The sequence below is a fragment of the Pseudomonas sp. PGPR N4 genome (assembly GCF_059693665.1).
This window is the reverse complement of sequence record NZ_JCAUKV010000006.1, coordinates 173,015-229,556: the sequence shown is the minus strand read 5'-3', so window position 1 is coordinate 229,556 and position 56,542 is coordinate 173,015. Positions and strand designations below refer to the sequence as shown.

Annotated in this window: 50 protein-coding genes (2 of these 50 cut by a window edge); 20 read left to right on the top strand and 30 right to left on the bottom strand. The window is 62.4% G+C overall.

Annotated features, from left to right (window positions below; translation table 11 throughout):
• The 10 genes from ccmE to AC58X1_RS21120 form a co-directional block, all read left to right on the top strand.
• Positions 1-313, top strand: the 3' portion of a protein-coding gene (gene ccmE, locus AC58X1_RS21165; protein WP_497429423.1) for a cytochrome c maturation protein CcmE. Its footprint begins 143 nt before the window's first position; the window shows 313 of its 456 coding nt (coding positions 144-456); its start codon lies off the left edge, out of view; the stop codon is at positions 311-313.
• 11 nt (positions 314-324) lie between these two features.
• On the top strand, positions 325-2,298 hold the full coding sequence (locus AC58X1_RS21160; RefSeq protein ID WP_178080824.1) for a heme lyase CcmF/NrfE family subunit: 1,974 nt from the start codon (positions 325-327) through the stop codon (positions 2,296-2,298).
• On the top strand, positions 2,295-2,831 hold the full coding sequence (locus tag AC58X1_RS21155; RefSeq protein WP_497429422.1) for a DsbE family thiol:disulfide interchange protein: 537 nt from the start codon (positions 2,295-2,297) through the stop codon (positions 2,829-2,831). The genes AC58X1_RS21160 and AC58X1_RS21155 overlap by 4 nt, the downstream gene beginning before the upstream one ends.
• Positions 2,828-3,304 (top strand): cytochrome c-type biogenesis protein, encoded by a 477-nt coding sequence (locus AC58X1_RS21150; protein ID WP_101317928.1) that lies wholly within the window; start codon positions 2,828-2,830, stop codon positions 3,302-3,304. The genes AC58X1_RS21155 and AC58X1_RS21150 overlap by 4 nt, the downstream gene beginning before the upstream one ends.
• On the top strand, positions 3,297-4,493 hold the full coding sequence (ccmI, locus tag AC58X1_RS21145; protein ID WP_150569756.1) for a c-type cytochrome biogenesis protein CcmI: 1,197 nt from the start codon (positions 3,297-3,299) through the stop codon (positions 4,491-4,493). The genes AC58X1_RS21150 and ccmI overlap by 8 nt, the downstream gene beginning before the upstream one ends.
• 11 nt (positions 4,494-4,504) lie before the next feature.
• Positions 4,505-4,924 (top strand): hypothetical protein, encoded by a 420-nt coding sequence (locus AC58X1_RS21140; protein ID WP_497429421.1) that lies wholly within the window; start codon positions 4,505-4,507, stop codon positions 4,922-4,924.
• Positions 4,925-5,041: 117 nt separating this feature from the next.
• Positions 5,042-5,980 carry a 2-hydroxyacid dehydrogenase gene (locus AC58X1_RS21135; RefSeq protein WP_101317934.1) on the top strand — a complete coding sequence of 313 codons (939 nt, stop codon included), beginning with the start codon at positions 5,042-5,044 and terminating at the stop codon, positions 5,978-5,980.
• A 39-nt stretch (positions 5,981-6,019) separates the two neighbouring features.
• The gene (locus AC58X1_RS21130) at positions 6,020-6,808 is read left to right on the top strand and encodes a PhzF family phenazine biosynthesis protein (protein ID WP_220633304.1); all 789 of its coding nucleotides are present in this window, start codon (positions 6,020-6,022) and stop codon (positions 6,806-6,808) included.
• A 28-nt stretch (positions 6,809-6,836) separates the two neighbouring features.
• Positions 6,837-7,175, top strand: a complete 339-nt coding sequence (locus tag AC58X1_RS21125) for an FKBP-type peptidyl-prolyl cis-trans isomerase (RefSeq protein WP_101317938.1) — start codon at positions 6,837-6,839, stop codon at positions 7,173-7,175.
• 164 nt (positions 7,176-7,339) lie between these two features.
• Positions 7,340-7,999, top strand: a complete 660-nt coding sequence (locus AC58X1_RS21120) for a histidine phosphatase family protein (RefSeq protein WP_150572706.1) — start codon at positions 7,340-7,342, stop codon at positions 7,997-7,999.
• A gap of 15 nt (positions 8,000-8,014) precedes the next feature.
• Here the strand turns inward: AC58X1_RS21120 and AC58X1_RS21115 are convergent, their stop codons facing one another.
• The 3 genes from AC58X1_RS21115 to AC58X1_RS21105 all read right to left on the bottom strand — a co-directional run bounded on the left by AC58X1_RS21115 (position 8,015) and on the right by AC58X1_RS21105 (position 11,203).
• The gene (locus AC58X1_RS21115) at positions 8,015-8,743 is read right to left on the bottom strand and encodes an aspartate/glutamate racemase family protein (protein WP_497429420.1); all 729 of its coding nucleotides are present in this window, start codon (positions 8,741-8,743) and stop codon (positions 8,015-8,017) included.
• Positions 8,744-8,759: 16 nt separating this feature from the next.
• Positions 8,760-10,292: an NCS1 family nucleobase:cation symporter-1 gene (locus AC58X1_RS21110; RefSeq protein WP_101317944.1), complete on the bottom strand. Its 1,533-nt coding sequence runs from the start codon at positions 10,290-10,292 to the stop codon at positions 8,760-8,762.
• 470 nt (positions 10,293-10,762) lie between these two features.
• Positions 10,763-11,203 carry an Lrp/AsnC family transcriptional regulator gene (locus AC58X1_RS21105; RefSeq protein WP_101317946.1) on the bottom strand — a complete coding sequence of 147 codons (441 nt, stop codon included), beginning with the start codon at positions 11,201-11,203 and terminating at the stop codon, positions 10,763-10,765.
• A 132-nt stretch (positions 11,204-11,335) separates the two neighbouring features.
• Between AC58X1_RS21105 and AC58X1_RS21100 the strand changes: the two genes are divergently transcribed.
• Together AC58X1_RS21100 and AC58X1_RS21095 are read left to right on the top strand one after the other, a co-directional pair.
• Complete coding sequence (locus tag AC58X1_RS21100) at positions 11,336-12,241, top strand: DMT family transporter (protein ID WP_497429419.1); 906 nt, start codon at positions 11,336-11,338, stop codon at positions 12,239-12,241.
• A gap of 51 nt (positions 12,242-12,292) precedes the next feature.
• Positions 12,293-13,219, top strand: coding sequence for a class I SAM-dependent methyltransferase (locus AC58X1_RS21095; RefSeq protein WP_497429418.1), 927 nt, complete (start codon positions 12,293-12,295; stop codon positions 13,217-13,219).
• Positions 13,220-13,261: 42 nt separating this feature from the next.
• Here the strand turns inward: AC58X1_RS21095 and AC58X1_RS21090 are convergent, their stop codons facing one another.
• The 9 genes from AC58X1_RS21090 to gcl all read right to left on the bottom strand — a co-directional run bounded on the left by AC58X1_RS21090 (position 13,262) and on the right by gcl (position 24,826).
• Positions 13,262-15,292: a mechanosensitive ion channel family protein gene (locus tag AC58X1_RS21090; protein ID WP_497429417.1), complete on the bottom strand. Its 2,031-nt coding sequence runs from the start codon at positions 15,290-15,292 to the stop codon at positions 13,262-13,264.
• Positions 15,293-15,418: 126 nt separating this feature from the next.
• The gene (locus AC58X1_RS21085) at positions 15,419-16,417 is read right to left on the bottom strand and encodes a sulfate ABC transporter substrate-binding protein (protein WP_150569750.1); all 999 of its coding nucleotides are present in this window, start codon (positions 16,415-16,417) and stop codon (positions 15,419-15,421) included.
• A gap of 93 nt (positions 16,418-16,510) precedes the next feature.
• Complete coding sequence (locus AC58X1_RS21080) at positions 16,511-17,335, bottom strand: ion transporter (RefSeq protein WP_497429416.1); 825 nt, start codon at positions 17,333-17,335, stop codon at positions 16,511-16,513.
• 45 nt (positions 17,336-17,380) lie between these two features.
• Complete coding sequence (locus AC58X1_RS21075; RefSeq protein WP_150572700.1) at positions 17,381-18,259, bottom strand: urea transporter; 879 nt, start codon at positions 18,257-18,259, stop codon at positions 17,381-17,383.
• A gap of 162 nt (positions 18,260-18,421) precedes the next feature.
• Positions 18,422-19,837, bottom strand: a complete 1,416-nt coding sequence (gene pyk / locus AC58X1_RS21070) for a pyruvate kinase (protein ID WP_181107618.1) — start codon at positions 19,835-19,837, stop codon at positions 18,422-18,424.
• Positions 19,834-21,108 carry a glycerate kinase type-2 family protein gene (locus tag AC58X1_RS21065; RefSeq protein WP_401179919.1) on the bottom strand — a complete coding sequence of 425 codons (1,275 nt, stop codon included), beginning with the start codon at positions 21,106-21,108 and terminating at the stop codon, positions 19,834-19,836. The genes pyk and AC58X1_RS21065 overlap by 4 nt, the downstream gene beginning before the upstream one ends.
• Positions 21,109-21,262: 154 nt before the next feature.
• Positions 21,263-22,156: a 2-hydroxy-3-oxopropionate reductase gene (locus tag AC58X1_RS21060; RefSeq protein ID WP_101317964.1), complete on the bottom strand. Its 894-nt coding sequence runs from the start codon at positions 22,154-22,156 to the stop codon at positions 21,263-21,265.
• A gap of 54 nt (positions 22,157-22,210) precedes the next feature.
• Positions 22,211-22,993 (bottom strand): hydroxypyruvate isomerase, encoded by a 783-nt coding sequence (gene hyi, locus AC58X1_RS21055; protein WP_103436688.1) that lies wholly within the window; start codon positions 22,991-22,993, stop codon positions 22,211-22,213.
• 57 nt (positions 22,994-23,050) lie between these two features.
• Positions 23,051-24,826: a glyoxylate carboligase gene (gene gcl, locus AC58X1_RS21050; RefSeq protein ID WP_150572697.1), complete on the bottom strand. Its 1,776-nt coding sequence runs from the start codon at positions 24,824-24,826 to the stop codon at positions 23,051-23,053.
• Positions 24,827-25,083: 257 nt separating this feature from the next.
• Between gcl and AC58X1_RS21045 the strand changes: the two genes are divergently transcribed.
• Positions 25,084-25,524: a GlcG/HbpS family heme-binding protein gene (locus AC58X1_RS21045; protein ID WP_101317970.1), complete on the top strand. Its 441-nt coding sequence runs from the start codon at positions 25,084-25,086 to the stop codon at positions 25,522-25,524.
• Between the two features lie 42 nt (positions 25,525-25,566).
• Here AC58X1_RS21045 and AC58X1_RS21040 read toward each other — a convergent pair whose 3' ends face one another.
• The 4 genes from AC58X1_RS21040 to AC58X1_RS21025 all read right to left on the bottom strand — a co-directional run bounded on the left by AC58X1_RS21040 (position 25,567) and on the right by AC58X1_RS21025 (position 29,355).
• A complete protein-coding gene (locus AC58X1_RS21040; RefSeq protein WP_101317973.1) occupies positions 25,567-26,178 on the bottom strand; it encodes a TetR/AcrR family transcriptional regulator in 612 nt (203 codons plus the stop codon).
• Positions 26,179-26,366: 188 nt separating this feature from the next.
• Positions 26,367-27,005, bottom strand: coding sequence for an RraA family protein (locus AC58X1_RS21035; RefSeq protein ID WP_101317975.1), 639 nt, complete (start codon positions 27,003-27,005; stop codon positions 26,367-26,369).
• A gap of 25 nt (positions 27,006-27,030) precedes the next feature.
• The gene (locus AC58X1_RS21030) at positions 27,031-28,005 is read right to left on the bottom strand and encodes a hydroxyacid dehydrogenase (protein ID WP_497429415.1); all 975 of its coding nucleotides are present in this window, start codon (positions 28,003-28,005) and stop codon (positions 27,031-27,033) included.
• A 9-nt stretch (positions 28,006-28,014) separates the two neighbouring features.
• On the bottom strand, positions 28,015-29,355 hold the full coding sequence (locus AC58X1_RS21025) for an MFS transporter (RefSeq protein ID WP_497429414.1): 1,341 nt from the start codon (positions 29,353-29,355) through the stop codon (positions 28,015-28,017).
• Positions 29,356-29,526: 171 nt separating this feature from the next.
• On the opposite strand from AC58X1_RS21025, the gene AC58X1_RS21020 reads away from it, so the two are divergent.
• Positions 29,527-31,056, top strand: coding sequence for an IclR family transcriptional regulator domain-containing protein (locus AC58X1_RS21020; RefSeq protein WP_497429413.1), 1,530 nt, complete (start codon positions 29,527-29,529; stop codon positions 31,054-31,056).
• A 19-nt stretch (positions 31,057-31,075) separates the two neighbouring features.
• Here the strand turns inward: AC58X1_RS21020 and AC58X1_RS21015 are convergent, their stop codons facing one another.
• On the bottom strand, positions 31,076-32,383 hold the full coding sequence (locus AC58X1_RS21015) for a putative bifunctional diguanylate cyclase/phosphodiesterase (protein ID WP_259077388.1): 1,308 nt from the start codon (positions 32,381-32,383) through the stop codon (positions 31,076-31,078).
• 410 nt (positions 32,384-32,793) lie between these two features.
• On the opposite strand from AC58X1_RS21015, the gene AC58X1_RS21010 reads away from it, so the two are divergent.
• Both AC58X1_RS21010 and AC58X1_RS21005 read left to right on the top strand, forming a co-directional pair.
• Positions 32,794-33,720 (top strand): AEC family transporter, encoded by a 927-nt coding sequence (locus AC58X1_RS21010; protein ID WP_497429412.1) that lies wholly within the window; start codon positions 32,794-32,796, stop codon positions 33,718-33,720.
• Between the two features lie 131 nt (positions 33,721-33,851).
• On the top strand, positions 33,852-34,772 hold the full coding sequence (locus tag AC58X1_RS21005; protein ID WP_150572692.1) for a DUF808 domain-containing protein: 921 nt from the start codon (positions 33,852-33,854) through the stop codon (positions 34,770-34,772).
• Between the two features lie 68 nt (positions 34,773-34,840).
• Here the strand turns inward: AC58X1_RS21005 and AC58X1_RS21000 are convergent, their stop codons facing one another.
• The 7 genes from AC58X1_RS21000 to puuE all read right to left on the bottom strand — a co-directional run bounded on the left by AC58X1_RS21000 (position 34,841) and on the right by puuE (position 41,974).
• Entirely contained in the window at positions 34,841-35,623 is a 783-nt protein-coding gene (locus tag AC58X1_RS21000; RefSeq protein ID WP_150572691.1) for an outer membrane protein OmpK, read from the bottom strand.
• Between the two features lie 356 nt (positions 35,624-35,979).
• A complete protein-coding gene (locus AC58X1_RS20995; protein WP_101317991.1) occupies positions 35,980-36,765 on the bottom strand; it encodes an outer membrane protein OmpK in 786 nt (261 codons plus the stop codon).
• Between the two features lie 154 nt (positions 36,766-36,919).
• Positions 36,920-38,275, bottom strand: coding sequence for a nucleobase:cation symporter-2 family protein (locus AC58X1_RS20990; RefSeq protein ID WP_101317993.1), 1,356 nt, complete (start codon positions 38,273-38,275; stop codon positions 36,920-36,922).
• A 192-nt stretch (positions 38,276-38,467) separates the two neighbouring features.
• Positions 38,468-39,793, bottom strand: a complete 1,326-nt coding sequence (locus AC58X1_RS20985) for a urate hydroxylase PuuD (protein WP_497429411.1) — start codon at positions 39,791-39,793, stop codon at positions 38,468-38,470.
• Between the two features lie 131 nt (positions 39,794-39,924).
• A complete protein-coding gene (locus tag AC58X1_RS20980) occupies positions 39,925-40,428 on the bottom strand; it encodes an ureidoglycolate lyase (protein WP_101317997.1) in 504 nt (167 codons plus the stop codon).
• A gap of 104 nt (positions 40,429-40,532) precedes the next feature.
• Positions 40,533-41,048, bottom strand: coding sequence for a 2-oxo-4-hydroxy-4-carboxy-5-ureidoimidazoline decarboxylase (uraD, locus tag AC58X1_RS20975; protein ID WP_497429410.1), 516 nt, complete (start codon positions 41,046-41,048; stop codon positions 40,533-40,535).
• Positions 41,048-41,974 carry an allantoinase PuuE gene (gene puuE / locus AC58X1_RS20970; protein ID WP_101318001.1) on the bottom strand — a complete coding sequence of 309 codons (927 nt, stop codon included), beginning with the start codon at positions 41,972-41,974 and terminating at the stop codon, positions 41,048-41,050. Before puuE ends, uraD begins: the two co-directional genes overlap by 1 nt.
• Before the next feature lie 388 nt (positions 41,975-42,362).
• On the opposite strand from puuE, the gene uraH reads away from it, so the two are divergent.
• The gene (gene uraH, locus AC58X1_RS20965; protein ID WP_150572689.1) at positions 42,363-42,716 is read left to right on the top strand and encodes a hydroxyisourate hydrolase; all 354 of its coding nucleotides are present in this window, start codon (positions 42,363-42,365) and stop codon (positions 42,714-42,716) included.
• Between the two features lie 111 nt (positions 42,717-42,827).
• Here uraH and AC58X1_RS20960 read toward each other — a convergent pair whose 3' ends face one another.
• Together AC58X1_RS20960 and AC58X1_RS20955 are read right to left on the bottom strand one after the other, a co-directional pair.
• Positions 42,828-43,775 (bottom strand): RHS repeat-associated core domain-containing protein, encoded by a 948-nt coding sequence (locus AC58X1_RS20960; protein ID WP_497429409.1) that lies wholly within the window; start codon positions 43,773-43,775, stop codon positions 42,828-42,830.
• Between the two features lie 94 nt (positions 43,776-43,869).
• Entirely contained in the window at positions 43,870-45,219 is a 1,350-nt protein-coding gene (locus tag AC58X1_RS20955) for an NCS2 family permease (RefSeq protein WP_150572687.1), read from the bottom strand.
• Positions 45,220-45,572: 353 nt separating this feature from the next.
• On the opposite strand from AC58X1_RS20955, the gene AC58X1_RS20950 reads away from it, so the two are divergent.
• Positions 45,573-46,337 carry a GntR family transcriptional regulator gene (locus AC58X1_RS20950; RefSeq protein ID WP_497429408.1) on the top strand — a complete coding sequence of 255 codons (765 nt, stop codon included), beginning with the start codon at positions 45,573-45,575 and terminating at the stop codon, positions 46,335-46,337.
• Between the two features lie 182 nt (positions 46,338-46,519).
• On the opposite strand, the gene guaD is transcribed toward AC58X1_RS20950, so the two are convergent.
• From guaD to xdhA, 4 genes are all read right to left on the bottom strand, one after another.
• The gene (guaD, locus tag AC58X1_RS20945; protein WP_497429407.1) at positions 46,520-47,824 is read right to left on the bottom strand and encodes a guanine deaminase; all 1,305 of its coding nucleotides are present in this window, start codon (positions 47,822-47,824) and stop codon (positions 46,520-46,522) included.
• A gap of 10 nt (positions 47,825-47,834) precedes the next feature.
• Positions 47,835-48,680, bottom strand: coding sequence for a xanthine dehydrogenase accessory protein XdhC (xdhC, locus tag AC58X1_RS20940; protein WP_101318014.1), 846 nt, complete (start codon positions 48,678-48,680; stop codon positions 47,835-47,837).
• Between the two features lie 67 nt (positions 48,681-48,747).
• Positions 48,748-51,147, bottom strand: a complete 2,400-nt coding sequence (gene xdhB / locus AC58X1_RS20935; protein ID WP_497429406.1) for a xanthine dehydrogenase molybdopterin binding subunit — start codon at positions 51,145-51,147, stop codon at positions 48,748-48,750.
• On the bottom strand, positions 51,140-52,585 hold the full coding sequence (gene xdhA / locus AC58X1_RS20930) for a xanthine dehydrogenase small subunit (protein ID WP_497429405.1): 1,446 nt from the start codon (positions 52,583-52,585) through the stop codon (positions 51,140-51,142). Before xdhA ends, xdhB begins: the two co-directional genes overlap by 8 nt.
• 266 nt (positions 52,586-52,851) lie before the next feature.
• Here xdhA and AC58X1_RS20925 point away from each other — a divergent pair, with 266 nt between their 5' ends.
• A complete protein-coding gene (locus AC58X1_RS20925) occupies positions 52,852-53,511 on the top strand; it encodes a GntR family transcriptional regulator (RefSeq protein ID WP_101318020.1) in 660 nt (219 codons plus the stop codon).
• A gap of 3 nt (positions 53,512-53,514) precedes the next feature.
• Positions 53,515-56,542: the 5' portion of a chromosome segregation protein SMC gene (gene smc, locus AC58X1_RS20920; protein WP_497429404.1), read on the top strand. Its footprint extends 461 nt past the window's final position; the window shows 3,028 of its 3,489 coding nt (coding positions 1-3,028); its start codon is at positions 53,515-53,517; its stop codon lies beyond the right edge, outside the window.

Below are 56,542 nucleotides of genomic sequence, written 5' to 3'. Positions count from 1 at the left end.
GCCGCTGGACACGCGCATTCGCGCCGGTGGCATGGTCGAGAAGGGCTCGGTGCAGCGCTCGGCTGACTCGCTCGACGTGCGCTTTGTGGTCACCGACTTCAACAAGTCGGTGCCGATCACCTATCGCGGCATCCTGCCGGACCTGTTCCGTGAAGGGCAGGGCATCGTTGCCTTGGGCAAGCTCAATGCCGATGGCGTGGTGGTGGCGGATGAAGTGCTGGCCAAGCACGATGAAAAGTACATGCCGCCTGAGGTGACCAAAGCACTCAAGGAAAGCGGCCAGGCGGCCAGCGGCGTGGAGCAGAAGCCATGAATGCTGCCCTGATAGTGCCCGAACTGGGTCAGTTGGCGATGATCCTGGCGATCTGTTTCGCCGTGGTTCAGGCCAGCGTGCCGCTGCTCGGCGCCTGGCGCGGCGACAGCCTGTGGATGAGCCTGGCGCGACCTGCCGCCTGGGGACAGTTCGCTTTTCTGGTGTTTGCGTTCGGCTGCCTTACCCATGCGTTCATGACCGACAATTTCTCGGTAGCGTACGTTGCCAGCAACTCCAATACCGCTTTGCCGTGGTACTACAAATTCAGCGCAGTGTGGGGCGCGCATGAAGGCTCGTTGCTGCTGTGGGCATTGATTCTGGGCGGCTGGACCTTCGCCGTGTCGGTGTTCTCGCGCCAGTTGCCACAAGTCATGCTCGCCCGCGTACTGGCGGTGATGGGCATGATCAGCGTGGGCTTCTTGTCCTTCCTGATCGTCACCTCCAACCCATTCCAGCGCCTGTTGCCGCAGGTGCCGGGCAACGGCCGTGACCTCAACCCGTTGCTGCAGGACTTTGGCCTGATCGTCCATCCGCCAATGCTGTACATGGGCTACGTCGGCTTCTCGGTGGCCTTCGCCTTCGCTATCGCCGCCTTGCTCGGTGGCCGCCTGGATGCCGCCTGGGCGCGCTGGTCGCGGCCATGGACCATCGTCGCCTGGGCGTTCCTCGGGGTCGGTATCACCTTGGGCTCGTGGTGGGCGTACTACGAACTTGGTTGGGGCGGCTGGTGGTTCTGGGATCCGGTCGAAAACGCCTCGTTCATGCCCTGGCTGGTGGGCACCGCGCTGATCCACTCGCTGGCCGTCACGGAAAAACGCGGCGTGTTCAAGAGCTGGACGGTATTGCTGGCGATCGCCGCATTCTCGTTGAGCCTGCTCGGCACGTTCCTGGTGCGCTCCGGCGTGCTGACCTCGGTGCACGCCTTTGCCGCCGACCCGGAGCGCGGTGTATTCATCCTGATCTTCCTGCTGTTTGTCGTGGGTGGCTCGCTGACCCTGTTCGCTCTGCGCGCGCCGGTGGTGAAAAGCCAGGTCGGCTTTGCCCTGTGGTCGCGAGAAACCTTGCTGCTGGCCAACAACCTGGTGCTGGTGGTGGCTGCATCGATGATTCTGCTGGGTACGCTGTACCCGCTGGTGCTCGATTCCCTGACCGGGGCCAAACTGTCGGTCGGCCCGCCGTATTTCGATGCGCTGTTCCTGCCGTTGATGGCATTGCTGATGGTGGTGCTCGGGATCGGCGTGCTGGTGCGCTGGAAGGACACGCCGGGCAAATGGCTGGCGGGCATGCTCACACCGGTATTGATTGGCAGCGCAATTCTGGCGCCGATTGCCGGGCTGATTGCCGATGACTTCGACTGGCCGGCGCTGGCGACCTTTGCCCTGGCGGCGTGGGTAGTGCTCGCCGGCCTGCGCGACATCTTCGACAAGACCCGCCACAAAGGCCTGGGCAAGGGCGTGCGCGGCCTGTCCCGCAGCTATTGGGGCATGCAGGTCGCGCATCTGGGCCTGGCTGTGTGCGCCCTGGGCGTGGTGCTGTCGAGCAACAACAGCGCCGAGCGCGACCTGCGCATGGCGCCGGGCGAGACGGTCGAGCTTGGCGGCTATCACTTCCTGTTCGAAGGCGCCAAGCACTTCGAAGGGCCAAACTTCATCTCCGACCGTGGCACCGTGCGGGTTTCCAAGGACGGTCGCGAGGTCAGCGTGCTGCACCCCGAGAAGCGTCTGTACACCGTGCAGCAGTCGATGATGACCGAGGCCGGGATCGATGCCGGTTTCACCCGCGACCTCTACGTGGCCCTCGGCGAGCCGCTGGAAAACGGCGCCTGGGCCGTGCGCGTGCACATCAAACCGTATGTTCGCTGGATCTGGCTGGGCGGTCTGCTGACCGGCCTGGGCGGGCTACTGGCAGCCTTCGACCGGCGTTACCGGGTCAAGGTCAAGAGCCGCGTGCGTGAAGCCCTCGGCGCGACTGGAGCAACTGCATGAAGCGTTGGATGATGGTCCTGCCGTTGGCGGTGTTTCTACTGCTGGCGGTGTTTCTCTACAAGGGCTTGTTCCTCAAGCCCGATGAGCTGCCGTCGGCGATGATCGGCAAGCCATTCCCGGCCTTCTCGCTGGCCTCCACCCAAGGCGAGCGCAGCCTGACCCAGGCCGACCTGCTCGGCCGGCCGGCGCTGGTCAACGTGTGGGCCACCTGGTGCCCATCGTGCAAGGTTGAGCATCCTTACCTGAACACGCTGGCCGAGCAGGGCGTGGTTATCCATGGCGTCAACTACAAGGACGATAACGCTGCGGCGGTGAAGTGGCTCGCCGAGTTCCACAATCCGTATCAGCTGGATATCCGCGACGAGCAGGGCACTCTGGGTCTGGACCTTGGTGTGTATGGTGCGCCGGAGACCTTTCTGATCGATGCCAAGGGTATCATCCGCTACAAGCACGTCGGCATCGTCGATGCCACGGTCTGGCGCGAGCAGCTGGCGCCGCTGTACCAGGGCCTGGTCGATGAGGCCAAGCCATGAAGCGCTGGTTGGCAGCAGCCGTGCTCGGCCTGAGCCTGGTGAGTGTGGCCAAGGCCGCGATCGACACCTATCAGTTTCGTGACGACGCCGAGCGCGAGCGCTATCAGCAACTGACCAAGGAGCTGCGCTGCCCCAAGTGTCAGAACCAGGACATCGCTGACTCCAATGCGCCGATTGCCGCCGACCTGCGTCGGGAGATCTTCCGCATGCTCGGCGAAGGCCAGAGCAATCAGCAGATCGTTGCCTTCATGGTTGATCGCTATGGCGACTTCGTCCGTTACAAACCGGCCTTGAGCGGGCGCACCTGGCTGCTCTGGTTCGGCCCGGCAATTCTGCTGGCGGGGGGCTTTGTCATGTTGGCGGTGATTGTCCGCCGGCGCCGGCAGCCGGTGGCAAGCGGCAGCGCGCAGCTGTCGGTGGAAGAACGCGAACGTCTCGCCAAACTGTTGGATAAAGAAGCTACCCATGACTGAATTCTGGCTTGGCGCGGGCCTGTTGTTGCTCGCCGCCCTCGGCTTTCTGCTGATCCCGATCCTGCGTGGCCGTGGCCGCCAGCAGGAACAAGACCGTACCGCCCTGAACGTGGCGCTGTATCAGGAACGTGTCGCCGAACTGAGCGCGCAGCAGGCTGCCGGCGTACTCGATGCCGAGCAACTGGCCAGCGGCCGTGATGAAGCCGCGCGGGAACTGCTGGCCGATACCGAAGGCGCCGGCGAACCGCGCCAGGGTCATCTGGGGCGGGCGGTACCGCTGTTGGCAGCGTTGCTGGTGCCGGTGATGGCGGTGGGGCTGTATCTGCATTTTGGTGCGGCGGACAAGGTCGAGCTGACCCGCGAGTTTGCTCAGGCGCCAAAGACCATGGACGAGATGACCAGCCGCCTCGAGCGCGCGGTGCAGGCCCAGCCGGATTCAGCTGAAGGCCTGTACTTCCTCGGTCGCGCGTACATGGCTGACCAGCGCCCGGCTGATGCGGCGAAGATCTTCGAGCGTGCCGTTGCCCTCGCTGGTCGCCAGCCAGAGCTGCTCGGGCAGTGGGCCCAGGCGCTGTACTTTGCTGCCGACAAACAATGGAGCGCACAGCTGCAGGAGCTTACCGACGAAGCGCTCAAGGCTGACCCCAAGGAAGTCACCAGCCTCGGCCTGCGCGGCATCGCCGCGTTCGAAGGTGAACGCTATCAGGAGGCCATCGACTACTGGCAGCGCCTGCTGGCGCAATTGCCTGAGGGTGATGCCTCGCGCGCCGCGTTGCAGGGCGGTATCGATCGCGCCGCCGACAAGCTCAGCGCCGCGCCAGGCAAAGCGGCCGCACCAGCTGTATCGCCCGCGCGCTTGCAGGTACGGGTCGAGCTGGCCACAGCGCTGCAGGGCAAGGTTCAGCCGAGCGACACGGTGTTCATCTTCGCCCGCGCCAAAAGCGGCCCGCCGATGCCGTTGGCGGCCAAGCGGGTGACGGTGGGCCAGCTGCCGATCGAAGTTGAACTGTCAGACGCTGATGCCATGATGGCGCAGATGAAACTGTCCGATTTTGCCGAAGTCCAACTGGTTGCACGGGTGTCCCGCGCAGGCCAGCCGACTCAAGGCGAATGGATCGGCCAGAGCGCGCCGATGAGCAACCGCACGCCGGGCATTCAGCACCTGACAATCGACAGCCCTGACCAATAAGAGAGCCCACCATGAAGCATGCCGTCCGCTTGACCCTGATCACCCTGGCCCTGGGTCTGTCTGCGTGTACGGTGCGCGAGCCGGTCCAGCAGCCGCTGCCACCGGTCGAAGGCGTGCCGCCGCGCCAAGGGCCGGCGGTCACGCCATTGCCGGGTAGCAAGCCGAATACGCAGCCGAGCAAGCCAACCGCAGCGCCGAAGGCCATGCCGCGCACTTCGGCCAGCTTCGCGCCACCGCCAGGTGGTGCCAGCCACTGGGACCCGAAAATGGGCGTGTATGTGCTGGAGAAAAAACCCAACACCTTCTACCGTCAGCGCACCTATTACCGCTATGACGGCGGCTGGAGCTGGTCGCTGAGCCCAGAAGGTCCATGGCAGGAAACCGACAGCAGCGGTGTGCCGGGTGGCCTTGGTCGCGCCTTCGCGCAATAAGCATCTGCAGCCCCTCTCTACCAGGGCCGGTACAGTACAGTTGAAGGGCAATTCTTCGATTGACTGTACTTGCCCCTGACCCCGCATAATCCCTCCTCGCATAGAGCCGGAGGGTGCATGAGCAAGACAGTCCTGGTACTGGTTGAAACCGTCGACGATTACCTGCCGCTGCTGGAGCAGGCGGGCTATCGACTGATTCGTGCGCCGAATGCGCAGCTGCGCGCTGCGGCCATCGCTCAGCAGGCCGATGAGATCGACGCGGTGCTCACCCGCGGCCCACTTGGTCTGACTGCCAGCGAGATTCAGGCGCTGCCACACTTGCAGATCATCTGTGTGATCGGTGCCGGCTATGAACAGGTCGATCTGACCGCCGCTGCAGCTCGTGGCATCACCGTCACCAACGGCGCCGGCGCCAACGCTGCAGCAGTCGCCGATCACAGCCTGGCCCTGCTGCTGGCCTTGTTGCGCAATATCCCCAACGCTGACGCAAGCACTCGCCGCGGTGAGTGGAACCGGGTGATCAGCCCGTCGGTGTCGGGCAAGCGCCTGGGCATCATCGGCCTCGGTGCTGTTGGCCAGGCGATTGCCAAACGCGCGTCGCTGGGCTTCGACATGCCGGTCAGCTACCACAGCCGTACACCTCGTAAAGAGCTTGCCTACACCTGGTACGACAGCCCGCTGCGTCTGGCCGAGGCGGTCGACATCCTCGTGATTGCTACACCCGGCGGCGCTGCGACGCAGCATCTGGTCGACGCCGATGTGCTCAAAGCACTCGGTGCAGAGGGCTACCTGGTCAATATCGCCCGCGCCAGTGTGGTCGACAGCGCCGCCTTGCTCGAGGCGCTGGAGCAGGGCTGGATCGCTGGCGCGGCACTCGATGTATTCGACGACGAACCCAACGTACCCGACGCCTTCAAGGCACTCGGCAACACCGTGCTGACCCCGCATGTGGCCGGGCAGTCGCCCGAGGCCGCACGCGATACGGTGACCCTGGTGCTGCGCAATCTGCAGGCGTTTTTTGCTGGTGAACCGGTGCTGACCCCCGTTCGCAGCTGAATTTTTACCCGGCCAGTCATGGACAGTGGAGCTTATTGCATGCAACTCGAGATCTTTCAGGTAGACGCTTTTTCCAGCAAACCTTTCGGCGGTAACGCGGCAGCAGTGATCCCGCTGGAGCAGTGGCTGGACGATGCCACCCTGCAGCGCATCGCCGAAGAGAACAACCTGTCCGAGACTGCCTACTTCGTCAAGCACGGCGACGGCTACCAGCTGCGTTGGTTTACCCCGACGGTGGAAGTCGACCTGTGCGGGCACGCCACCCTGGCCTCGGCCTGGGTGTTGTTCGAGCAACTTGGCGAGCAGGCTGAGGTGCTGCGCTTCAGTACCCGCAGCGGCGAGCTGCGGGTCAGCCGTGGCGCTGACGGCATGCTGGAAATGGACTTTCCGGCCAAGCAGCCGCAGCCGGTAGCGACCCCGCCAGGCTTGCTGGAGGCGCTCGGTCTTGACAGCGCACGTGAGGTGTACCGCAGCGATGACTACCTGGTGGCGATTGACGACGTGTCGTTGATCGAGACCCTGCGCCCGGACTTCGCCGCGTTGGCAGCCTTCGATGTGCGCGGTATTGCGGTGACTGCGCCGGGCCGCGGCTTTGACTTCGTCACCCGCTGGTTCGGCCCTCGGGTGGGCGTCAACGAAGACCCGGTGACCGGGTCGGCGCACACTTCGCTGGCACCGTACTGGGCGCAGCGTCTGGAGCAAAGCAGCCTGCGCTGCGAGCAGGGCGGTGCGCGCAAAGGCCAGTTGCACTGTGAGGTGCTCGGCAACGGCCGGGTTATCATCAGCGGCCACGGCGCGCTGTACCTCAAGGGCAGCGTGTTCATCTGAGTGCAGCGCAGCTTTCCCAAGGAGCTTCATGAACAACGAATTACAGATCACCGACCTGCTCGAAGGCGACGGCAAGGCTGTGGTCAAGGGCGCATTGATCACCACCCAGTACACCGGCTGGCTGGCCGATGGCAGCGAGTTTGATTCCTCCTGGTCGCGCGGTAAGCCGTTCCAGTGCGTGATCGGCAGCGGCCGGGTGATCAAAGGCTGGGATCAGGGCCTGATGGGCATGCGTGTCGGCGGCAAGCGCAAGCTGCAGGTGCCGGCGCACCTGGCCTACGGCGAGCGCAGCGTCGGCGCGATTCCGGTCAATTCCGACCTGACCTTCGAGATCGAATTGCTCGAAGTGCTGACCCGCGACGACTGAAACTGTAACAACTTCACCCGGCAAGTTTGCCCCGGCGAATGAATTTCGTTCACATTTCTAGGTCAAGATGATCCCGCTTGCACGGCTGGCTCGCCAGCCTGTGCAGATGATCACGAAATGCAGGCACGGACGCCTTCCTTCTTTTGTCGGATGAGTCCATCGCCATGAAGTTGCTGCAGTCCTTGCGACGCCGTCATCTCTACCTTGCCACTGCGTTTGCGGCAGTCCTGGTGCCCCTGACCTATGCCGTGGTGCACAACCATGAAGAGCCGGTCGATGGCACCCAGACTCTGGTGTTTCTGCGCCACGCAGAGAAGCCTGGCGAAGGTCTTGGCCAGCTGAATTGCCAGGGTCTGAATCGGGCCATCGAGTTGGCCAGTGTGCTGCCGGAGCGGTTCGGCGATGCCGATTATGTCTTCGCTGCCAACCCCTCGCGGCACGTCGAAGAGGGTAGCCAGGACCAGCGCTACAGCTACATTCGCCCGCTGATGACCATCAGCCCCAGCGCCATTCGCCTCGGTCTGCCGGTCAATATCGACTTCGGCGCCAATGACTACGACGAGCTGGCCGATGAGTTGCTGACCGACAAGTACCGCAACGCCACCGTCTACACCGCCTGGTCGCACGGTTACCTGCCTGATCTGATCAATGCCGTGGCCGGCAAGGCCCTGGGTGACGAGCGAGTCATCACCGAGGACTGGAGCAACGAGGATTTCGACAGTTTGTATGTGATTACCCTGACCTGGCACGACGGCAAGGCGAGCATGCTCAGCCGTAACGTGCGTCAGGGTCTGGATGGTGGCAACAAGGCCTGCCCGACCTGAGCCGGGCAGGGCTGATCAGCGGCCCAGGCGCATTGGCCAGCCGACGACTTTTTTCACCCGCGGGGTCGCGTAGGTGCGTACCTTGGAGGTGCTCAGGCCAAGCCGCACCAGCGACTCGGCAATGGTTACCGCAGCGCTGACACCATCCACCACCGGCACCCCGGTGCGCTGGCGAATCTGCTCGTCGAGGCCGGCCATGCCGCCGCAACCAAGGCAGATCACCTCGGCTTTGTCGTCGCGTACAGCGCGTTCGGCCTGTTCGACGATGGCATCCACTGCCCGCTGAGGGTCCTCTTCAAGCTCCAGCACCGCCAGGCCACTGGCCCGTACCGAGGCGCAGCGGTCATACAGCCCGGAGAGTTTCAGGCGATCTTCGATCAGCGGTACGGTGCGGTCCAGGGTAGTTACCACCGAGTAGGCGTGGCCGAGGTACATGGCGGTGCTGGCGGCGGCGTCAGTGATGTCTACCACTGGCACATCGAGCAGCTCCTGCAGCCCCTCGCGGCCATGCTCGCCGTAGCCTGCCTGGATCACCGCATCATAGGGCTGGTCGTAAGCCAGCACGCGGTCCATCACGGCGATGGCCGCCAGATAACTTTCGAAATTGCCCTCCACCGACTCGGCGCCAAAGTACGGCGTCAGACCGACGATCTCGGTGCCTGGCGCGGCGACGCTGCAGGCTTGCTCGGCAATAGCCTCGGTGATGGCTGCGGTAGTGTTGACGTTGACGATAAGAATGCGCATGCAGATTCTTCCTTGATCAATGGCTGCTGTGGTCGACGGCGATGCACTCGCCGCTGACGTCGTGGTATTGGCGATTGCGCGGGGCAATCAGCAGGTACAGCGCAGCCGCGATGCCCGCACCGATCAACCAGGAGAACGGCGCCACGCCGTGGAAGTTGGGTACCAGCGCAAGGATGATGGCCAGCAGCGCCGCCGGCGCGAAGGCCGCCATCGCCCGCCAGTTGATGCCGCGGGTGTAGTGATAGGCGCCAGCCGGGTTCTCGCTGTACAGCTCAGGCACGTTGATCTGGCCTTTGCGCAGCAACCAGTAGTCGGCCATGATCACCCCATACAGCGGGCCGAGCAGGGCGCCCAGGCCGGACAGGAAGTAGACGATCACCAGTGGGCTGTTGTAGAGGTTCCACGGCAGGATCAGTACCGCCAGCGTGGCGCTGATCAGGCCGGCGCGGCGGAAGTTCAGGTGGCGCGGGGCGAGGTTGCTCAGGACAAATGCAGGGGCGACGAAGTTGGCCATGATGTTCACCGCGACGGTGACGATCAGGAACGCCAGGCAACCCAGTACCAGAAACAGCGTATTAGGGATGGTCGCAACGATCTGGGTGGGGCTGTCGATGATGTGGCCATTGATCTTGAACTGTGCACCGCTGAGCACCACGGTGATCACCGCGAACACCAGGATGTTCACTGGCAGGCCCCAGAAGTTGCCGACGCGGATGGTCTTGCGGCACGGCGATGAGCGGGCGAAGTCGCAGAAGTTCAGCACCAGGGTGCCGTAGATCGCCAGCCACAAGGCGCCACCGGCAAAGATATTGCGCCACATTTCGTATCCGGTCAGCGGCTCGGCCACCGACCAGGCGATGCGTGTGTCGGCCTGGAAGTACATCCAACCGGCCAGGCTCGCGACTGTCAGCAGAATCACTGGGCCGGCGAAGCCTTCATAGCGGCGCACCATTTCCATGCCGTAGGCAAGGATCACCAGCTGCACCAGCCAGATCGCGACGAAGCACACCCAGCCCAGGCTCGACAGGCCAAGGATGCTGTCTTGATCGTATGCGGCCACCTGCGGCCAGATGGCGGTGAGCAATACCCGCAGTACCACCGAGGCGAGATAGGTCTGGATACCGAACCAGGCGATGGCGATCACGGCGCGAATCAATGCCGGCAACTGTGCGCCGTGGATGCCGAAGGCGATGCGGCTGATGACCGGGAAGGGCACACCCGTCTTCTGCCCCATGTAGCCAGACAGGTTCATGAAGAAGTACACCAGCACTGCGCCGATCGCCAGCGACAGGAGAATCTGCCAGCCACCCAGGCCGAGCGCGAACAGGCCCATGGCGAACGAGTAGTTGGCGATGTTGTGCACATCGTTGGTCCACAGCGCGAAGATGCTGTAACCGCCCCAGCGTCGGCCCTCGAGACGGGTCGGCGCGAGGTCGCGGTTGTGCAGGCGCGGGCTGAGTTCGAGGGCCGGCGATGCGCCGGTCAAGGTTGACGGCTGGGCGGTGCTGGCGACGGATAGTTCAGGGGCAAGGTCGAGGCTGCTACTCATTCCGGCGGCTCCTGATGCGCAGGTTGCAGTGAGGGGCGAGAGTGCACGGTCTCGTCTGGTCACGGCTGAACCTTGGCATCACTGGGTTCTGGAGGCTGCGGCCTGCTTGGGGCAGGCGCTGCGCGTTGTTGTGTATTTAGGTTTTGTTCAAGTTGTATACAAAACACAAGCACAGCAAAGCCAGTTCCATGCCATCGGGTGTGCAAGTTCACAATTTACTGTTCCGTGAACTCTTTATTTAAATCTCTAACTGACTGAATTAATTTGTTTATAAGTTGACTGATTGAACAAGTTAAATTTTTTACCAACTTACATTACTGATCAATCGGTCAAATTATCTCGCGCCGTGCGTGTAACGTCTTGGTGCTGCGCTTCCCAGAAGTGCACACAAAAATGGCACCTTAGGTGACAATCCTGTGTACAAAAAATAAACAGCACGATCTGGCTGTGCCGGTCTGCAGGAAAGCCGCTCACTCGGCCATCGGCGGCAGGCGGCGTTTCACCGGGCTCTTCTTGATGATCGCGGTGTTGGTTTCGGCCAGGACATTGATGCGGTCGAGCAAGCTGTCCAGTTGCTCCATCGAGCGCACATGCAGGCGGGCGATAAAGCAGTCCTCGCCGGTCACCTTGTCGCACTCGGTGAACTCGGCAATCGCGATGATCTGGCGCTCGACTTCCTGCAGTTGGCCGGGCAGTGGGCGGATGCGCACAATCGCCTGCAACTGATAGCCGAAACAGCGCGGGTCGATCTCGACGGTGTAACCGCGGAGCACGCCGCGCTCTTCCAGCCGGCGCAGCCGCTCGCTGACGCTGGGCGCCGAAAGCCCGCTGATCTGCGCCAACGCCTTGAGCGAGCGGCGCGAATCCTCCATCAGGGCGGTGATCAGGAGTTGGTCGATGGCATCGGTCATAAGTACCTCGTTAGGCAAAGCTTCTGATTTGCCTTGATCGTAAAGGTGAATGGCGATTTTTGCCTTGGTTATCCGCTGGAAGGCGGCAGCTTGCCCTCGTCATACTGTTGACATCATCAACGGAGGTGGCCGATGGACAGTTCAATACGCCGTGGTTCGCTGGAAATGATCGTTGCCATGCTTATTTCCGGGACGATTGGCTGGTTCGTACTGGTGTCCGGGCAACCGGTGCTGGAGGTGGTGTTCTGGCGCTGTGTGTTCGGCGCGGGGGCGTTACTGGTGATCTGTGCGAGCCTGGGCCTGCTCAAGTCCGGCGTGATCAGCCGCGGCGCCGTGTTGCTGGCGATTGTCAGCGGGGTGGCCATCGTCGGTAACTGGGTGCTGCTGTTCGCCTCGTATTCGCGGGCGTCGATTGCCATCGGTACTGCAGTATACAACGTGCAGCCGTTTCTGTTGGTCGGCCTGGCTGCGGTGTTTCTCGGCGAGAAGATCACCCTGGCCAAACTGAGCTGGCTGGGGGTGGCGTTCGTCGGCATGCTGGCCATCGTCAGTGCCCATGGCAACGGCCAGAGCAGTGGCAGCGACTATCTGCTGGGGATTGCCCTGGCACTTGGGGCGGCGTTGCTGTACGCAGTTGCGGCGTTGATCATCAAGCGCCTGAGCGGTACGCCGCCGCACTTGATCGCGCTGATCCAGGTCAGCACCGGCATCTTCCTGTTGGCGCCGTGGGTCAAGCTTGGTGGGTTGCCCGCTGAACTGCCGCCGCTGGCCAGTTTGCTGACCCTGGGCATCGTCCATACCGGGCTGATGTATGTGCTGCTGTACTGCGCGATCCAACGTCTGCCGACTGCATTGACCGGCGCGCTGTCGTTCATCTACCCGATTGCGGCGATCCTGGTCGACTGGTTCGCCTTTGGCCATCGGCTGGCGCCGTTGCAGTGGCTGGGGGTGGCGTTGATTCTGCTGGCCGCTGCCGGCATGCAACAAGGCTGGTGGTTTCGCGCCCCGGGCAAAGCGGCGCCAAGCCCATGCGACTGAGCGCAGTTGAAGCGGGTAGAATGCCCTTTTTTGATTCTCAGCGACGCGCCCATGACCTCCGTGATTGATACCCTCGAGCAGCACCTGCTCACCGCTCTCGACCCTGCTCCGTTGGAAACCCGGCGCCTGTTCCATGGCCGTGGCCGCTGCTGGGCAGGGCTTGAGCAGATCACGGTCGACTGGCTGCAGGGGGTGCTGCTGGTGGCGTTGTTCCGCGAGCCACCCGAGGGCCAGCTGGCTGAGCTCGAGGCGATGCTGCGGGCACTGGTCGAGCGCCCACTGTGGACCGGCGAGGCGATTTTGATTCAGCACCGTTACCTGCCCGACAGCCCCGGCCAGTGGTTGCTCGGCGAGCCGGTGCAGCAGCGTGAGGTGGTCGAAGACGGCCTGACCTACCTGCTCGATCTGGGCGTGCGCCAGAACAACGGTCTGTTTCTGGACATGCGCTATGGCCGGCGCTGGGTGCGTGAGCACGCCGCTGGCAAGCGGGTACTCAATCTGTTCGCCTATACCTGCGGTTTCTCGGTGGCGGCAATCGCCAACGGCGCTGCTCAGGTGGTCAATCTGGACATGGCCAAGTCGGCACTGTCGCGTGGACGCGAGAACCATCGGCTCAATGGCCATGATGTGAGCCAGGTGGCGTTTCTGGGTCATGAACTGTTCAAGTCATGGGGCAAAGTGCGCAAGTACGGGCCGTATGACCTGATCATCATCGACCCGCCGACGTTCCAGCGCGGCAGCTTTGTGCTGACCCAGGACTACGCGAAAATCCTGCGCCGCTTGCCCGAGTTGCTCAGCGCAGGCGGCACGGTGCTGGCGTGTGTCAACGACCCGGCGATTGGCTCGGACTTCCTGATCCAGGGCATGGCCGAACAGGCGCCGGGCTTGCAGTTCATCGAGCGTCTGCAGAATCCGCCGGAGTTTGCCGATGCTGATCCTGAGGGTGGCTTGAAGGCGCTGGTGTTCCGCCAACTATGAGCTGCCGCCCTCGACATCGAGGGCGACAGTGCTTGGCAGGGTTCAGGCAGGCAATGCGCGGGCCTGGGCGGGCATCGGGTAGACCTGGGCGAAAGCGACGTTGTCGGTTTGATCGACGCGCTTTTTCAGGCGTTCGTTGAAGGCCCGGCTGACCGCGTACTGGCCACCGGAGATGGTTCGGAACTGCGCGGTCAGGACGAACCCGTTGAGGTCCATACGGTCGACGCCGAACACCTGCAGCGGCCCTTGCAGGTTGATCCGCAGCAGTGGGTCTTCGCTGATCGACTTGCCCACTTCGTGAATCAACGCCAGCGACTGATCGACGTCACTGTCGTAGGTGAACTGCACCGAGAAGAACGCATAGGCAAACTGCCGCGACTGGTTGGTAACCGCCTTGATCTGGCCAAACGGCACCGAGTGGACGAAGCCCTTGCCGTCGCGCAAGCGCAGGGTGCGGATGGTCAGGCTCTCGACCGTGCCGGCGTGGCCGGAGTCGAGCACCACCCAGTCACCGATCGAAATGGTGTCTTCGATCAGGATGAACAGCCCGGTGATCACATCCTGCACCAACTGCTGCGAACCAAAACCGATGGCCAGGCCAATTACCCCGGCACCGGCCAGCAGCGGCGCAACGTTGATGCCCAGGTTGGCCATGGTGGTGATGGTGCAGATCACTACCAGGATCACTTTCACCGCATTACGCAGCATCGGCAGGATGGTGCGCACGCGAGTGCTGGGCTGGCGCGAGCTGCGCTTGCCGACGGGTGGCTTCAGCGCCTCTTGAATGGCGGTGTCGAGCACCACCCACAGCAGCCAGGTCACCAGCAGGATCAGGCCGATACTTGAAATTGAGTTACTGATGGCCTGGCCGAGGCGGTTGCTCAGGGCAAAGTCGATCACCGAGAAACCCCAGATGCGCCCGAGCAGCTCGATAAAGGTAATCGCCATGGCGATGCGCAACAGCGCATGGGCGAGGCTGCGTAGCAGCTCCTTGTAGGGGCGGACCTTCTGCTGCGTATCAACCTTGCGTGACGCCAGCAGGTGTTGCAGCAGGGTGCTGAGGAACAGCGTGGCCACCAGCAGCACGGTGGTCAGCAGGGCATTCTGCAGGGCTTTCTGGCTCTCTTCGCCGGCACCGATCAGGTTGATCGCCGAGACCAGAATCATCATCAGGATCGGCAGGTACCACAGCTTGGAGAAGATCCGCAGGGTCTCCTGCACTGCACGGTGGTGCAGGCGATCATGCAGGTCGCGGTTGCGGATCAGGTGACCCACCGGCCGGCGCAGGCGCAGGACCAGGCTGGCAAAGATGAAGGTGGCGATCAGGCCGGTGATCACGGCGATGCTGGCGGTGATATTGCCGCCGACCTGGCGAGCGATCTGCGGGCTGGTCAGCGCGTCGCTCCAGGCCGCGAGAAAGCCGATCATGAACAACGCGCGCGGTGCCATCTGCCTGATCACGGCGACGGCAGGGCGTTTGTGGCCTGCATCGAACAGGGTGATCAGGCAGAGAATGATCGACGTCGAGAACAGGCCGCTGCTGGTCGCGTAGGCCAGGCTCAGGCCGAGTGCGCGGGCAATCGACGGGTCGAGAAAGCGGCTGGCATACAGCGTCAGCGGCAAGCTCGCCAGGGCCGGCAAGGTATAGGGCAGCAAGTACCTCAGCAAGCCACGCAGGCGCTTGCGCCGTTGCAGCAGGGCGGTGCGCGCGCAGCGGGCGGCGAGCCAGCGGCCGAGCAGGCTGAGCAGCGAGAAACTGGCGGCCCAGGCTACCGTCAGCAGGACAAAATCGCCGATCAGTTGCAGGCCGTCTTGCCCCGAGTGGCGGTCGACCAGGCGCTCCACCTCTTTGCTGGCGCGGTCGGTGCGCAGGCGCCAGGTGTCCAGCACATGGGCATCGAGGTCGAGGTCTTTGGCTGCACTGTCCAGGCCATCGGCCAGGGCACCCAGCAAGCCACCCTGCAACACCGGAGCAGGTTCTTCGGCGGGAGCTTCGGCAGGCGCGGGGTCAGCGGCGTAGATCGAAGTGCTCAGCAACAGGCTGAGAAGTAGCGGGGTTAGCAAGCGCAGCACTGGAGTACTCCTTGGGCCGTGGCGGGCGTGGGGGGTTACTCAAGGAACTGATTGCCGAAGGCGAGGGAAGTTCGATGCAATCCGGGCCATGGCCTGGCCCGGATTGCTCTGGCAAGCGTCAGTCGATCACTGGCCGGTGTATATCTGGTCGAACACGCCACCGTCGTTGAAGTGGGTTTTCTGCACCGTGCGCCAGTCACCAAAGGTCTTCTCTACCGAGAGGAAGTCGACTTTCGGGAAGCGGTCGGTGTACTTGGCCAGTACCGCTGGATCACGCGGGCGCAGGTAGTTGTTGGCAGCGATTTCCTGGCCTTGTGGCGACCACAGGTACTTCAGGTATTCTTCGGCGGCGGCGCGGGTGCCCTTCTTGTCGACCACCTTGTCGACCACGGTGACCGGCGGCTCGGCTTCGGCCGATACGCTTGGGTAGACCACTTCGAACTGATCGCGACCGAATTCGCGGGCGATCATTTCGGCTTCGTTTTCAAAGGTGACCAGCACGTCGCCGATCTGGTTGGTCATGAACGTGGTGGTAGCCGCCCGGCCGCCGGTATCGAGCACTGGCGCCTGCTTGAACAGCTTGCCGACAAAGTCCTTGGCTTTGTTTTCGTCGCCGCCGTTTTTCAGCACGTAGCCCCAGGCCGAGAGGTAGGTGTAACGGCCGTTACCGGAGGTCTTGGGGTTGGGCACGATCACCTGGACGCCGTCCTTGAGCAGGTCAGGCCAGTCTTTCAGCGCTTTCGGGTTGCCTTTGCGCACGATGAATACGGTGGCCGAGGTGAACGGCGCGCTGTTGTTTGGCAGGCGCGTGACCCAGTTGTCCGGGACCAGCTTGCCGTTGTCGACCAGGGCATTGATGTCGGTGGCCATGTTCATGGTGATGACGTCAGCCGGCAGGCCATCGATCACCGAGCGCGCCTGCTTGCTCGAACCGCCGAAGGACATCTGCAGGTTGATCTTCTCTTTGTGCTCGGCTTCCCAGTGCTTCTGGAAAGCGGCGTTGTAGTCCTTGTAGAAATCGCGCATCACGTCATAGGAAACGTTGAGCAGCGTCGGCGCGGCCTGGGCCAGGTTGCCCAGGGTCAAGCCTGCGGCGAGCAGCGAGGCGGTAAACAGTTTTTTCACGACGCGATCCTTGTTCTTGAAACAGTTAATGGCAGAGTGCCTGCGACTATAGCGGGTGTTTCCCAAGCGTTTAAAGAACGAAATACGCTTTGGTTATTCCTTCCTGGGGAACAGCGCATTGCCGCAGCGCGAGCAGAACGCAGCGCCGTGCTCATGGCTGTTTTTACGGCAGGTCGGGCAGTCGTGCTGGAGTTGTTCGCCACGCATGGCGTTGGCCAGCTCGGCGGTGAAGATGCCGGTCGGCACGGCGATGATCGAGTAACCGGTGATCATTACCAGTGACGACAGCACCTGGCCCAGCGGCGTCTTCGGCACGATATCGCCAAAGCCCACGGTGGTCAGGGTGACGATCGCCCAGTAGATGCCTTTGGGGATGCTGGTGAAGCCATGCTCGGGCCCTTCGACCACGTACATCAAGGTGCCGAACACGGTCACCAGAGTCGATACGCTGACCAGAAACACGATGATCTTCTGCTTGCTGCCGCGCAGCGCGCTCATCAGGTAGTTGGCCTGCTTGAGGTACGGGCCCAGCTTGAGCACGCGGAAGATCCGCAGCATGCGGATCACGCGGATGATCAGCAGGTACTGGGCGTCGCTGTAATACAAGGCGATGATGCCCGGCACGATGGCCAGCAGATCGACCAGGCCGTAGAAGCTGAAGGCATAGCGCAGCGGCTTGGGCGAGCAGTACAGGCGGGTCAGGTATTCAGCGAGAAAGATCGCCGTAAAGCCCCACTCGATGGCGGCGAGCAGGCCTGAATAGTTCTGGTGAACCTCATCGATACTGTCGAGGATCACCACCACCAGGCTGGCCAGAATGATCAGCAGCAGGGTCTTGTCGAAGCGTCTGCCAGCGGTGGTGTCGGATTGAAAAACCAGAATGTAGAGCCGCTCGCGCAGGCTCGCCGGGGAGTTCATGGGGCGCGTTCCATTATGCAATGGGCAGAGCCTAGGGCTTGCCCCTCAGCTGTGCAAGCGGCGTGGCTTACCGCCCGCCAGCCCGCGCGGCAGGCGGCTGCTCAGGTGCAGCAACCAGCAGGCGGCCACAAACGGCGCGGTCAAGGCGGCCACCGGCAGCAGATTGAACAGCGGTTGCAAGGCGATGGCCAGGATGATCGCCAGCAGCGGCAGCCACGGCCGTTCGCGCTGGCCGCAAAAGGCCAGTGCCGCCAGCGCGGCATTGAAACCGAGCAAGCCCATCCCGGCGCTGTGGACATCGCCCATGAGCAGCGCAACGCAGGCGCCCAGGCCTGAGCCGAACAAAGCCCAGAGTGCAGCGCTGCGATTGGACAGGAACAAACCGATGGCGATCAGCAGCCCCGCCAGCGGCTGCTCCAGCAGAAACACCTGGCCCAGGCCACGCGCCAGTGCCTGCAGAGGCTCGGCACTGACCGCTGTGCCGGCGGCAGACGGCTGCGCTGCCAGCAGCGCGGCCCAGCCGAGCAGCACGAACGGTGCGGTATAGGCCGGCAGCAGGCAGGCGCCGCGTTTGCGCCATTGATGGACGAGGATGCTCGACAGGCCACTGGCGGCGATGATCAGCGGCGGCAGAATCACTGACCATGGCAACACTGCGCTGAACAGGATGCCGATCAGGACGCCGTTGTAGCTGTACAGGCCGGCCTGGCGATCAGCCCGGTCGTAGCCGCGCCGCTGCGCCGTGAGCAACCCTGCCAGCGCGCCCAGCAGGGCACCACCGACCAACTGCGGGGCGGTCAGGAGGATGGCGAGCAAACAACACAGGCCGCACAGCGGGCTACGCTGCAGCAATACCTGGCTGAAGCCGTTGAGAAGCGCCGTGGCCCAGTCGGGGCACGGGGTGACGAAATTTTGTGTGTACATGGGCAGTCAGTAGGTTGAAGTTGGCGGTGGGCCTCTTCGGGCCTCGGTTCCGCGGTTGGTCTTTTGGGCCGCTCTGCGGCCTTCGCGGGTGAACCCGCTCCCACAGGGTTTTGTGTGGGAGCGGGCTTGCCCGCGAAGGCTGCAAAGCAGCCCAATACGGTCCTAGATCAAAGTCTCGATGCGCAGCGTGTTGGTCGTGCCCGGCTTGCCAAACGGCACCCCGGCGGTGATCAGCAGCGTATCGCCGATGCTGGCCATGCCTTGCGCCTGGGCGATTTCCAGTGCGGTCGAGCAGATTTCGTCGACCTGGCGCAGGCGGTCGTTGACCACCGAGTGCACGCCCCAAGTCACGCTCAGGCGGCGCGCCGTCACCAGATTTGGCGTCAGGTTGAGGATCGGTGCCCGTGGCCGTTCGCGGGCGGCGCGCAGGGTCGAGGCCCCGGACTCGCTGTAGTTGACCAGCACCGCCACCGGCAGAATGCCGCTGATACGGCGGATTGCACAGCTGATCGCATCCGAGGTGGTGGCCTCTGCTCTTGGCCGGCCAACGTCGAGCTGTGCCTGGTAATCCGGGCCGTTTTCCACCTGGCGGATGATCTTGCTCATCATCTGTACGGCTTCCAGCGGATAGTCACCGGAGGCGGTTTCCGCCGACAGCATCACCGCATCGGCGCCTTCGGCGACCGCGTTGGCGACGTCGGTGACTTCGGCGCGGGTGGGCGCAGGCGAGAAGCGCATCGACTCGAGCATCTGCGTTGCCACCACCACCGGGCGGCCGAGCTGGCGGCAGGTGTTGATGATGTGCTTCTGGATCTGCGGCACGCTCTCGGCGGGGACTTCCACGCCCAGATCGCCACGGGCAACCATGATTGCATCGGACAGCTCGGCGATGGCCTGCAACTGGTCGACCGCCGACGGCTTCTCGATCTTGGCCATGAGGTAAGCGCGGTCGCCGATCAGCTCGCGCGCTTCGATGATGTCCTCAGGGCGCTGCACGAACGACAGCGCCACCCAGTCCACCCCAAGCTCCAGGCCGAAGGCCAGGTCGCGGCGGTCTTTCTCGGTCAGCGGGCTCAACTCGAGCACCGCCTGCGGCACGTTGACACCCTTGCGGTCGGACAGCTCGCCGCCGGCCAGCACTTCGGTATCGATGGCGTCGTCATGCTTGGCGGTCACGCGCAGGCGCAGCTTGCCATCGTCGAGCAGCAAGTCCATGCCTGGCTGCAATGCAGCGATGATTTCCGGGTGCGGCAGGTTGACCCGGTGGCTGTCGCCCGGGGTGCTGTCCAGGTCCAGGCGCAGGGCCTGGCCACGCTGCAGCTGGACCTTGCCTTCGGCAAAGCGACCGACGCGCAGCTTGGGCCCTTGCAGGTCCATGAGGATGCCCAGCGGGTAGTTCAGCTGTTGCTCGACTTCGCGGATCCACTGATAGCGCAGGGCGTGGTCGGCGTGCTCGCCGTGGCTGAAGTTGAGGCGAAAGATATTCACCCCGGCTGCGACCAGCTGGCGTACATCGTCGATGCCGTTGATGGCAGGGCCGAGGGTGGCGAGGATTTTGACTTTTTTATCAGGCGTCATGATTGGGCAGTCTCGAGAATCAGAATGGCGCGGAAGTCGTTGACGTTGGTACGGGTCGGCTCGGTTACGATCAGGGCGTCGAGCGCGGCGAAGTAGCCGTAGCCATTGTTGTTGTCCAGCTCATCGCTGGCCGAAAGCCCCAGGGCGGCGGCGCGGGCATAGCTGGCCGGGGTCATGCTGGCACCGGCATTGTCTTCCGAGCCATCGATGCCGTCGGTGTCGCCGGCCAGGGCATACACGCCCGGCAGGCCTTTGAGGTTTTCGGTGAGGCTGAGCAAAAACTCCGCGTTGCGCCCGCCACGGCCATTGCCGCGCACGGTCACGGTGGTTTCACCGCCGGAGAGAATCACGCAGGGCGCCTTCAGCGGCTGGCCGTGCTGGACGATTTGCCGAGCGATGCCGGCATGCACCTTGGCCACCTCGCGCGACTCGCCTTCAAGGTCACCGAGGATCAGCGGGCTGAAGCCGGCCTGGCGGGCTTTCACGGCTGCCGCCTCCAGCGACTGCTGGGGCCTGGCGATCAATTGGAAGTGGCTGCGGGCCAGGGCCGGGTCGTCGGCTTTGACGGTTTCCGAAGCCGGGTTGTTGAGCCAGTCGATGACCGCTTGTGGCGCTTCGATGTTGTAGCGTTTGAGGATCGCCAGCGCTTGCGCCGAGGTGCTCGGATCGGCCACCGTCGGGCCGGAGGCGATCACGGTGGCGAGGTCGCCGGGCACATCGGAAATGGCATAGGTGTACAGCGTGGCCGGCCAGCAGGCCTTGGCCAGGCGGCCGCCCTTGATCGCCGAGAGGTGCTTGCGCACGCAGTTCATCTCGCCGATGGTCGCGCCCGACTTGAGCAGGGCCTTGTTGATCTGTTGCTTGTCGGCCAGGGACAGGCCTGCGGCTGGCAGGGCGAGCAGGGCAGAGCCGCCGCCAGACAGCAGGCAGATCACCCGGTCGCTTTCAGTGAGGTTGCTGACCAGCTCCAGCACGCGCTTGGCCACGGCCAGGCCGGCGGCATCGGGAACAGGATGGGCAGCTTCGACCACTTCGATTTTCTGGCAGCTGGCGCCGTGCCCATAGCGGGTCACGACCAGCCCGGAGACTTCACCTTGCCAGGTTTTTTCGACCACTTCGGCCATGGCTGCGGCGGCCTTGCCGGCGCCGATAACGATGACCCGGCCGCTACGGTCGGCAGGCAGGTGGGCTTCGAGGACCTGGCTTGGGTGGGCGGCGGCGATGGCTGTGTCGAACAGCTCGCGCAGAAATTGTTGCGGATCGACCGACATGGCAGGCTCCCAAAATTCTTGTTGTTATGCGTAATAAAAAAACGCCCCCGGAACGACCTCCGTGCAGGCTGAACCAGGGGCGGGTGTTGCTCGGTTGCGGGTCACAGACCCCTGGGGGCTGCGTCGCAAACCCCCGGATTCAAATCAATTCAGATCACTTCTCGTCGCGGATCGAGAAATTGGCCATGTGCTCCAGGCCCTTGATCAATGCCGAGTGGTCCCAGTTGCCGCCACCCAGTGCTACGCAAGTGCTGAACACTTGCTGCGCGTTGGAGGTGTTCGGCAGGTTGATGCCCAGCTCCTTGGCGCCTTGCAGGGCCAGGTTCAGGTCCTTCTGGTGCAGGTTGATGCGGAAGCCTGGATCGAAGGTGCCTTTGATCATGCGCTCGGCATGCACTTCAAGAATCTTCGACGAAGCGAAACCGCCCATCAGTGCTTCACGCACCTTGGCTGGGTCCGCGCCGTTCTTGGCAGCGAACAGCAGCGCCTCGCCAACTGCCTGGATGTTCAGCGCGACGATGATCTGGTTGGCGACCTTGGCGGTCTGGCCGTCACCGTTACCGCCGACGCGGGTGATGTTCTTGCCCATCAGCTCGAACAGCGGCAGGGTGCGCTCGAAGGCTTTCGGGCAACCACCGACCATGATGCTCAGGGTGGCCGCCTTGGCGCCGACTTCGCCGCCGGACACCGGGGCGTCCAGATAGGCCGCGCCAGTGGCTTTGATCTTCTCGGCAAAGGCTTTGGTCGCGGTTGGCGAGATCGAGCTCATGTCGATGACGATCTTGTTCGGGCCAACACCTTCGGCAACGCCGTTTTCACCGAACAGGACAGCTTCGACCTGCGGGGTATCCGGGACCATGACGATGATGAATTCAGCTTCCTGAGCCACTTCCTTCGGATTGGCCAGGGCCACCGCGCCAGCGGCGATCAGGTCAGCCGGTGCTGCGTCGTGATGGGTCGAAACGAACAGGCTGTGACCTGCTTTTTGCAGGTTTTGGGCCATGGGCTTGCCCATGATGCCAGTGCCGATAAAACCGATTTTAGCCATGAGAGATACCCTCTTTTGTAATTGTCGAATCTCGATGAACCAGGCGCAGCCCGATCAGATCGCGTTGTGCGTCTTCAGCCAGCCCAGGCCCGCTTCAGTGGTGGTCAGCGGCTTGTACTCGGCGCCGACCCAGCCCTTGTAGCCGATGCGGTCCAGGTGCTCGAACAGGAAGCGGTAGTTGATCTCACCGGTGCCAGGTTCGTTGCGGCCAGGGTTGTCGGCCAGCTGGATGTGGTTGATCCGCGGCAGGTTGGCTTCGATGGTGCGCGCCAGGTCACCTTCCATGATCTGCATGTGGTAGATGTCGTACTGCAGGAACAGGTTGGCGCTGGCGACCTCGGTCTGAATGTCCAGTGCTTGCTGCGTGGTGTTCAGGTAGAAGCCAGGGATGTCGCGGGTGTTGATCATTTCCATGACCAGGCGGATCCCGGCGGCCTGCAACTTGTCGGCGGCAAACTTGAGGTTGTCGACAAAGGTCTTGCGCACGGTGGCGCATTCCAGACCCTGTGGGCGAATGCCCGCCAGGCAGTTGATCTGGGTATTGCCCAGCACCTTGGCGTAGGCGATGGCCTTGTCGACACCGGCGCGGAATTCTTCGACGCGGTCGGGGTGGCAGGCAATCCCGCGCTCACCTGTCGACCAATCGCCCGCAGGAAGGTTGAACAACACCTGGGTCAGGCCATTGGCGTCCAGTTGCGCCTTGATTTCAGCGGCGCTGAAATCGTACGGGAAGAGGTATTCGACACCGCTGAAGCCAGCGTCGGCGGCGGCCTTGAAGCGGGCCAGAAAGTCCTGCTCGGTAAACAGCATGGACAGGTTGGCAGCGAAGCGAGGCATGGTGATCTCCTTGCAAATGAAAGCCCCCGGCACAACCGGCGCGGGGGCGTCAGGCAATCAGTCGAGCAGCGAAATAGCGGTAGGGGCGTCGTTGCCCACCAGGGCGAGGTCTTCGAACTCGTTGACCGCGTTGATTTCGGTGCCCATGGAAATGTTGGTGACGCGCTCGAGAATGATTTCAACCACGACCGGTACGCGGAACTCTTCGGCCATCTTTTGCGCCTTGAGCAGGGCAGGGGCGATTTCGCTTGGCTCGAATACACGCAGGGCCTTGCAACCCAAACCTTCGACGACTGCAACGTGATCGACGCCGTAGCTGCCGGCTTCGGTCGAGTTGATGTTCTCGAACGCCAGTTGTACACAGTAGTCCATCTCGAAGCCACGCTGAGACTGACGGATCAGGCCGAGGTAGGCGTTGTTCACCAGCACGTGGACGTAGGGCAGATTGAACTGCGCGCCAACGGCCAGCTCTTCGATCATGAACTGGAAGTCGTAGTCACCAGACAGCGCGACGACCTTGCGTTGCGGGTCGGCCTTGACCACACCGAGGGCCGCCGGGATGGTCCAGCCGAGCGGGCCGGCCTGGCCGCAGTTGATCCAGTGACGCGGCTTGTACACGTGCAGGAGCTGCGCGCCAGCGATCTGCGACAGACCGATGGTGCTGATGTAGCAGGTGTCCTTGCCAAATACCTTGTTCATCTCTTCATAGACGCGCTGCGGCTTGACCGGCACGTTGTCGAAGTGGGTCTTGCGCTGCAGGCTGGCCTTGCGCTGCTGGCAGTCTTCCAACCAGGCACTGCGGTCCTTGAGCTTGCCGGCGGCTTTCCACTCGCGGGCCACTTCCAGGAACATATCCAGCGCCTTGCCAGCATCGGAAACGATGCCCAGGTCCGGGGTGAACACGCGGCCGATCTGGGTCGGTTCGATGTCGACGTGAACGAAGCTGCGGCCTTCGGTGTAGACATCGACAGAACCGGTGTGGCGGTTGGCCCAGCGGTTACCGATACCGAACACCATGTCCGATTTGAGCAGGGTCGCGTTGCCGTAGCGGTGCGAGGTCTGCAGGCCGACCATGCCCACCATCAGCGGGTGATCGTCCGGGATGGTGCCCCAGCCCATCAGGGTCGGGATGACCGGCACGCCGGTCAGTTCGGCGAACTCGACCAGCTTGTCGCTGGCGTCGGCATTGATGATGCCGCCACCGGCCACCAGCAATGGGCGCTCGGCGTCATTGAGCATGGCCAGGGCTTTTTCCGCTTGCACGCGGGTAGCGCCTGGCTTGTTGATCTGCAGTGGCTCGTAGGCGTCGATGTCGAATTCGATCTCGGCCATCTGCACGTCGAACGGCAGGTCGATCAATACCGGGCCTGGACGGCCGCTGCGCATCTCAAAGAAAGCCTTCTGGAATGCGTAAGGGACCTGGCCTGGCTCGAGCACGGTGGTTGCCCACTTGGTCACCGGCTTGACGATGCTGGTGATGTCGACGGCCTGGAAGTCTTCTTTGTGCAGACGTGCACGCGGCGCCTGGCCGGTAATGCACAGGATCGGGATGGAGTCGGCGGCGGCGCTGTACAGACCAGTGACCATGTCGGTACCGGCTGGGCCGGAAGTGCCGATGCACACGCCGATGTTGCCCGGGTTGGCGCGGGTGTAACCCTCGGCCATGTGCGAGGCACCTTCGACGTGGCGAGCGAGGACGTGATCGATGCCACCGACTTTCTTCAGGGCCGAGTACAGCGGGTTGATAGCGGCCCCTGGGATGCCGAATGCGGTATCTACACCTTCCCGGCGCATGACCAGAACGGCTGCATCGATTGCTCTCATTTTGCTCATGGGTTGTGCCTCATCGATTTTGTAATTGTATACAACTTGCTCTTGGCCAGAGTGTATTCACGCTCGGTGGCCTAGGTCAATCCATTTTCGTCGGCAGCAAACGCTTCGGTCGGAATGCCCGTGAAAACGGCGTTTCGTCTGATCGTGCACGATCGTCTAAAAATATTGTATACAAAGATAATCGTAGTTGTGTTCTATTTATGCCATTGGATTTCAACTGCCCTCAGGGCTTCTCACAACAAGAAGAGGACCTTTCCATGACTACTTTGACCCTCAAAGTCGCTGTCAGCCTGGTGAACGCCGCGCTGGCCGCAGGCCGCAAGATCAACGCTGCGCCGCTGACAGTGGCGGTGCTGGATGCCGGCGGGCATCTGCTGACCTTGCAGCGTGAAGACGGCGCCAGCCTGCTGCGCCCGCAGGTAGCGACTGGCAAGGCCTGGGGTGCAATTGCCCTGGGCAAGGGCTCGCGTCTGCTGGCGTTGGATGCGCAGCAGCGACCGGCGTTTTTTGCCGCATTGAATGGTTTGGGCGAGCGGCCGGTGGTGCCGGCGCCAGGGGGCGTGCTGATTCGTGATCAGCAGGGCAGGGTGCTGGGTGCGGTGGGGATCAGCGGCGATACTTCGGATATCGATGAACAGTGCGCAATCAGCGCCATCGAAGCGGCGGGCCTGACCGCAGATGCCGGTGTCGCGGCCTGATCACTGCACCCAGGGCCGCGCTGCGGCCCTTTCTGACTCAGCTCAAGCCAGCTCTGGCTCACAGCCCTTGAGCACGAGCCGAATGATCGTTTGCGCAGCGGCCTCGTAATCACTGTCGGCGAGCTTGGCCTTGCCGGTGACGGCGGCGATCTGCCAATCGAAGTCGGCGTAAGTCTGGGTCGCCGCCCAGATGCTGAACATCAGGTGATGGGCATCGACCGGGGCGATCTGTTTGCGCTCAATCCAGCGCTGGATGCACTCGATATTGTGCCGGGCCTGCTCGTTGAGCTGCTCGACCTGGCTCGGCGAAAGGTGCGGCGCGCCGTGCATGATCTCGCTGGCGAACACCTTCGAGGCATGGGGTAGATCACGCGAGATGCGGATCTTCGAGCGGATGTAGGCACTCAGCACTTCTTTCGGATCACCGTCGGCATTGAACGGCGTCGATGCCTGCATGATCGGCGCGATGATGCTCTCGAGCACCTCGCGGTAGAGGTTGTCCTTGGATTTGAAGTAGTAGTAGACGTTCGGCTTGGGCAAACCCGCCTTGGCCGCAATGTCGCTGGTTTTGGTGGCGGCGAAGCCCTTGTCGGCGAATTCCTCGCTGGCCGCGCGCAGGATCAGTTCCTTGTTGCGCTCGCGAATGGTGCTCATTGCAGGGATCTTCCTCGGAAAGGGCGCCTCTAGGAGGGATCGGGCATGGTAGCACCGGCCCGGAGCGAGGCTCAAGGCAGGCTGTTTGCGCAACGGACGAGGGAGCTGGTCTGGGGGCAGCCGGGGTGATGAGCATCGCAGAGGGGAAATGTCGGGCAGCAGTGCCTAGGCTGCTACCCGACCGGCGCTCAGCGCACGCTTGCCCGCACCTTGTCGCGAAAGCTGTTCTCGTAACCGTCCTGCAGCTTCACCTGCTCGGCCAGCGAGGCGAGACGGCTGCGCGGGATGACGATGATGCCGTCGCGGTCGCCAATTATCGCATCGCCCGGATGGCACACGACATTGCCGCACGCCACGGCGATGCCGACCTGGCCCGGGCCCCATTTCGACGGCCCTGCGGGGTTGACCGCGCGGGCATAGACCGGCAAACCCATGCTGTCGAGTTCTGCCACATCGCGCACGGCGCCGTCGATGACCACCGCCGCCACTTGCCGGGCCAGGCAGATCTCGCCAAGCAGATCGCCGAACACCGAGCGGTTGACCTCGCTGTTGCCATTGATCACCAGCACATCGCCGGGCTGCGCTTCGTCGAGGGCTCGGTGGATCGCCAGGTTGTCACCCTCGCGAGTATTGAGCGGCAGGATGGTGCCGAAAAAACTCGGCTTGCCAGCGGTATGGCGGATGGCCGAAGCCATCATGCCCATGCGCTGCAGAACGTCACCGATCAGGGCGACCGGGTAACGGGCGATCTCGCCAATCAGCGCCAAGTCTGCCCGTTGCCACTGGCTGTTGACGCTGATCGAGTCGTCGGACACGTTGATGAACATATGAAACCTCCAGATTCGCCGGCGCTCAGTCGAACGACTTCGCCACAGGTTGGTTGACCGGGTGCGCCGGGGCTTGCCCCTGGAGCACGGCGGCAATCGCCTGCAGGGCGCTCATGCCAACCCGCATCAACGATTCGTCGGTCTGCCCGGCCACATGCGCGGTGACGATCAGGTTCGGCGTTTCGGCGATGGCCGGAGTGGGGTGGTTGAAAGGGTTGATCATGTCGAGATTCTCCGCGTCGAGCACATCCACCCCCGCGCCGGCCAGCTTGCCGCTGTTCAGCGCTGCGACCATGGCCTGCTCATCGACCACGCCGCCCCGGCTGGTGTTGATCAGCAGCGCGCCGTCTTTCATCCGGGCGAACTGCTTGGCACCGATCAGGTTGCGGGTGGTGGGTAGCAGCGGTACATGCAGGCTGATCACATCGGCAGTGGCCAGCAGGGTGTCGAGGTCGACCCAGCGCGGATCGGTGCCTGGTGCGATTGCCGGGTCGGTGAAGATCACCTTCAGGCCAAAGGCCTCGGCCACGGGCGCAACGCTTGCGCCGATGTTGCCAAAGCCGACCAGGCCCAGGGTGCGCCCTTCGAGCTCGATGCCGGTCAGTGCCAGGCGGTCCTGCGCCCATTTGCGTTTACGCGTCTGCTCGCTGGCCATGGGCAGTTTGCGGCACAGCGACAGCAGCAAGGCGAAGACATGTTCGATAACACTGCGCTGATTGGCCCCGGGAGTGTTGGTGACCCACACGCCATGTTGCGCGGCGGCCTGGTAATCAACGTTGTCGTAGCCCGCGCCATGGCGGGCGACGATGCGCAGTTTCGGCGAGGCGGCGATCATCTCGGCGCTGACATGACCACCACGCAGAAACACCGCGTCGACCTGGTTGTGGATTTCGTCATAGCTGACGGCGTTGGCGCCATAGCCCAGACGCACCTCGCCAAGGTCAGCAAGGCCGGCGAGCACGCGCGGGTGAATGGGGCTGGTGACGTAGATCAGAGGCATGGTCTGTACTCAGGAAAATTGATGGCGATTGGCGTCGGCGGCAGCGTTGTTGCGCACGGTGCTGAGCACGATCAGGCCCAGCACGCCAGCGCCGCAGAGGATGAAAGCGGGTGCCGACTGGTTGCCGCTGGCGCCGATCAGCCAGGTCGCCATGAACGGCCCGATGCCGCCACCGATCACCGCGCCGACGCTGTGGCCGAAGGCGACACCGGTGTGGCGAACGTGGGTCGGGAAGAACTCCGGCATCACCGAGTAGGTGCCGGCCAGGCACAGCGCGTACGGCACCATGCCCAGGGCCAGGCCGACCATGGCCAGGCTCACCTGGCCTTGCTGCATGAGCATGAAGGAGGGGATCGAAAGGGTGGCGTAGCCGAGATAGGCCAGGCGCAGAACGGCCTTGCTGCCGATGATCGAGCCGAGGTGACCGGCCAGGGGAATCATCAGCGCGGCAAAACTCACCGCCACCAGGACGATGGTCGAGGCCTGACCTTTTGAGTAGCCGAGGATCGAGCTGAAGTAGGCGGCGATGAATACCGTGCCGATGTAAGTGCCGATGTTCTGCACCAGCGAGATCATCATGACCTTGGTCAGCGGGCGCATGTAATCGCGCACCAGCTCGGCGAAGGGCGCGCTTTTCTGCTCGGCGTCAATGGTCTTGTTCGACTCGAACTCAGGGCTGTCTTCAATGCCCAGGCGCATCCACAGGCCGATGATGCCCAGCGGCAAAGCCAGCAGGAACGGCACGCGCCAGCCCCAGTCGGCCATCTGCGGGTCGGTCAGCCAGGCTGCGGCCAGGCCAGCGATGGCCGCTGCCAGGCCCTTGCCGAACTGGGCGATCGAGGGCAGGAAGGAGATGTACAGCGAACGCCGATTGGCCGGTGCCCACTCGCGAATGTAGCTCGCTGCGCCACCGATTTCGCCGCCGGCGGAAAAGCCCTGAAGCATGCGCAGCGCCACCAGCAGAATCGGCGCCCACACGCCAATCTGCGCATAACCGGGTAGCAGGCCGATCAAGGTCGCGGCGATGCCCATCAAGGTGATGCTGGCAATCAGGCTGGTGCGGCGCCCCACCTTGTCACCCAGCCAGCCGAACGCGACGGCGCCGAGCGGGCGCACGAGGAACGCCGAGCCGAATACCAGAAATGTGTTGAGCAGGCCGGTGGTGGGGTCATCGGACGGGAAGAACACCAGCGCCAGGGTGGCCGCCAGATAACCGTAGATGCTGAAGTCGTAGTACTCGACGAAGGTGCCGAACACGGCGGCGGCGGTGGCTTTCTTCGCCTTGGTCTTGCGCTCGGCGACAGGCTCGGACATGGCGACGGGCTCGGTCAATGTATTGTTGTTATTCATAGGTCACTCCAGCGTTTTGGTCACGGCCATTTTAAAAAATGGGACAGTGTCCTGTTTTGTTTTTCCCAAGCATCCTCGTGCCCAGCCTGGTTGTCAACAGGCGGGCTAATTGCTTTGGTTGTGGCCTTGAGCACAGAATGGGCTCCCGTAGCAGCATGCCAAGCCTCTGAAATGCCTAACCCACGCCCTGAACCCGCGGCCAGCCACGCGGTTGCCGCCACCTCCAGCCACGGTCGTTTGATCGAGGTACTGGACGCACTGGTCAGACGAGCGGAGGGTGAGCCGTGGGGTGTCAGGGAGCTGGCCAGCGAGCTCGCCGAGAGCCGCAGCACTATCAATCGGATCCTGGCGGCACTGGTCGAGCGTGACCTTGCAGCGGAAGATGGCGCGGGCAAGTATCGGGTCGGGCCACGCTTGCGGGTGCTGATGCAGGCGGTGAGTGCGCACAGCGCCGTGTGGAATGCGGCCGGGAAGCTGCTCGATGAGCTGGCCGGCGATGCCAAGCAGTCAGCCTTGCTCTCGGTGTATGCCCCGCACTGTGACGGCTACTTCGTGCTGTGTTGCGGCGAGGCAGCGGCCACCTTGGCCTTCAGGCCGCAGCTTGGCGCGATCTATCCGCTGGGTTTTGGCGATATTGGCCGAGCGTTCGCTGATCATCTGAACAGCGGCGCGCAGCCTGACCAGCAACAGCTGCCGGTGCCAGCCGACAACGGGCAGGCGATGGCCGAATCCGAGTTCCCCGCAGCGGTGGCCCTGGCCACCCGGTGCTTGCCGCATGGGCTGCTGGTGACGGTGTCGCTGCACGACCTGGGCGCTGGCGGTGGCAGCAGCGCCAGTGCGGCGTTGCGCAAAGTCGAACAGGTCTTGAACCACCTCGGGGGATTGCCCGTCACCGCGCGAGCCTGTCCGCAGGTGCGGGGTTGCGACGAGGACAGCGCCACTGCGGCTCGGCTGGAGGTATTGCTGCAAATCCTCTGTGCGGTACCCGACGGCTACCCCTGCAAGGCGGGGATTGCCGCCGAGCTGCAGTGCAACAGCGCCACGGCGCGCAAGATCGTCGAGTCTGCTGCACAGGCCAGCCTGGTGTTTGCCAGCAGCCAGGCGCTATACCCTGCGGCGCGCCTGTACCAGTGGGCGGCGGTGCTCGGCGACAACCGCTTCCCTGTGGCAAAACTGTGCCGAGCGATCGTTGAGGCGTTGGTCAAGCAGACCGGCGAAACGGTGGCCTTTCTCAGCTTCGATGCGTGCTCCAGCACGGCGCAATTCATCGAAGTGGCTCAGGGTTGGAAGCCCATCCAGTACAAACTCGAAACCGGTGTCGAAGTGCCGCTGTATGCCGGTGCTGCGGGCAAGGCTGTATTGGCGCACCTGGCCCCCGAGTTCGCTGACGGCCTGACCCTGAACAGATTCACCGAGGCCACCATCGTCTCGCATTCGGCGCTGCAGGCGGATTTGCTCGCCATTCGCGAACGCGGCTGGTCGCAGGGGGACGGCGAGCGAGTCCTCGGCGCCTTTGGTATCGGCGTGCCGTTCTTTGTCGACGGCCAGGTGGCAGGGTCGCTCTCGGCCACCATTCCGCAGTACCGCAAGCAGGATTGCGATCTAGCGGCATTGGTTGATCACATGAAGCTTGCAACCAGCCGCATCAGCCGGCTGCTTTCACTGGGCACTGCGCCTGCCCAAGGTGAACCGGGCCAGTAAGCCATGCCGCGGTTTGCGCTTAGCTGGCCGCGTATTTGCCAATGAACTGCGCCGCGATCATCGGCCGGCCGAAGTAAAAACCCTGGAAGGCAGTGCAGCCCATCGCTTGCAGGCAATCGAACTGGGCCTCGGTCTCAACGCCTTCGGCAACCGTCGATATGTTCAGTATCTCGGCAATTTCAATGATCTTTCTGATCAGTTCATATTTGCCCACGTCACTCTCAATACCGGCGATAAATGAGCGATCGATTTTCAACTCATCCAGTGGCAGTTCGCGCAGCAGGGCCAATGAAGAAAACCCCGTGCCGAAGTCATCCAGTGACCACGATATGCCGTCGCTGCGCAGATCTTCCATTTTCATCACAGTTGCCACCAGATCACTGGCAAATACCGACTCGGTTATTTCCAGGCGAAGTCGATTGGCAGGAATATTAAATTTGTGAACTATCTCTCGAACTTCTTCAACAAAGGTTGACGAAGTCAGTTGAAGCGGACTGACGTTTACCGACAACTTCCAGTGCTGTGCATCGCTGTGCTCGGACCACTCACTTAGCTGGCGACAGGCTTGTTCCAGCACCATCAGGCCGATGTCGTGGATCAGGCCGCTTTGCTCTGCAACGGGAATGAATTCGGCGGGCGACTGAATGCCGTGTCCGGGGCGGTCCCAGCGCAGCAGGGCCTCGGCGCCGATCACCCGCCCTTGTGCGCAGACTTGTGGCTGCAGGTAAGTGCACAGCTCGCGGCGGGCCAGTGCCCGTGCCAGCGCACTGTGCAGTTCGACCTTGAATTTCTGCTCATCGCGGAATATCGCCAGCACGCCCAGGGTCAGGGCCATGGCGGTGATGCTGTTCAGGGCATGCCCGAACTGGCTGATGTCTGATGGCAGCAATTCCAGCCGGCTAAAGGTCAATGGGCTGTTGGCGAAGAACACCAGGCCTGCGAAACATAGGCACGGAAACACCCAGCGCAGGTAGATGCCACTGTTGCGAAATAGCAGAAAGGCGGCCACGCCGATAGGGATCAGAAACAGGTTGGCCGAGCGTGATGTGTCGGCCGTCGCCGAGTCGGCCAGGCTGGCAATCACGGTAGCGATCAGCAGGCAATGGGCCAAGGCCGGCAGCGCGCGCTGTGTTGGCTGAGTCGCCAGATACAGGCAGGCCAGGCCAGACAGCACCACCGTGAACAGCAACACTGCCAGCAGCAACATGGCATGGGTCGCGTAATAAACGCCCCATAACGTGCCGTGCAAAATGCAGGCGACGCCGCTGAAGCGAAGGAGCAATTGGATGCGTGGCCACTGCGACGTGTCAGGGAACTTGCGAGCCATCCAACGCCTGCTCGCTTGAATTGATGTGTTCTTCACGTTGGCCAGTTCCACTGATGGAGTTGCGTTGTTGCGCGCACTAATAATCATAGACCACGCCACTCGCGGTTTACTGCGCATCATGGCCGGTGCAGATGACAAGCACGCCGCTCAAGTGCGGGGTCGCGCGCATGGTAGCAAACGTTTGCCAGGGAATGATGAATCGCGTGCTACGCGCCACCGTTATTAACTTGACCAGTTGATCAGTTCTGCCGTGGCCCGAGTAATGGAGGCAAGGGCATCTATTGTTTTGTATCCTCGGAATAATAAATCGCCGCGCGTTGTTGGTTATTCAGTTTATAGTCCCGGGCTGTTGTTATGGAGGAGGTTTCTGTGTTGCGGCGAACGTTGTCAATTTTGCCGGCGGCTGGCCAATGACCAGCGCGCTCATTCTCGCCTTGGTGCCGATTGCCTTGCTGATCATGCTTGGGCTCTGGCTGCGCCACGCGAACTTCGTCGGCGAAGCGTTCTGGCCGTATGCCGAAAAGCTCGGTTATTACGTGCTGCTGCCGGCACTGTTCTTCCATAGCCTGGCAACCGCACAGCTGGGCGACCTGCCGGTGCAGGCGATGGTCAGCGTGCTGGTGGTGTCGACGGTGGCCGTGGCTGCGGTGATGGTCTTGGCGCGGCGGTTGTTCCCGGCCGATGACCCGGCATTTACCTCGCTGTTCCAGGGTGGTGTGCGCTTCAACAATTATGTCGGGGTGACCGCTGCGGCGGGGATTTTCGGCGCCCATGGCATCGCCTTGGCTGCCATCGCCAATGCTGCGATCGTGCCCACGGTGAATATCCTCTGCGTGCTGGTGTTTGCCCGATATGGCGCGGGCAGTCGCCCGACCTTGGCCAGCGTGCTCAAGCAGCTGGCGCTCAACCCGCTGCTGCTGGCCTGTGCGCTGGGCATGCTGGTAAGGGGCAGCGGGCTTGCCATCCCGCCGGGCCTGGCTCCGGCACTGCAGGCGCTGGGGCAGGCGTCGCTGCCGTTGGGCCTGCTGTGCATCGGGGCGGCGCTGCACCTGCGCAGTATGCGCGGCTGGCTCAAGCCGATCGGCACTTCGTCAGTGATCAAGTTCGTGGCAATGCCCTTGGTGACGGTGTTGATCTGCCGCTTGTTCGGCCTTGAAGGCGAGGCGGCGCTGGCGGCGGTGCTGTTCCAGACCTTACCCACCGCGTCGTCCGCCTACATCATGGCCAGGCAGTTGGGCGGTGATGCGCCACTGATGGCGGCGATCATCGCCGGGCAGACGCTGCTGGCGGCGCTGGCGATGCCGCTGGTGGTGTTGGCTACGACACCGCTGCTGTAGCGCTGGGTCACCCAGCCAGAACTGTTCAGCGTGGCTAGGGTCTCTATGCCAACTTGTCGGCAATCACGTCTTTATCGCAGCCGCGCGGGCTCAGGCCTGGGTGGCTGCGGACACCTTTAGGAATCAATGGAATGGCTGGCAGCAGTTTTTTTGCTTTGTTGGATGATATCGCGGCGTTGCTCGATGACATTGCGCTGATGAGCAAGGTCGCGGCGAAGAAGTCGGCGAGCGTGCTCAGCGATGACCTGGCGGTGAACGCCGAGCAGGTCACCGGCATGAAGGCCGATCGTGAACTGCCGGTGGTATGGGCGGTGTTCAAGGGCTCGTTGAAGAACAAGGCGATCCTGGTGCCGTGCGCCTTGATCCTCAGCGCGTTGTTGCCGGCCGCGATCAAGTGGCTGTTGATGCTGGGCGGGATCTACCTGTGCTATGAGGGCTATGAGGCAATCAAGGACAAGCTTTCGCGTGGCGGCGATGAAGCAGCGGACGCTGAACACAAGCCTGTGCCGAAAACCCCGCAAGCGCTGGCCGAGTACGAGCAGCGCAAGATCAAGGGCGCGATCAAGACCGACTTCATCCTCAGTGCCGAAATCATCGTCATCACTCTCAACGTGGTTGCCGATGCGCCTCTGTATCAGCAAATCATCACTTTGGTGGTGATCGCGCTGGCGATGACGGTCGGCGTATATGGCCTGGTCGCCGGCATCGTACGCATGGATGACGCAGGCTTTGCTCTCGCGAAGTCGAAAGCTCAGGGCGCCTGGGGCACATTCGTCAAGAAATTCGGGCGCGGCCTGGTGGCTGCGGCGCCGTTCCTGATGAAGGCGTTGTCGTGGATCGGCACGCTGGCGATGTTTCTGGTCGGCGGCACCTTCGTTGCCGAGGGTATCCAGCCGCTTGAACACCTGATCGAGGCGCTGGTTAGCGCGAGCGCGGGCTGGGGCGCGGTGGCGAAGTTCGGCCTGTACGGTGTGGTTGGGGCGATCACCGGCTTTGTCGCTGCGGTGGTCGTCGGCGGGGTATCGCGGGTGCGCAAACTGGCGAGCAACTGATCGAACTGGTACCGCTCCAGCAGGGTTCATCCTGACTGGAGCGGATTCATACGCCGCGCCTGATCAGATCAGAAGTGCACCTTGACCAGCAGGCTGGCGGTGTTCTGGTCGGTGGTGAAACCGTCGGAATCCTTGATCCCGTATTTGTTCTTCCAGTAGTCGTACTCGATACCCACGTACAACTGCTTCTCACCCAGATGCATTGCCTTGCCCAGGTCGTATTTGATCTGTGGGTTGAAGTGCAGGTTGGCGTGGTAGGTGCCACGACGGTTCTGGTCGTTGTCGACTACCCAGTCCATGAAGCCGTCGATCAACACGTCCGAAGAGCCGACCGGGATGGTGTACGCCCACACCGGGGTGATCTGCCAGACGTTGTCGCCGGCGCGGCTGCCGTCGGTGGTGCGCTGGTAGAAGTTCAGCTGGAAGTAATCGAAGCCTGGGATATCCAGATCGAAGCCAGGGCCGATCAGGTACGACTCGCTGTCGCCTTCACCAAACTCGTAGGTCATCGCCAGCAGCACGTCCTTGACCGGGCCGAAGGCGATCTTCTGGTCGAGGATCTTGCCCAGCGACAGGCGCGGGCTGATCTCACCGTAGTAGGTGTTGGGGCCGTTGCCGGCGTCCTTTTTACCCTGGTAGAAGATCTTGTCGACAAACACGAAGTTGTCGCCGTACTTCCAGCCATCCGCGTGCTCGAAAGTGAAGGTCTGCTGGATTTCCGGGTTGACCTTGAAGTTCTTGCCCCACAGGTAGGTCAGGCTGTTGCTTTGCCACTGCAGCAGGTCACCGGCGAAGGTGGTCCCGGAGGCCAGCAGGCTGCCGGCGAGGATCAGGCTGTTGATGGTACGCATCGCGTGTGTCGCTCCCTTGATTCGGATCTGTTGTCAGCGCTCGGTGGTGGCGCTGTTTTTGTCTTTTGAGTCAACTTTTTTCGATTGACCACAGCTGTTTGGCAAGAGCTGCGCCAACTTTTGTCGTTGGTCGCAATCTTCCTGCTCGACGTCTTGCTGAACGGCTGAAAACGGTCCTGTACGGCTGGCAACACGCAGACCAACCACCCGAATTCATTGACTGAGCGGTCAGTAAACGCGGGCAGAAATCATTCTGCCCTGAGCGAGGGGGCGCGCAGATTACTCAGTTGCGCGCTGCGCCTCAAGTGCTCCGTCCTGGAGCACGTGGAACCAAAGTTGGGCGTTCGGTCAGCTTCTCAGAAATGCACCTTGACCAGCGCACTGGCTACGCTCTGGTTGCTGTCCAGATTGCCGCGGCTGTCGATGCCGTACTTGTCCTTCCAGTAGCTGTACTCAAAGCCCACATACAGCTGCTTGGCACCGTAGTTGAGGGCTTTGCCGAGGTCGTATTTGACCTGTGGGTTGACGTGCAGATTGGCGTGGTAGGTGCCGCGCCGGGTCTGGTCGTTGTCGACCACCCAGTCGATGTAGCCATCGATGAGTACGTCCGAGCGGCCGACCGGGATGGTGTAGGACCAGGCCGGGGTGATCTGCCAGACATTGTCACCGGGGCGGCTGCCCTCGGTGTTGCGCAAGTAGAAGTTGAGGGTGAAGTAGTTGAAGCCGGGCACCGCCAGGTCAAAGCCAGGGCCGATCAGATAGGCTTCGTTGTCGCCCTCGCCACGCTCGTAGGTCATGGCCAGCAACACGTCCTTGACCGGGCCGAAGGCAAAGCTCTGGCCGGTGATCTTGCCCAGCGACAGGCGTGGGCTGAACTCGCCGTAGTAGGTGTTGGCGCCTTTGCTGGCATCGGCCTTGCCGTTGTAGAAGATCTTGTCGACGAACAGGAAGGTGTCGCCATACTTCCATTTGTTGGCGTGCTCGAAGGTCACCGTCTGCTGGATATTCGGGTTGACCTTGAAATCCTTGCCGTACAGGTAGGTCAGGCTTTCGCCGTGCCACTGCAGCCATTCGCCGGCGTGGGCGGGGACGGTCGCCAGCAGGCTGCTGCCGAGCAAGAGGGACGAGGTGATGCGCTTCATGTCGTGATTCCCGGACTTATTGTTTTTTTTGGGGTTTTTTCGGCGCAAGGGCGCCCCGAACGGCCCATTCCGGCGGGCCGACGGTGTAGCGGTACTGCGTGAGCGTGAGAGCGTTGCAATCAAACGGGGTAGCCAGCCTGGCCACCCCGTCGACTCAGTGTTGGTGACAGGCGTCGTTGTGCGCCGCCCGGTCAGCACCACCGAGGATGTTGAACAGCACGTTGAGCACCAGGGCACAGACTGTGGCCATGGCAATCCCGCTATGGGTGATCGGTTCCATCCACTGCGGCATCTGCGCGAAGAACTCCGGCTTGACCACCGGGATCAGGCCAAAGCCGACACTCACCGCAACCAGCAACTGGTTGCGCCGGTCGGAGATGTCCGCCTCCTGGAGGATCTTGATCCCGGTGGCGGTAACCATGCCGAACATGGCAATCGACGCACCGCCAAGCACGGCCGGTGGAATCGAGGCGATCAGGTACGCCGCCTTGGGCAGTAGGCTGAGGCCGATCAGCATGGCCCCGGCCATGACCGTGACGTAGCGGCAACGCACGCCGGTCATCTGCACCAGGCCGATGTTCTGGGCGAACGAGGAGTGGGTGAAGGTATTGAAGAAACCGGCGATGAACGACGCACCGGCATCGCACAACAGACCCCGGCGCAACATGCCCGGGGTTACTTCGCGATCAGTCACCTTGCCCAGGGCGAGGAACATGCCGGTGGACTCGACGAAGATGATCACTACCACCAGGCACATCGACAGGATCGGCGCCAGGCTGAAGGTCGGCATGCCGAAGTGCAGCGGCGTGACCACCTGCAGCCATGGCGCAGCGCCCAGACCGGACAGGTCGACCATGCCGATCGAACCGGCGACGATGTAGCCCAGGCCCATCCCAACCAGCACCGACACGTTGACCCAGAAGCCACGCATGAAGCGGTTGATCAGCAGGATCACGGCCAGCACCAGACCGGCCACCATCAGGTAGATCGGCGCGCCGAAGGTCTCCGCTTGCTGGCCGCCACCGGCCCAGTTGACCGCCACCGGGAACAACGACAAGCCGATCGACGTGATCACCGTGCCGGTGACCAGCGGCGGGAAGAAGCGCACCACCTTGGACATGAACGGTGCGATCAGCATGCCGAAGAAACCGGCGGCGATGGTTGCACCAAAGATGCCCTGCAGGCCCACGCCGGGCATGCCGGCCATGGCCACCATGCTGCCGACTGCGGCAAAGCTTGCGCCCATCATCACCGGCATGCGAATGCCGACCGGGCCGATACCGAACGATTGGATAATTGTGGCAACGCCTGCGACCAGCAGGTCAGCGTTGATCAGGAAGGCGACTTCTTCACGCGACAGGCCAGCGGCCTGGCCAATGATCAGCGGCACGGCGATCGCACCGCCGTACATCAGCAGCACGTGTTGCAGACCCACCAGGATCAGCTGAAACAGGGGCAGGGGCTGTCGTGGCGGCGCAACAGGGATGTACGCCTTGGATGACTCTGACATGCAGCACCTCGAGTTTTGTTTTTATTCTCGGATCCAAGCGGTCAACCTGCAGCGCCAGGCTTTGGGTAAAAGCCAGGGGTTCACGCTGCGGGTTTGCGCTCGATGCTTGCTTGTTGCGTAGTGCGCATGGCGCAGGCGTGCCCTGCACGGGAAGTGGTCCCGGTGCAGGAGCAAGCCTGGCGATGCGTGGGGTCAGTTGACGGGGGCGCCTTTGGCGATCCAGTCACCGACCAGTTTGCGTTCTTCAACGGTCATCTGGGTGATGTTGCCCAGCGGCATGATCTGGCTGGCAACCGCTTGCGCCTGAATGCGCGCGGCCTGGGCCTGGATCTGCTGCGGGGTATCGAACATCACGCCACCTGGCGCCGTGCTGAACAGTGGGCTGGTCGGCTTGGACGAGTGGCACACAGTGCAGCGTTCCTGGATCACGTTGTGAATCGTGTCGAAGGTGTCACCCGACTGGGCTGTGGCCTGGGCCGGAGCCTGTGCAGCTGCGGCCGGTGCTTCAGCCGCCTTGGCCGCATCGGCAGCACGCTGTTCGGCAGCGGTCTTGCCGCCTACGGCCGTGGCTGGCAGCGGTTGATACTCGGTCTTCGCCGCAGCCTGCTCAGGAGTAGTTGGCAAAGGTTTAGGGCCGGTGACATAGGCCAGGCAGATCATCGCCAGAGCGCCGACGGGCAGGGTCCAGGCGTATTTGTTGCTGTCGTGACGGGTGTTGAAGTAGTGACGGATCAATACCGCAGCCACTGCAATCCCGGCCAGGATCAACCAGTTGTACTGGCTGCCGTAGGTGCTCGGGAAGTGGTTGCTGATCATGATGAACAGCACCGGCAGGGTGAAGTAGTTGTTGTGCCGCGAGCGCAGCAGGCCTTTGGCCGGCAACAGCGGGTCGGGCGTCTGGTTGGCTTCGATCGCCGCGACCAGCTGGCGCTGGGCGGGCATGATGATGCGGAACACGTTACCGACCATGATGGTGCCGATGATCGCACCGGTGTGCAGGTACGCACCACGACCGCTGAACACCAGGCTGAAGCCCCAGCATGCGGCGATGATCAGTACGAACAGCACGCCGCCGAGCAGGGCAGGGCGCTTGCCCAATGGTGAGTCACAGAGGATGTCGTAGATGAACCAGCCGGCTACCAGCGAACCGATACCGATGGCCACGCCTTCGGCGCCGCTCAGCGAGCTGCCCGGGGCGAGCAGGTACAGGGTCGGGTTCCAGTAGAACACCACGCACAGCAGGGCGATCCCGGACATCCAGGTGAAGTAGGCTTCCCATTTGAACCAGTGCAGGTTCTCGGGCATTTTCGGCGGCGCCAGCTTGTACTTCTCCAGGTGGTAGATACCACCACCGTGGATGGCCCAGAGATCACCCGACAACCCATCGCGCGGGTTGCTGCGGTTGAGGTGGTTCTCCAGCCAGACGAAGTAGAACGATGCACCGATCCAGGCGACGCCTGTGATCATGTGAACCCAGCGAATGCTCAGGTTCAGCCATTCGTGAAGGTGTGCTTCCACAGTATGTACCTCTTGCCGATCACCAGCTTGAACGCTGCACGCGACCTTGCGCGCGATAAGCAGGCTGCGAGCGCAGCAGGTTTATCGCGACACCGAGTATTTCATGCAGGCCGTGGATGACCGACCTTTTCTTATTGGTGGGGATTGAGGATCAACATCTGTTCCTCGGTGAAGTAATGCTCATCGCAGTTGTTGCCTGAACCACTGCGATCAACCACCAGGAAATCATCCCGCTTTTCGATCGTCAGCACCGGGTGGTGCCAAACGCCGCGATGGTAATTGACGCCCTGCCTGCCGTTGCTGCGGAAGGCACGGACCAAACCTGATACAGGTGCATCGCCAACTGGCGCGACCACGATCAGAAACTGATTGCCGAGCAGCGGAATGAAAGCCTGGCTGCCCAGCGGATGGCGTTCGAGCATACGCACGGTCAACGGCATTTCCAGCGCGTCGGCGCGGAAGATACTGATGATGGCGTTGTCCTCAGGCTCGGCGGTTTCAACCGTGGCGAGCTTGTGGAAGCGCATGGTCGAGCCGTTGTTGATCATGAAGTGGTCGCTGCCGTCGGTTTCGATCACGTCACCAAAGGGGGCGAAGGCTTCTTTGCTCAGGGGCTCGATCACTAGTGTGCGCATGCTTGTTATCTCTTCTTCTATGACTGGCTAATGTGGTGGTGCGCTTGCCGGAAGGCCCTGGGTACGCTCGCGTGGCGGACTCGGGCCAGACCTTGTGGCAAGCCTTACAGCTGCAGCAGGCGGAACAGCGCGATCAGGTTGATCTGCGCCAGCGCCTCTTTGAATTCGGCATCGGCATCGTTGTGAATCCGGGTTTCGAACGCCGCCAGAATCTGGTGTCGGTTACTGCCCTTGACCGCCATGATGAACGGGAACTGGAACTTGGCCTTGTAGGCATCGTTGAGTTCGGTGAAGCGGGCGAACTCTTCGGCAGTGCACTGGTGGATACCGGCGCCAGCCTGTTCATTGGTACTCGATTCGGTCAGCTCGCCCTGGACGGCGGCTTTGCCGGCCAGGTCCGGGTGAGCGTTGATCAAGGCCAACTGGTCGGCGTGGCTGGCGCTGAGCAGGATGTCGCTCATGCGCTGATGCAGGGCTTCGATCTGGTCCAGCTCGGCCAGTTGACCGAGGTCATAGGCCTTCTCGGCCACCCACGGCGAGTGCTCGTAGATGTCAGAAAAGGCGCTGACGAACGCGTCACGGCTCAGGGTCGAAGGAGTCAGGGTCTTGAAGGCGGTCATCAGGCGTTCTCGTTCTGGTACGGGTGGGTGGTGTGCCAGTGGCGGGCGATGTCCACGCGACGGGCAAACCAGACCTGGTCATGGCTCTTGGCGTATTCGACGAAGCGCTTCAGCGCTGCCAGCCGCGCCGGGCGACCGACCAAGCGGCAGTGCAGGCCGATCGAGAGCATCTTCGGCGCTTCGGCGCCTTCTTCGTAGAGCACATCAAAGGCGTCCTTGAGGTACTGGAAGAACTGCTCGCCACAGTTGAAGCCCTGCACCTGGGTGAAGCGCATGTCGTTGGTGTCGAGGGTGTACGGGATCACCAGATGCGGCTTGCCGGTTGGGTTGTTCGGCTCCCAGTAGGGCAGGTCGTCGTCGTAGGTGTCGCTGTCGTAGAGGAAACCGCCTTCTTCCATCACCAGACGACGGGTATTGGCGCCGGTACGACCGGTGTACCAGCCCAGTGGGCGCTCGCCGGTCAGTTCGGTGAGGATGCGGATGGCTTCGAGCATGTGCTCGCGCTCCTGCGCCTCGTCCATGTTCTGGTAGTCGATCCAGCGGTAGCCGTGGCTGCAGATCTCATGGCCAGCTTCGGCCATGGCGCGGATCACATCCGGATGGCGCTGGGCGGCCATGGCCACGGCGAAGATGGTCAGCGGTACGCCGGTGTCCTTGAACAGCTTGAGCAGGCGCCAGACGCCGGCGCGGCTGCCGTACTCGTACAGCGACTCCATGCTCATGTTGCGTTGGCCCTGCAGGGGCTGGGCGGCAACCATTTCAGACAGGAAGGCTTCGGACTCTTTGTCGCCGTGGAGGATGTTGCGCTCGCCACCTTCCTCATAGTTGAGTACGAACGACAAGGCGATGCGGGCGTTGCCCGGCCAGTGCGGGTGAGGTGGGTTGTTGCCGTAACCGATCAGGTCGCGAGGGTAGTCAGCGCTCACTGCAGTCTTCCTTCTTGTACGTTGTGCGAGGGGTGGTGGACCCGCGTCGGGTTGTCGCACTCACCGGATGGGCTGATTGTATACAACTTCTGAAATCTTTTGTAAGCCTGTTTTTCCGCATTTCTGCCCTTTTGTCGCGTGAGACTGCTTTGCAAGAAACTTGCCTGATTGGTCAGCTAATGACCTGGGCCTGCTTATACAGCCTATATCTGGCGATACATAGCAGGTTTTCGCGAGCGTGTGGCGGAGTGGCGCTGAAGGGTCTAAAAAATTGTGTACAATTTATTGAGAAAGTGTCTTAATGAGCTCATTCCCACACACGGCAGGCCCTCTTACGGTGCTTGCTGGGTATTTTCTGCCCACGAACTGAACAAGAGGCGACACGCACATGGGACGTCTGACCACTCACGTACTGGACGCTGCGCATGGCTGCCCGGGCAGCTCGATCAAGGTCGAGCTGTACCGTGTCGAAGGCCAGCAGCTGGAATTGGTTAATACCGCGCTGACCAACAGCGATGGCCGCGTCGATGCGCCGTTGCTGCAGGGTGACGATTACCGCACCGGCGTGTACCAGTTGCAGTTCAGTGCCGGGGATTACTATCGAGCTCGGGGCGTGGCTTTGCCAGAAGCGGCGTTCCTGGATGTTGTGGTGCTGCGCTTTGGGGTCGACGAGAAGCAGGAGCACTACCACGTGCCGCTGCTGATCTCGCCTTACAGCTACTCGACCTATCGTGGAAGCTAGTTGGTCGCTAGAAGAATCTTCGTAGGTCTTTGGCCCGCTCTCACACTGGCGGGCTTTTTTTCGTCTGGAGATTGGTGTTTCTGAGGCCTTGTGACCATCGCTGGTCTTTGTTCAGGTGTGTTTTCGCACGGCCTGGTTGTTCTGCTTCAGTACTCGGCCAGTCGCATAGCCGGCCTTGTCCTCGGCGCCAGCAGCAATGGCGCCCATGAAATTGAATGTGGCCCCGACGATGCGTTCAGCGCCTTTCTCAGTGGTCACCCATACGCGTGCGGCCTCGAGGTGAGCCGACGTGTTCGAGATCTGACCGCTGAGATTTTGCGTGGCTATATCGCGGTATATACCCGCGTGCTCAGTGGTCAGCGTGGCGTCGTTGTGACTCGTCAGGTTGTCGTTGACCTTGAACAGCTTTTGCGTAAAGGGTGTGCTGTCCACTTGGTCACTGGCAAATTTACGGATTACTGCCCTTCCCAACCTTGGTGATTCCTGCGAGGTTGGATCCGGGAAGAGTGCTTTGCTCGCCAGGTCTACTGACTTTTTTGCAACCTGAATTTTCGGTTGGACGTGTTTTCTCATGAACGTAAGCGCCCAAGGGGTTTTCCCCGTGGGGTCGGTAAGGTTTATCGGGTCATTCAGGCAGTAGGCATAGGCATTCAACCCACCGCTGCCGAACGGACTCAGGCTGTCCGGGCTGAGGAATTTCATGAGCGACGGGCTGTAGGCGCGATGACCGTTGCCGAGCAGGTAGTAGCCGGTTACCGGTTCGCGCTTTTGTCCGGTAAACGACAGCAGGCTGGCGTCCGCCTCCAGGGGGTGGTGGCCATAGGCGGCGTAGGCGATGCTCGCGCTGCTGGCGGCGCCCTGCAGCCGCACAATCGATCCTTGCTGATCGACGCCGAGCGGACGGGTGGCCGTGGTGTTGTCCAGCTGCGCCAAGGCTGACTCGCCATGGCGCAGCAGCGTGATGCATCGCTCACCTTGAAGCTCGGTCGCCAGGGATGACGCTTGGTAGAAGCGCAGCGCCGGGGGCAAAACGGAGGGTGGGGTGGTGTTGGGGAGCATGTTCGGGTCTCGGCATGGAGAAGATGAGACCCGAGTCTAACGTGGGGTTTTTCTGCAGTGACCTGTCAAAAATGACAGGCCACTGCAAGAGGCCCTAGAGGAATACGAACTTGGCGATGAAGATCACGCAGAGTACCCAAAGGCTGGGCGAAATCTCCTTGTACTTGCCCGTCCCGGCCTTGAGCACCACGTAGCTGATGAAGCCCAGGGCAATGCCGTCCGCCACCGAGAAGGTCAACGGCATCATGATCACCGTGACTATCGCCGGAATGCTGTCGGTGGCTTCGTCCCAGTTGATATGGGCCATGCTGCCCATCATCAGCATCGCCACGTAGATCAGCGCGCCAGCGGTGGCGTAGGCGGGGATCATCCCTGCCAGCGGGGCGAAGAACATCGCCGCGACGAACAGTGCCCCGACCACCACGGCGGTCAGCCCGGTACGGCCACCTGCGGCCACTCCCGCAGCGCTCTCGACGTAGCTGGTGACCGGCGGCACGCCAACGGCGGCGCCGAACACGCTCGAGGCACTGTCGGCCTTCAGCGCCCGTGACAGGTTTTCGATCTTGCCGTCCGGCGCCACCAGGTTGGCGCGCTGGGCAACCCCCATCAAGGTCCCGGCGGTGTCGAACATGTGCACGAAGAGAAACGCCAGCACCACGCTGATCATGCTCACGTTGAACACGCCGGCGACGTCCATGGCCATCCAGGTCGGCGCCAGACTCGGCGGCAGCGAGAACACCCCGCCGTACTGCACCAGGCCCAAGCCCCAGCCGGCCAGGGTAACGCTGATGATGGCGATCAGGATCGCACCGAACACTCGGTGATAGCTGAGCACCGCGATCATCAGGAAGCACACCGCCGCCAACAGCGGCCCGGCCTCGTGCAGCGAGCCGAGCTTGATCAGGGTCGCCGGGCTGTCGACGACGATGCCCGCAGTCTTCAGGCCGATCAGCCCGAGAAACAATCCGACGCCGGCCCCCATGGCATGGCGCAGGCTCAGCGGAATGCTGTTGAGCAGCCATTCGCGAACCCGCGACAAGGTCAGGAACATGAACAGCACCCCGGAGACGAACACGGCGCCCAGCGCCGCCTCCCAGGTGTAGCCCATGGTGCCGACCACGGTGTAGGTGAAGAAGGCGTTGAGCCCCATGCCCGGCGCCAGGCCAACCGGCCAGTTGGCGTAAAGCCCCATCAGCAGGCAGCCGAGCGCGGCCGAGATGCAGGTGGCGACGAACGCCGCACCATGATCGATGCCGGCGTCAGCCATGATGTTGGGGTTGACGAAGATGATGTAGGCCATGGTGATGAAGGTGGTCACCCCGGCGATCATTTCGGTCTTGACGGTGGTGCCATGTCGCTTGAGTTTGAAAATCCGTTCCAGCCAGCTCGTTTCGAGCGGCGGGGTGAGATCCAGCGTAGGGGCGTCGGATTTGCGGGTGTCCACAGCGAGTACTCCTCAAGTCTTTCTTGTTGTTCGGAACCAGTGTCCTGCGCTATGCACTTGGTGATTCCGCGAGGGTGAGGCAGACGTCTGACCGTTTTTGTTGACTCATGGGTCAAGAAGTTGCTCGCTGGATTATGCGTTTGTGTACAAATAATGCAAATAATGTTTTATCTTTCCTGGGTACAATCTTGTAAATAGTGGCTATATGCCGAAATGGCCACCTGCAGAAACGGGTCAGCCTGTGTACAATGGGCCAGTACCTTTCTTCTTATTTCCAACCAGGGCTTGCCAGCCACCCTCTGACAGGCAGTACAGTCAAGGTCCGATTGGCGGATTCCCATGCTCGAGTGCCCATGAACGAACAGCTGCAGCCTCTCAAGAAACCTGTACGCACCGGCAAGGCCGGGCGCAGTGGTACCCAGGACGACATCGTCTACGCGCATATTTTCGAGGCGATCCTCGAGCAGCGGCTGGCGCCGGGCACCAAGTTGAGCGAGGAAGCGCTGGGCGAGATATTTGGCGTCAGCCGCACCATCATTCGTCGCGCGTTGTCGCGTCTGGCCCATGAGAGCGTGGTGTTGCTGCGGCCCAATCGCGGTGCCGTGGTTGCCAGTCCGACGGTTGAAGAGGCGCGGCAGGTGTTCTTTTCGCGACGGATGGTTGAGCGGGCGATTACCGAGTTGGCGGTGCAGCATGCTACGGCTGAGCAGCTGAACGAGCTGCGGCAGATGGTGCGTGACGAGCGCGACAGCTTTTCGCGGGGTGATCGTGGGGCCGGGATTCGGCTTTCCGGGGAGTTTCACCTGAAGCTGGCCGAGGCTGCTGGGAATGCACCTTTGGTGAGTTTCCAGCGTAGTCTGGTGTCGCAGACATCGCTGATCATTGCTCAGTATGAGAGCGGGAACCGGTCGCACTGTTCGTATGATGAGCATATGCAGCTGATCGATGCGATCGAGGCGAGGGATGCGGGGCAGGCGGTTAGCTTGATGATGCATCATATGGATCATATCGACAGCAAGCTGAACCTCGATGAGGAGAGTGCTTCGGACGATCTGCATGCGGTGTTTTCGCACTTGTTGCAGAAGAAGCCTGCTCGGGCTACTTCGGCTAAAAGTTGATTGGTTGGTTGTCGGCTTGGGGCTTATCCGATTGATGTGTGGTTTGATCGGACCCCTTTCGCCCTTACGGCGAGTCACTTTTTTGGCAAACGTCCCAAAAAAGTAACTCGCCGTAAGGGCGAAAGGGGCCCTCAAAGCCCCCGAATGAATTGGATAAGTTCACAGCAATCGTGAACAACCCGCTACCGCTGATGCACACACCGCCCAGCCGCATACGTCTCCAGCACCGTCCGATCATCCCCCAGCGTCGTCAGCACAAACAACGTTTCCTCGATCCCCCCTGATTGCTGCAGGCGATACTCAAGCAACGGCGTAGCCTTATAATCGAGGACCACGAAGTCCGCATCACTACCCGGACGCAAACTTCCCACCCGATCCTCCAGCCGCAAAGCCCGAGCCCCACCCAGCGTCGCCAGGTACAACGACTTGAACGGGTGCAAGCGCGCGCCCTGCAACTGCATCACCTTGTAAGCCTCATTCAAGGTATGCAGCAGCGAAAAACTGGTCCCCGCGCCAACATCCGTGCCCAGCCCGACATTGACCTTGAACTTCTCAGCTTGCGGCAAGTTAAACAAGCCACTGCCCAGGAACAGGTTCGAGGTCGGGCAGAACGCCACCGCCGAGCCCGTCTCCGAAAGCCGCTGACACTCTTCATCACACAGATGCACGCCATGGGCAAACACCGACCGCTCCCCCAGCAGCTCGAAGTGATCGTAGACGTCCAGGTAACCCTTCTGCTCCGGGAACAAGCCCTTGACCCAGTCGATCTCCTGCAGGTTCTCGGACAGGTGCGTATGCATGTACACCCCCGGATGCTCCTTCAGTAACTGGCCGGCCATCGCCAATTGCTCGGGCGTGCTGGTCGGGGCAAAGCGCGGCGTCACCGCATAGTGCAGCCGGCCCTTGCCATGCCAGCGCTGAATCAGCGCCTTGCTCTCGGTGTAGGACGACTCCGCCGTGTCGGTCAGATAATCCGGCGCGTTGCGGTCCATCATCACCTTGCCGGCGATCAGGCGCAGGTCCAGCCGCTCGGCCTCTTCGAACAGCGCGTTGACCGACTCCGGATGCACACTGCCGAACACCAGCGCGGTGGTGGTGCCGTTGCGCAGCAGCTCCTGCAGGAAGATCTTCGCGACCTTGTCGGCATGCGCCTTATCGGCAAACTGCTTTTCGCAGGGGAAGGTGTAGGTGTTCAGCCAGTCCAGCAACTGCTCGCCATAGGAGCCGATCATGCCGGTCTGCGGGAAGTGGATATGGGTGTCGATAAAGCCCGGGGTGATCAGGGCATCCTGGTAATGCACCACGTCGATGTCGGCATCCAGCGTCGGCAGCAGGTCGCTGGCGTGACCGAGGGCGCTGATGCGGCCTTCGTCGACCACCAGCAGGCCGTCCGGGTAGTACTCGCAGGATGCCTCCAGGCCGACTTCGGCGGGGTCGCCAACGCTGTGCAGGATGGCGGATCGGTAAGCTTTGCGGGTTGCGCTCATAACACTCTCGTCAATTGGCGTGGCTGCGGCGGGACGGCGGCAGCAACTGAGCAATGGGGCCGGCATTGACCGCAGCATCGTGCTGGCCAAAACAGGCGTTGTAGGTGGCGATGATTTCGCCGGCAATCGACACGGCGATCTCGATCGGCAATTTGCCTTTGACCTCGGCCAGGCCCATCGGGCAGCGCATGCGTGCTAGCACCGCATCGTCATAGCCGCGATCACGCAGGCGATGCTCGAACTTGGCCCGCTTGGTCTTCGAGCCGATGAGGCCGAACCAGGTGAAGTCGTTGCGCTTGAGGATCGCCGCAGTCAGCTCGAGATCGAGCTGGTGGTTGTGGGTCATGACGATGCAGTAACTGCCTGGCGGCAGCGCAGCCACTTCGTCGACCGGCTCCTCGCTGATGATGCGGCTCACGCCGGTGGGGATCAGCTCCGGGAATTCTTGCTCGCGCGAGTCGATCCAGCGCACCCGGCAGGGCAGGGCAGCGAGCAAGGGTACCAGAGCCCGGCCGACGTGGCCCGCACCGAACACGGCGATCTCGGCCTGCACCGCCGCCATTGGCTCGAACAGCAGCACGGTAACGCCGCCGCAGCATTGGCCAAGGCTCGCGCCGAGGCTGAAGCGCTCCAGATGCGGGGTGCTGCGCTGCTCGTCGAGCATCTGCCGGGCGATGTGCAGGGCCTTGTACTCAAGGTGGCCACCGCCGATGGTGTCGAACAGCTGGCGGGCGCTGACGACCATCTTCGAGCCGGCATTGCGCGGGGTCGAGCCGCGCTCTTCGATGATGGTCACCAGCACGCAGGGTTCACCGCGAGCTTGCAGGTCGGCGAGGGCGTTGATCCATTGGTGCATGATACAAAACCTCAGTTGGCTTCAACTCAGCCCCGCGCAGCACAGGGCTGCGCGGGGCTGCCTGCGGTCACGATGTGACAGGTTCCACGTGCTGTTCAGCAGGCTGCTGCACGGCCAGGGCCTGGCGCATCTGCTCGCAGCCCCACAGGACCCGCTCAGGCGTGGCTGGCGCGTCGATGTTGGGTTGCGCGCGGTAGTCGGCGATGCTGGCGACGGCGTCCTTGATCGCGCACCAGGCAGCGATACCGAGCATGAATGGCGGCTCGCCGACGGCCTTAGAATGGAACACGGTGTCTTCCGGGTTCTTGCGGTTCTCGACCAGCTTGACCCGCAGGTCCAGCGGCATGTCGGCCACTGCCGGGATCTTGTAGCTGGCCGGGCCGTTGGTAACCAGCTTGCCCTTGGCGTTCCACACCAACTCTTCGGTGGTCAGCCAGCCCATGCCCTGAATGAAGCCGCCTTCGACCTGACCGATGTCGATGGCCGGGTTCAGCGAGTCGCCGACGTCATGCAGGATATCGGCACGCAGCATTTTGTACTCGCCGGTCAGGGTGTCGACGATGACCTCGACGCAGGCTGCGCCGAAGGCGAAGTAGTAGAACGGCCGGCCGCGCGCCTGTGAGCGGTCGTAGAAGATCTTCGGCGTGCGGTAGAAGCCGGTAGTCGACAGCGACACCTGGGCAAAATAGGCCTGCTGCACCAGCGTCTCGAAGCTGATCAGTTCCTCACGCACGCGCACATGGCCGTTGCGGAATTCAACGTCTTCCTCGGTGACATTCCAGTGCCGGGCGGCAAACTCGACCAGGCGCTTCTTGAGGATCTCGGCCGCGTTCTGCGCCGCCTTGCCGTTCAGGTCGGCGCCACTGGATGCAGCGGTCGGTGAGGTATTGGGGACCTTGTCGGTATTGGTCGCCGTGATCTGAATGCGGTCGATCTCGACCTGGAACACCTGCGCAACCACCTGTGCAACCTTGGTGTTCAAACCCTGGCCCATCTCGGTGCCGCCATGGTTGAGGTGGATGCTGCCGTCGGTGTAGATGTGGATCAGTGCACCGGCCTGGTTGAGGAAGGTGGCGGTGAATGAGATGCCGAACTTGACCGGGGTCAGCGCCAGGCCTTTTTTCAATATCGGGCTGTGCTCGTTGAAGTGGCGGATCGACTTGCGCCGCTCGGCGTAGTCGCTGCTGGCCTCCAGTTCGGCGGTCATTTCCTCGATCAGGTTGTGTTCGACGGTCTGGTAGTAATGGGTGACGTTGCGCTCGGCCTTGCCGTAGTAGTTGACCTTGCGCACATCCAGCGGGTCACGGCCGAGCTGACGGGCAATGTGGTCCATCACCTGCTCGATGGCGACCATGCCTTGCGGCCCGCCGAAACCTCGGTAAGCGGTGTTGGAGGCGGTGTTGGTCTTGCAACGGTGGCCGTTGACGGTGGCGTCGCCAAGGTAATAGGCGTTGTCCGAGTGGAACATGGCGCGGTCGACGATCGAGCCGGACAGGTCAGGCGAGTAGCCGCAGTTGCCGGCGAGGTCGAACTGGATGCCGTGCAGGCGGCCGTCGTCATCGAAGCCGACGTCGTACTCGACGTAGAACGGGTGGCGCTTGCCGGTCATGGTCATGTCTTCGACCCGTGGCAGGCGCATCTTGGTCGGCTGGCCGGTCAGCCGCGCGATCACCGCGCACAGGCATGCCGGGCTGGCGGCCTGGGTTTCCTTGCCGCCGAAACCGCCACCCATGCGGCGCATGTCGAGGACGATCTTGTTCATCGGCACATCGAGCACTTCGGCGACCAATTTTTGCACTTCGGTCGGGTTCTGCGTCGAGCAGTACACGATCATGCCGCCGTCTTCGGTCGGCATCACCGAGGAGATTTGCGTTTCCAGGTAGAAGTGCTCTTGGCCACCGATATGCAAGGTCCCCTGCAAGCGGTGCGGGGCGCTGGCCAGGGCGGCAACCGAATCACCGCGCTGATGGGTATGGCTGTCGAGCACGAAGTGCTTGTCGCGCAGCGCCTGGACCACATCCAGCACCGGTTCGAGGTCTTCGTATTCGATGATCGCCGCCATCGCCGCACGGCGAGCGGTTTCCAGGTCGCGGGCAGCTACCGCCAGCACCGGTTGGCCGAAGAACTCGACCTTGTCGATCGCCAGCAATGGGTCGCCGGCGACCACCGGGCCGATGTCCTTGAGGCCGGGGATGTCTTCATGGGTGATGGCGATGCGTACGCCTTCGAAGGCGTAGCACGGCGCGGTATCGATACTCAGGATGCGCGCGTGGGCGCGGTCAGCTGTGCGCGCATACACATGCAACTGATTGGGGAATTCGAGGCGGTCATCGATATACACCGCTTCGCCGCTGACGTGTTTGTCGGCGCTGTCGTGCTTGACGCTGCGGCCGACACCGGTGGTCAGGTCCTGGCGGAACAGTTCGGCCATCTCGGCCTGGCTCTTGACGGCATGATGATTAGACATAGTCGGTCACCCGGGTTTCGATGTGCGGCGATTGCAGTTCGATGAAGTACTTGCGCAGCAGGTTCTGTGCGGTCAGCAGGCGGTATTCCTTGCTCGCGCGGAAGTCCGAGAGCGGGCTGAAGTCTTCGCCCAGCGCCTGGCAGGCACGTTCAAGGGTGGCCTGGTTCCACGGCTTGCCGCGCAGCGCGGCTTCACAGGCACGGGCGCGTTTGGGAATCGCTGCCATCCCGCCAAAGGCAATGCGCACGCCGCTGACCACACCGTTTTCGATGCTCAGGTTGAACGCTGCACAAACTGCCGAGATGTCGTCGTCCAGTCGCTTGGAGACCTTGTAGGCGCGGAACGTCCAGTCGTTGCTGGCCCGCGGCACGATGATCTTCTCGATGAACTCGCTGTCCTGGCGGGCCGTGATGCGGTAGTCGATGAAGTAGTCTTCCAGTGGCAGCACGCGCTGGCGCTGGCCCTGGCGCAGTACCACCTGGGCATCCAGGGCAATCAGCAGCGGCGGCGAATCACCGATGGGCGAGGCATTGCCGATGTTGCCGCCGAGGGTGCCCTGGTTGCGAATCTGCAATGACGCAAAGCGGTGCAGCAGGGCGCCAAAATCGGCGTACTCATCGCTGAGCGCGCCGTAGCAGTCGGTCAGCGGCGTCGCTGCGCCGATCTCCAGATGAGTGGCGGTCTTGTCGATGCGCTTGAGTTCGGCGACGTTGCCGACATAGATCATCACCGGCAAGGTCTTGTGGAACTGGGTCACTTCCAGCGCCAGGTCGGTGCCGCCGGCAAGCAGGCGCGCTTCTGGGTGCGAGCTGTACAGGTCGGCCAGGTCGGCAACGGTCAGCGGCACCAGACAGCGCTTGTCGCCGCTGTTCAGTTCGCCGGTTTCGGACGGGGCGATGGCCTTGAGGCGGGCGATGGTCTGCGCTTGTTGCGCATCGAACTGATCGCGGCACGGTGTGGCGCAGCTCTGTTCGGCAGCGGCGAGGATCGGCCGGTAGCCGGTGCAACGGCACAGGTTGCCGGCGAGGGCTTCCTGGGCCTGCTGGGTGTCGGCGCCGTTGCTGTTCTTCTGCAAGGCAAACAGCGACATGACAAAGCCGGGAGTGCAGAAGCCGCATTGCGAGCCGTGGCAGTCGGCCATGGCGTTTTGCACACTGTGCAGTTCGCCCTGATGCTTGAGGCCTTCGACGCTGATCAATTGTTTGCCGTGCAACGACGAAACGAAGGTCAGGCACGAGTTGAGGCTGCGGTAGCGCAGGCTCTGGCCGTCTTCTTCGAGCTCGCCGACCACCACTGTACAGGCGCCGCAGTCGCCACTGGCGCAGCCTTCCTTGGTGCCGGATTTGCCAAGGTGTTCGCGCAGGTACTGCAGCACGGTCATGTTCGGGTCCAGGGCGTGCTCATTACGCAGCTCCTGGTTTACGAGAAACTGGATCACGGGGAAGGCCTCGCAATGGTTTTATTGTTGTTCCGGCGGACTCTAAGCAGGCTTGATCGCCGGGTCAATGATTTTCTGACTCAAAGGTCAAGAAATCGCGCGCAGTGAGTCCGCACCGAACAGTGTGCCTTTTGTTAAGCATAGATCGCGCCTGATACCCACGGCCGCCTGCAACGAATAAAGCGCAGCGCACCTCTGCGCGACTGCCTGGCAAGTGCGCTACAATCCGCCGCTTGTGCCCAGTTCAATGATTTTGAAGGAAAACCATGACGTTCAAGGCGCCGGACAGTCTCTCCGAGCAGATTGCCCACCATCTGGCCGAGCGGATCATCCGCGGCGAGCTTGCCCCGGGTGAGCGGATCCAGGAGCAAAAGGTCACTCAGGCCCTGAACGTTAGCCGCGGCTCGGTACGCGAGGCGCTGTTGATCCTTGAGCGTCGCCATCTGGTGGCGATCCTGCCGCGGCGGGGCGCCCACGTGACCCGTCTTGACGAGCGCAGTGTGCGTAGCCTGTGTGCGCTGATGGGCGAGTTCTACATTCTGCTCGGCAACGCCGTTGCCCAGAAATGGCGCACCGATGCCGACCTGATGCCGTTTCTGGGCATTCAGCAGCGCTTGCAACAGGCCTACGCCGCCACCGACATCAAGACCTTCGTCGCCGAGAGTTTTGCAGTGATGCGCGCTGCGTATCCGTTCGCCGACAACCCGTACCTGCAGGAAACCGTCGAGAACCTGCAGCCCGCCATGAGCCGCGCCTATTACCTCGCGCTGGATCAGCGCCAGGCCAATATGCTCGACTACCTCGACCTGTTCGATCGCCTGCTCCAAGCCGTGGTTGCGCGCGACATTGCACGTATTCGCGAAGTGCTGGTTGCCTACTGCCAGCGCAGCTGCGAGCTGGTGCTGGCTGCGTTGGCACGGGTCTGATCGATGCGCTTGAAGTGCATTCGCCTGGCCGGGTTCAAGTCGTTCGTCGACCCGACCACGGTCAACTTCCCCAGCAACATGGCCGCCGTGGTCGGGCCCAATGGCTGTGGCAAGTCCAACATCATCGACGCGGTGCGCTGGGTGATGGGCGAAAGCTCGGCTAAAAACCTGCGCGGCGAGTCGATGACCGACGTCATCTTCAATGGCTCGACCAGCCGCAAGCCGGTCAGCCAGGCCAGTATCGAACTGGTGTTCGACAACAGCGACAACACCCTGGTCGGCGAGTACGCCGCCTATGCCGAGATCTCGATCCGGCGCAAAGTGACCCGCGACGCGCAGAATACCTACTACCTCAACGGCACCAAATGCCGTCGCCGCGACATTACCGATATCTTCCTCGGAACCGGGCTGGGCCCGCGCAGCTACTCGATCATCGAGCAGGGCATGATCTCCAAGCTGATCGAGGCCAAGCCAGAAGAGCTACGTAACTTCATCGAAGAAGCCGCCGGCATCTCCAAGTACAAGGAGCGCCGCCGCGAGACCGAAACCCGAATTCGCCGCACCCAGGAAAACCTCGCCCGCCTGACCGACCTGCGCGATGAGCTCGGGCGCCAGCTCGAGCGTTTGCATCGCCAGGCCCAGGCCGCAGAAAAGTATCGCGAGTACAAAGCTGAAGAGCGTCTGCTCAAGGCGCGCTTGTCGGCCCTGCGCTGGCGTGAGCTGGACCAGAAGGTGCAGCAACGCGGCGCCGTCATCGGCGATCAGGAAGTAGCCTTCGAGGCGCTGGTGGCCGAGCAGCGCAATGCCGATGCCAGCATCGAGCGCCTGCGCGACGGCCACCATGAATTGTCCGAACGCTTCAATCAGGTCCAGGGCCGCTTCTATTCGGTGGCCGGTGACATTGCCCGGGTCGAGCAGAGCATTCAGCACGGCCAGCAGCGCCTGCGCCAGTTGCAGGATGATCTCAAGGAAGCCGAGCGCACACGGCTGGAGACCGAGTCGCACCTGGGCCATGACCGCACCCTGCTGGCGACCCTCGGCGAAGAGCTGGAGCAGCTTGAGCCTGAGCAGGAGATGACCCTCGCCGCAGCCGAAGAAGCGGCTGCCGTGCTCGAAGAAGCCGAGTTGGGCATGCACGGCTGGCAGGAGCAGTGGGACAGTTTCAATACCCGCTCAGCGGAGCCGCGGCGCCAGGCCGAAGTCCAGCAGTCGCGCTTGCAGCAGCTGGAAACCAGCCTCGAGCGCTTGGCTGAACGCCAGCGCAAGCTGGCTGACGAGCGTGATCAGCTCAGCGCCGACCCGCAGGATGCAGCCATGCTCGAGTTGACCGAGCAGGTCGCCAGCAGTGAGCTGCTGCTGGAAGAACTGCAGCTCAGCGAGCAGGACGTGCTCGAACGCCTCGAAGCTGTGCGTGAGCAACTGCAGCAGCTCAACCAGAGCCATCAGCAGTTGCAGGGCGAGCAACAGCGTCTGGGCGGCCGGCTGGCGTCGCTGGAGGCGTTGCAGCAAGCCGCCCTGGAGCCGTCTGCCGGTGCTGGCGAGTGGCTGCGCGAGCAAGGTTTGCAACAGCGTCCGCGCCTGGCCGAGGGTTTGCGCGTCGAGGCAGGTTGGGAGCTGGCCGTCGAGACGGTGCTGGGTGCTGACTTGCAGGCAGTGCTGGTCGACGACTTCAGCCAGCTGGACTTTGCCACGCTGGAACAAGGTGATTTGCGCCTGTTGCTGGCGGCCGGCGAGGGCGCTCGGGTGCCCGGCAGCTTGCTCGACAAGGTCGAAGGGCGCACCGACCTCAGCCCTTGGCTGGGCCAGGTGCGTCCGGTCGAGACCCTTGAGCAGGCGCTGAGCCAGCGCCCAAGTCTGCTGGCTGGCGAAAGCCTGGTCAGCCGCGATGGCTACTGGGTGGGCCGGCATTTCCTGCGCGTCAGCCGCGGCAGCGAAGCGCAAGGCGGCGTGCTCGCCCGCGCGCAGGAGATCGAACAGCTAGCCGAGCAGCAACTGCAGCAACAGGAGCAGCTGGACCAGTTCGAGCAGCGCCTGCACAGCCAGCGCGAGCAACAGCGTGACCTTGAAGAGCAGCGCGAACAACTGCGCCGCCGTAGCCAGGACGAAAACCGTCAGCACGGTGAGCTCAAGGCGCGTTTGTCTGCCGGTCGCGCCCGCGCCGAGCAGCTTGAGCTGCGTCGCCGCCGCCTTGAAGAAGAATTAAGCGAGCTCGGTGAGCAGCGCGCCATCGAGCACGAACAGCTCGGCGAGGCGCGGCTGATCCTGCAAGAGGCCCTTGACCTGATGGCCGAGGACACCGAGCAGCGCGAACAATTGCTGGCCCGCCGCGACACCCTGCGCGAAGGCCTCGACCGCATCCGCCAGGAAGCCCGCCAGCACAAGGACCACGCCCACCAGTTGGCCGTGCGCCTGGGCTCGCTGCGCGCCCAGCATGATTCCACCCGGCAGGCGCTGGAGCGGCTGGAGCAGCAAGCCGAGCGCCTGAGCGAGCGCCAGGAGCAGTTGAGCCTGAATCTGGAAGAAGGCGAAGCGCCGCAGGAAGAGCTGCGCCTGAAACTTGAAGAGCTGCTCGAACGGCGCATGAGCGTCGATGAAGAAATGCGCCTGGCCCGGCTGCACATGGACGACGCCGACCGCGAACTGCGCGACGCCGAAAAACGCCGCACCCAGGCCGAGCAGCAGTCGCTTTTGCTGCGCGGTCAGCTGGAGCAGTCACGGCTTGAATCGCAAGGCCTGAACCTGCGCCGCAGCACCTTGCAAGAACAACTGCTGGCCGACGGTTTTGACCTGCAAGGCGTGCTTGCCACGCTCGATCCCGAGGCCAGCGAAGCGACCACCGAACAGCAGCTCGAACAAATCGAAGGGCGTATTCAGCGCCTGGGTGCGATCAACCTGGCAGCCATCGAAGAGTACGAGCAGCAGTCCGAGCGCAAACGCTATCTGGATGCGCAGGACGCCGACCTGGTCGAAGCGCTCGAGACCCTGGAAAACGTCATCCGCAAGATCGACAAGGAAACCCGCACCCGCTTCA

What these genes read in the sequence shown, in the direction of transcription:
- AC58X1_RS21005 (WP_150572692.1), top strand. Translation starts at nt 33,852, where the DNA reads ATGGCTGGCAGCAGTTTTTTTGCTTTGTTGGATGATATCGCGGCGTTG.
- AC58X1_RS21010 (WP_497429412.1), top strand. Translation starts at nt 32,794, where the DNA reads ATGACCAGCGCGCTCATTCTCGCCTTGGTGCCGATTGCCTTGCTGATC.
- xdhC (WP_101318014.1), bottom strand. Translation starts at nt 48,680, where the DNA reads ATGCACCAATGGATCAACGCCCTCGCCGACCTGCAAGCTCGCGGTGAA.
- AC58X1_RS21140 (WP_497429421.1), top strand. Translation starts at nt 4,505, where the DNA reads ATGAAGCATGCCGTCCGCTTGACCCTGATCACCCTGGCCCTGGGTCTG.
- AC58X1_RS21060 (WP_101317964.1), bottom strand. Translation starts at nt 22,156, where the DNA reads ATGGCTAAAATCGGTTTTATCGGCACTGGCATCATGGGCAAGCCCATG.
- AC58X1_RS21035 (WP_101317975.1), bottom strand. Translation starts at nt 27,005, where the DNA reads ATGTTCATCAACGTGTCCGACGACTCGATCAGCGTCAACAGCCAGTGG.
- AC58X1_RS21015 (WP_259077388.1), bottom strand. Translation starts at nt 32,383, where the DNA reads ATGGCTCGCAAGTTCCCTGACACGTCGCAGTGGCCACGCATCCAATTG.
- AC58X1_RS21030 (WP_497429415.1), bottom strand. Translation starts at nt 28,005, where the DNA reads ATGCCTCTGATCTACGTCACCAGCCCCATTCACCCGCGCGTGCTCGCC.
- AC58X1_RS21095 (WP_497429418.1), top strand. Translation starts at nt 12,293, where the DNA reads ATGACCTCCGTGATTGATACCCTCGAGCAGCACCTGCTCACCGCTCTC.
- AC58X1_RS21045 (WP_101317970.1), top strand. Translation starts at nt 25,084, where the DNA reads ATGACTACTTTGACCCTCAAAGTCGCTGTCAGCCTGGTGAACGCCGCG.
- AC58X1_RS21150 (WP_101317928.1), top strand. Translation starts at nt 2,828, where the DNA reads ATGAAGCGCTGGTTGGCAGCAGCCGTGCTCGGCCTGAGCCTGGTGAGT.
- AC58X1_RS21125 (WP_101317938.1), top strand. Translation starts at nt 6,837, where the DNA reads ATGAACAACGAATTACAGATCACCGACCTGCTCGAAGGCGACGGCAAG.
- ccmI (WP_150569756.1), top strand. Translation starts at nt 3,297, where the DNA reads ATGACTGAATTCTGGCTTGGCGCGGGCCTGTTGTTGCTCGCCGCCCTC.
- AC58X1_RS21025 (WP_497429414.1), bottom strand. Translation starts at nt 29,355, where the DNA reads ATGAATAACAACAATACATTGACCGAGCCCGTCGCCATGTCCGAGCCT.
- AC58X1_RS21155 (WP_497429422.1), top strand. Translation starts at nt 2,295, where the DNA reads ATGAAGCGTTGGATGATGGTCCTGCCGTTGGCGGTGTTTCTACTGCTG.
- AC58X1_RS21040 (WP_101317973.1), bottom strand. Translation starts at nt 26,178, where the DNA reads ATGAGCACCATTCGCGAGCGCAACAAGGAACTGATCCTGCGCGCGGCC.
- uraH (WP_150572689.1), top strand. Translation starts at nt 42,363, where the DNA reads ATGGGACGTCTGACCACTCACGTACTGGACGCTGCGCATGGCTGCCCG.
- AC58X1_RS21075 (WP_150572700.1), bottom strand. Translation starts at nt 18,259, where the DNA reads ATGTACACACAAAATTTCGTCACCCCGTGCCCCGACTGGGCCACGGCG.
- AC58X1_RS20995 (WP_101317991.1), bottom strand. Translation starts at nt 36,765, where the DNA reads ATGAAGCGCATCACCTCGTCCCTCTTGCTCGGCAGCAGCCTGCTGGCG.
- AC58X1_RS21000 (WP_150572691.1), bottom strand. Translation starts at nt 35,623, where the DNA reads ATGCGTACCATCAACAGCCTGATCCTCGCCGGCAGCCTGCTGGCCTCC.
- guaD (WP_497429407.1), bottom strand. Translation starts at nt 47,824, where the DNA reads ATGAGCGCAACCCGCAAAGCTTACCGATCCGCCATCCTGCACAGCGTT.
- AC58X1_RS21100 (WP_497429419.1), top strand. Translation starts at nt 11,336, where the DNA reads ATGGACAGTTCAATACGCCGTGGTTCGCTGGAAATGATCGTTGCCATG.
- AC58X1_RS21120 (WP_150572706.1), top strand. Translation starts at nt 7,340, where the DNA reads ATGAAGTTGCTGCAGTCCTTGCGACGCCGTCATCTCTACCTTGCCACT.
- AC58X1_RS20980 (WP_101317997.1), bottom strand. Translation starts at nt 40,428, where the DNA reads ATGCGCACACTAGTGATCGAGCCCCTGAGCAAAGAAGCCTTCGCCCCC.
- AC58X1_RS21080 (WP_497429416.1), bottom strand. Translation starts at nt 17,335, where the DNA reads ATGAACTCCCCGGCGAGCCTGCGCGAGCGGCTCTACATTCTGGTTTTT.
- AC58X1_RS21135 (WP_101317934.1), top strand. Translation starts at nt 5,042, where the DNA reads ATGAGCAAGACAGTCCTGGTACTGGTTGAAACCGTCGACGATTACCTG.
- AC58X1_RS20950 (WP_497429408.1), top strand. Translation starts at nt 45,573, where the DNA reads ATGAACGAACAGCTGCAGCCTCTCAAGAAACCTGTACGCACCGGCAAG.
- AC58X1_RS20925 (WP_101318020.1), top strand. Translation starts at nt 52,852, where the DNA reads ATGACGTTCAAGGCGCCGGACAGTCTCTCCGAGCAGATTGCCCACCAT.
- AC58X1_RS21020 (WP_497429413.1), top strand. Translation starts at nt 29,527, where the DNA reads ATGCCTAACCCACGCCCTGAACCCGCGGCCAGCCACGCGGTTGCCGCC.
- AC58X1_RS21110 (WP_101317944.1), bottom strand. Translation starts at nt 10,292, where the DNA reads ATGAGTAGCAGCCTCGACCTTGCCCCTGAACTATCCGTCGCCAGCACC.
- AC58X1_RS21115 (WP_497429420.1), bottom strand. Translation starts at nt 8,743, where the DNA reads ATGCGCATTCTTATCGTCAACGTCAACACTACCGCAGCCATCACCGAG.
- AC58X1_RS21105 (WP_101317946.1), bottom strand. Translation starts at nt 11,203, where the DNA reads ATGACCGATGCCATCGACCAACTCCTGATCACCGCCCTGATGGAGGAT.
- AC58X1_RS21065 (WP_401179919.1), bottom strand. Translation starts at nt 21,108, where the DNA reads ATGTCGGTCGATCCGCAACAATTTCTGCGCGAGCTGTTCGACACAGCC.
- gcl (WP_150572697.1), bottom strand. Translation starts at nt 24,826, where the DNA reads ATGAGCAAAATGAGAGCAATCGATGCAGCCGTTCTGGTCATGCGCCGG.
- AC58X1_RS21130 (WP_220633304.1), top strand. Translation starts at nt 6,020, where the DNA reads ATGCAACTCGAGATCTTTCAGGTAGACGCTTTTTCCAGCAAACCTTTC.
- uraD (WP_497429410.1), bottom strand. Translation starts at nt 41,048, where the DNA reads ATGACCGCCTTCAAGACCCTGACTCCTTCGACCCTGAGCCGTGACGCG.
- hyi (WP_103436688.1), bottom strand. Translation starts at nt 22,993, where the DNA reads ATGCCTCGCTTCGCTGCCAACCTGTCCATGCTGTTTACCGAGCAGGAC.
- AC58X1_RS20990 (WP_101317993.1), bottom strand. Translation starts at nt 38,275, where the DNA reads ATGTCAGAGTCATCCAAGGCGTACATCCCTGTTGCGCCGCCACGACAG.
- xdhB (WP_497429406.1), bottom strand. Translation starts at nt 51,147, where the DNA reads ATGTCTAATCATCATGCCGTCAAGAGCCAGGCCGAGATGGCCGAACTG.
- pyk (WP_181107618.1), bottom strand. Translation starts at nt 19,837, where the DNA reads ATGACGCCTGATAAAAAAGTCAAAATCCTCGCCACCCTCGGCCCTGCC.
- AC58X1_RS20960 (WP_497429409.1), bottom strand. Translation starts at nt 43,775, where the DNA reads ATGCTCCCCAACACCACCCCACCCTCCGTTTTGCCCCCGGCGCTGCGC.